30 protein-coding genes and 1 riboswitch (1 of these 31 running past the window's edge) are annotated in these 45,076 nt (G+C 64.6%); of the genes, 17 read left to right on the top strand and 13 right to left on the bottom strand.

All coding sequences use genetic code 11. The features are described from left to right. The 3 genes from ACVOLS_RS07795 to ACVOLS_RS07785 form a co-directional block, all read left to right on the top strand. The coding region (locus ACVOLS_RS07795; protein ID WP_481545146.1) for an isopeptide-forming domain-containing fimbrial protein at positions 1–1,306 on the top strand (1,306 nt) is incomplete at its 5' end. Next, positions 1,290–3,812 (top strand): hypothetical protein, encoded by a 2,523-nt coding sequence (locus tag ACVOLS_RS07790; RefSeq protein ID WP_481545145.1) that lies wholly within the window; start codon positions 1,290–1,292, stop codon positions 3,810–3,812. The genes ACVOLS_RS07795 and ACVOLS_RS07790, both read left to right, overlap by 17 nt. A 148-nt stretch (positions 3,813–3,960) precedes the next feature. Then, positions 3,961–7,401, top strand: a complete 3,441-nt coding sequence (locus ACVOLS_RS07785) for a hybrid sensor histidine kinase/response regulator (protein ID WP_481545144.1) — start codon at positions 3,961–3,963, stop codon at positions 7,399–7,401. A 312-nt stretch (positions 7,402–7,713) separates the two neighbouring features. On the opposite strand, the gene ACVOLS_RS07780 is transcribed toward ACVOLS_RS07785, so the two are convergent. From ACVOLS_RS07780 to acs, 3 genes are all read right to left on the bottom strand, one after another. Further along, positions 7,714–8,322, bottom strand: a complete 609-nt coding sequence (locus tag ACVOLS_RS07780) for a manganese efflux pump MntP (protein ID WP_481545143.1) — start codon at positions 8,320–8,322, stop codon at positions 7,714–7,716. A gap of 9 nt (positions 8,323–8,331) precedes the next feature. Continuing rightward, positions 8,332–8,494, bottom strand: a riboswitch (yybP-ykoY riboswitch). A gap of 222 nt (positions 8,495–8,716) precedes the next feature. Continuing rightward, positions 8,717–9,382, bottom strand: coding sequence for a response regulator transcription factor (locus tag ACVOLS_RS07775; RefSeq protein WP_057629262.1), 666 nt, complete (start codon positions 9,380–9,382; stop codon positions 8,717–8,719). Positions 9,383–9,511: 129 nt separating this feature from the next. Next, on the bottom strand, positions 9,512–11,455 hold the full coding sequence (gene acs, locus ACVOLS_RS07770; RefSeq protein ID WP_481545142.1) for an acetate--CoA ligase: 1,944 nt from the start codon (positions 11,453–11,455) through the stop codon (positions 9,512–9,514). A 239-nt stretch (positions 11,456–11,694) separates the two neighbouring features. Between acs and ACVOLS_RS07765 the strand changes: the two genes are divergently transcribed. The 5 genes from ACVOLS_RS07765 to bla all read left to right on the top strand — a co-directional run bounded on the left by ACVOLS_RS07765 (position 11,695) and on the right by bla (position 18,919). Then, positions 11,695–13,128, top strand: a complete 1,434-nt coding sequence (locus tag ACVOLS_RS07765; RefSeq protein ID WP_481545141.1) for a DcaP family trimeric outer membrane transporter — start codon at positions 11,695–11,697, stop codon at positions 13,126–13,128. Between the two features lie 151 nt (positions 13,129–13,279). Continuing rightward, positions 13,280–13,597: a DUF485 domain-containing protein gene (locus tag ACVOLS_RS07760; protein WP_481535755.1), complete on the top strand. Its 318-nt coding sequence runs from the start codon at positions 13,280–13,282 to the stop codon at positions 13,595–13,597. Further along, positions 13,594–15,315: a cation acetate symporter gene (locus ACVOLS_RS07755; protein ID WP_481545140.1), complete on the top strand. Its 1,722-nt coding sequence runs from the start codon at positions 13,594–13,596 to the stop codon at positions 15,313–15,315. The genes ACVOLS_RS07760 and ACVOLS_RS07755 overlap by 4 nt, the downstream gene beginning before the upstream one ends. Positions 15,316–15,553: 238 nt before the next feature. Then, the gene (locus ACVOLS_RS07750) at positions 15,554–17,830 is read left to right on the top strand and encodes a TonB-dependent receptor domain-containing protein (RefSeq protein ID WP_481545139.1); all 2,277 of its coding nucleotides are present in this window, start codon (positions 15,554–15,556) and stop codon (positions 17,828–17,830) included. A gap of 57 nt (positions 17,831–17,887) precedes the next feature. After that, positions 17,888–18,919, top strand: a complete 1,032-nt coding sequence (bla, locus tag ACVOLS_RS07745; RefSeq protein WP_481545138.1) for a class A beta-lactamase — start codon at positions 17,888–17,890, stop codon at positions 18,917–18,919. 15 nt (positions 18,920–18,934) lie between these two features. On the opposite strand, the gene ACVOLS_RS07740 is transcribed toward bla, so the two are convergent. Both ACVOLS_RS07740 and ACVOLS_RS07735 read right to left on the bottom strand, forming a co-directional pair. Next, complete coding sequence (locus ACVOLS_RS07740; RefSeq protein ID WP_481545137.1) at positions 18,935–20,029, bottom strand: helix-turn-helix transcriptional regulator; 1,095 nt, start codon at positions 20,027–20,029, stop codon at positions 18,935–18,937. A 274-nt stretch (positions 20,030–20,303) separates the two neighbouring features. Beyond that, positions 20,304–21,065: a PAS domain-containing protein gene (locus ACVOLS_RS07735; RefSeq protein WP_481545147.1), complete on the bottom strand. Its 762-nt coding sequence runs from the start codon at positions 21,063–21,065 to the stop codon at positions 20,304–20,306. Between the two features lie 149 nt (positions 21,066–21,214). On the opposite strand from ACVOLS_RS07735, the gene ACVOLS_RS07730 reads away from it, so the two are divergent. Genes ACVOLS_RS07730 through ACVOLS_RS07695 form a run of 8 tightly spaced genes read left to right on the top strand, consistent with a single transcriptional unit; the run spans position 21,215 to position 30,875 of the window. Beyond that, complete coding sequence (locus ACVOLS_RS07730) at positions 21,215–22,159, top strand: proline racemase family protein (RefSeq protein ID WP_481545136.1); 945 nt, start codon at positions 21,215–21,217, stop codon at positions 22,157–22,159. Beyond that, positions 22,156–23,274 carry an NAD(P)/FAD-dependent oxidoreductase gene (locus ACVOLS_RS07725; protein WP_481545135.1) on the top strand — a complete coding sequence of 373 codons (1,119 nt, stop codon included), beginning with the start codon at positions 22,156–22,158 and terminating at the stop codon, positions 23,272–23,274. The genes ACVOLS_RS07730 and ACVOLS_RS07725 overlap by 4 nt, the downstream gene beginning before the upstream one ends. After that, positions 23,271–23,513 (top strand): (2Fe-2S)-binding protein, encoded by a 243-nt coding sequence (locus ACVOLS_RS07720; protein WP_481545134.1) that lies wholly within the window; start codon positions 23,271–23,273, stop codon positions 23,511–23,513. Before ACVOLS_RS07725 ends, ACVOLS_RS07720 begins: the two co-directional genes overlap by 4 nt. After that, entirely contained in the window at positions 23,510–24,814 is a 1,305-nt protein-coding gene (locus ACVOLS_RS07715) for an FAD-dependent oxidoreductase (RefSeq protein ID WP_481545133.1), read from the top strand. Before ACVOLS_RS07720 ends, ACVOLS_RS07715 begins: the two co-directional genes overlap by 4 nt. Further along, positions 24,814–25,716, top strand: coding sequence for a dihydrodipicolinate synthase family protein (locus ACVOLS_RS07710; RefSeq protein ID WP_481545132.1), 903 nt, complete (start codon positions 24,814–24,816; stop codon positions 25,714–25,716). Before ACVOLS_RS07715 ends, ACVOLS_RS07710 begins: the two co-directional genes overlap by 1 nt. A gap of 7 nt (positions 25,717–25,723) precedes the next feature. Further along, the gene (locus tag ACVOLS_RS07705; RefSeq protein ID WP_481545131.1) at positions 25,724–27,310 is read left to right on the top strand and encodes an aldehyde dehydrogenase (NADP(+)); all 1,587 of its coding nucleotides are present in this window, start codon (positions 25,724–25,726) and stop codon (positions 27,308–27,310) included. Next, positions 27,307–28,509 carry a M24 family metallopeptidase gene (locus ACVOLS_RS07700; protein ID WP_481545130.1) on the top strand — a complete coding sequence of 401 codons (1,203 nt, stop codon included), beginning with the start codon at positions 27,307–27,309 and terminating at the stop codon, positions 28,507–28,509. The genes ACVOLS_RS07705 and ACVOLS_RS07700 overlap by 4 nt, the downstream gene beginning before the upstream one ends. A gap of 26 nt (positions 28,510–28,535) precedes the next feature. After that, entirely contained in the window at positions 28,536–30,875 is a 2,340-nt protein-coding gene (locus ACVOLS_RS07695) for a S9 family peptidase (RefSeq protein ID WP_481545129.1), read from the top strand. Between the two features lie 504 nt (positions 30,876–31,379). Here the strand turns inward: ACVOLS_RS07695 and ACVOLS_RS07690 are convergent. Next, complete coding sequence (locus tag ACVOLS_RS07690) at positions 31,380–34,172, bottom strand: TonB-dependent receptor plug domain-containing protein (RefSeq protein WP_481545128.1); 2,793 nt, start codon at positions 34,170–34,172, stop codon at positions 31,380–31,382. 196 nt (positions 34,173–34,368) lie between these two features. Between ACVOLS_RS07690 and ACVOLS_RS07685 the strand changes: the two genes are divergently transcribed. Next, a complete protein-coding gene (locus ACVOLS_RS07685) occupies positions 34,369–35,784 on the top strand; it encodes a coniferyl aldehyde dehydrogenase (RefSeq protein WP_481545127.1) in 1,416 nt (471 codons plus the stop codon). A gap of 291 nt (positions 35,785–36,075) precedes the next feature. On the opposite strand, the gene ACVOLS_RS07680 is transcribed toward ACVOLS_RS07685, so the two are convergent. The 7 genes from ACVOLS_RS07680 to ACVOLS_RS07650 all read right to left on the bottom strand — a co-directional run. Continuing rightward, positions 36,076–37,038, bottom strand: a complete 963-nt coding sequence (locus ACVOLS_RS07680) for a transaldolase (RefSeq protein ID WP_481545126.1) — start codon at positions 37,036–37,038, stop codon at positions 36,076–36,078. A gap of 13 nt (positions 37,039–37,051) precedes the next feature. Continuing rightward, entirely contained in the window at positions 37,052–38,245 is a 1,194-nt protein-coding gene (locus tag ACVOLS_RS07675; protein ID WP_481545125.1) for a CoA transferase, read from the bottom strand. Positions 38,246–38,407: 162 nt separating this feature from the next. Continuing rightward, positions 38,408–40,264 (bottom strand): glycoside hydrolase family 127 protein, encoded by a 1,857-nt coding sequence (locus tag ACVOLS_RS07670; protein ID WP_481545124.1) that lies wholly within the window; start codon positions 40,262–40,264, stop codon positions 38,408–38,410. Further along, positions 40,261–42,450 (bottom strand): formylglycine-generating enzyme family protein, encoded by a 2,190-nt coding sequence (locus ACVOLS_RS07665; protein ID WP_481545123.1) that lies wholly within the window; start codon positions 42,448–42,450, stop codon positions 40,261–40,263. The genes ACVOLS_RS07670 and ACVOLS_RS07665 overlap by 4 nt, the downstream gene beginning before the upstream one ends. Positions 42,451–42,487: 37 nt before the next feature. After that, entirely contained in the window at positions 42,488–43,429 is a 942-nt protein-coding gene (locus tag ACVOLS_RS07660) for a ribokinase (protein ID WP_481545122.1), read from the bottom strand. Continuing rightward, positions 43,426–44,682: a serine hydrolase domain-containing protein gene (locus tag ACVOLS_RS07655; protein WP_481545121.1), complete on the bottom strand. Its 1,257-nt coding sequence runs from the start codon at positions 44,680–44,682 to the stop codon at positions 43,426–43,428. Before ACVOLS_RS07655 ends, ACVOLS_RS07660 begins: the two co-directional genes overlap by 4 nt. 20 nt (positions 44,683–44,702) lie before the next feature. After that, positions 44,703–45,076, bottom strand: the 3' end of a protein-coding gene (locus tag ACVOLS_RS07650) for a TonB-dependent receptor (protein WP_481545120.1). Its footprint extends 1,885 nt past the window's final position; 374 of the gene's 2,259 nt are visible here — the last part of the coding sequence; its start codon lies beyond the right edge, outside the window — the gene reads right to left on this strand; it ends in the stop codon at positions 44,703–44,705.

Genomic DNA, 45,076 nt, shown 5'->3' with positions numbered 1-45,076 from the left:
GCTGACCTACACGCTGACCACGGTGGTGAGTGATGCACAGACCACCGCACCGGTGGTGCTGAGCGACACCCTGGGTACCGGTCTGGCATTTGCTGCCGTGACCGCGCCGGGGGTGTACAGCGCCGTGACCACGAGCAACCCGCTGAGCTTCACCCTGCCGGCCAACACCGTGCCGGGCACCTATGCAGTGAGCTACACCGCCACGGTGACCGCGGCCGCAACCGGCAGCGTGACCAACGCGGTGCTGGGCAGCGGTACCGACAACCCGAGCTGCGGCACGAGCTGCACGACCACCACCCCGGTGGCGGCACCTGCCGTGACCTACAGCAAGTCGGTGGTGTTGCCTGCGGGCAAGACCGAAGTGTCGGTGGGCGATGTGCTGACCTACACGCTGACCACGGTGGTGAGTGATGCACAGACCACCGCACCGGTGGTGCTGAGCGACACCCTGGGTACCGGTCTGGCATTTGCTGCCGTGACCGCGCCGGGCGTGTACAGCGCTGTGACCACGAGCAACCCGCTGAGCTTCACCCTGCCGGCCAATACCGTGCCGGGCACCTATGCAGTGAGCTACACCGCCACGGTGACCGCGGCCGCAACCGGCAGCGTGACCAACGCGGTGCTGGGCAGCGGTACCGACAATCCGAGCTGTGGCGCGAGCTGCACGACCACCACCCCGGTGGCCAAGCCGCTGTTGACCGTAAGTAAGAGCTCGAACCCGGGGAATGGCAGTACCGTCAGTATTGGCGACACCATCACCTACACGCTCAACGTGGTGGTGGAGAATGCGGCACTGTTCTCCGAGGTGCTGCTGACCGATACACCGGACCAGGCTTTGGCGGTCAGCAATCTGCCGGCCGGCTGCGCACTCAATGCGGGTGTACTGATCTGCCGTCTGCCGGCGGGTACGCCGGTGGGGACGCATGCGTTCAGCTATGACGCCGTGGTGCTGCCGTCGGCCAATGGCAAGGTGAACAACGTGGTCGTGGCCTCGAGCCAGGACCCATTCATGCCGACGCCGGAGTGCGATGTCTGCACGACCGAGCACAACGTCAATGCGCCGTTGATCCGCCTGACCAAGACCGCCGGTAGTTCTGACGTCAGCATCGGTGACCTGGTGCGCTATTCACTCACTGTCGAGAATGTTGGCTCCAGCGATCTGGTTGACGGCATCGTCATCGATACGCCGCCGGCCGGCTTCACCTATGTGGAAGGCTCCGTCGTCGTCGCTGATGGTGACAAGGCCGGGATGGTAACCGGCAGCTCGCCGCTGCGTATTTCCGGGCTGGATGGCGTTCTACGGTAAGGCCAAGCTGCGCGGTCGCTACCTGATCACCGCCCAGGCCGACACCACCGAGCGCGATCTGGACAGGCTGTTCAGCGGTTTCACCCAGGCCGACCCACAGGATGTGTTCCGGCGCTTGGATCCGGACCTGTATTACCCGGTCTATGGTGATGACTCCAGCACCTACCGTGACGTGGACACGATGGGCCGGTTCTACCTGCGCGCGGACTGGGACAAGAGCCAGGCGCTGTGGGGCAACTATTCCACCGGTTTCACCGGCACCGAGTACGCGCAGTACCAGCGCTCGTTGTACGGCGCGGCGCTGAACTGGCGTTCGGAAGGTGCAAATGCCTGGGGTGATGCGCAAACCGAGCTGCGTGCATTTGGTTCGCAGGCCGAGACCGCGCCAGGCCACAACGAGTTCATCGGCACCGGCGGCAGCCTGTATTACCTGCGCCATACCGACCTGATGCCGGGATCGGACGTGGTCACGCTGGAAGTGCGCGACCGCACCACCGGTCGCACCGAGACCCGTGTGGTCCTGCAGCGCGGTACCGACTACGAAATAGATGAACTGCAGGGTCGCATCCTGTTGACCCGTCCGCTGGCGCAGATCAGCCGCGAGAACATCAGCACGCTGACCCGCGATGCGCCCTTGGACGGTTTCGAGCAGCGTCTGCTGGTCGACTACGAATGGGTGCCGACCGGGTTTGACGCCGACGATGTGTCCGCAGGCCTGCGAGCCAAGCATTGGTTCGGCGACCACGTAGGCGTGGGCGCCACCCATGTGCAGGAGCAGCGTGCAGGCGAGGACTACACCTTGACTGGCGGAGACCTGACCTTGCAGGCCGGGCGCGGCACCTTCATCAAGGCCGAGTACACCCGCACCGAGTCCTTCGGTGCGCCGGTATTCTTCTCCGACAACGGCGGCCTGAGTTTCATCCAGAACAACGACACCAGTGCCAACCGCAAAGGCGAGGCGAAGGCGGTCGAGGCGCGGGTCAACTTCAAGGAGTTGGGCTGGAGCGAGCAGGACTGGAGCGCCGCCAGTTGGTGGCGGCAGACCACTGCCGGTTATTCGACCGGGCGATACGACAACGGCCTGCCGGTCACCGAATATGGTGCCGAAGTATTGGGCCAGTTCACTCCGACACTGGGCATGTACGCCCGCTATTCGCGTGCCGAGCGCGGTGCCGAGTCGCTTACCCAGGCCCAGACTACCTTCGATTGGCGGCTCAATGACGACAGTACGCTGAGCGCCGAACTGCGCCGGGTAAACGAGGAACGCATCGGCTACACCGCCGCGGGCATGCTGGGCGCAGTCAAGTACCAGCAGCGTATCAACACCTCCGTCGAGCTGTATGGCCTGGCGCAGGTGACGCTGGACGATGACGGCGGCAAGTACGCTGACAATGACGCGCTTACCGCTGGCGGCAAGTACGTTGCCGGCAACAACTCCTCGGTTGGCGCCGAAGCGACCACCGGCGACCGCGGCAATGCGGTCACCATGAATGCCGAATACCGTCTGCACCCTGAGCATGCCATCTACGGTGCATATACCTATTCCACCGACACCACCGCCTACGACTCGCTGTTCTCCAACAACGCGCAGAATGGCTGGACGCTGGGTCAGCGCTGGCGCCTGTCCAACCAGGTCAACGTCTACAACGAAAGCCAGTTCCTGAAAGAACGCGCGCAATCAGGCATCGCCCACACCTTTGGCATGGATTTCTATCCTGCCCAAGGCTGGAACCTGGGGTTCACCCTTTCCAATGGTGAGCTGACCACCGATGCCGGTGGTGACGTGCAACGTCGTGCGGTCAGCGTATCCGGTGGCCGCACCTCGCAGGACACCGACTGGCAGAGCAAGATCGAATGGCGTCGTGACCGCGGTGCCGAGCAGCGTGACCAATGGGTCAGCAGCAATCGTTTGACCCACAAGATCAACGAGAGCTGGCGTATCGCTGCACGCTTCAACTATGCCGACACCGATGACAGGCTCAATCCGCTGGCTGGTGCCAAGTTCATCGAAGGTAACTTTGGTTTTGCTTACCGGCCTTGGAACAGCGAGCGTTGGGCGTTGTTTGGTCGCTATACCTATCTGTACGACCTGGCTTCGCTGGGCCAGCTTGGCGGCGCAAGCTATGACCAGAAATCGCAGGTGCTTTCCTTCGAAGGCGTGTACAAGCACGACCAGCGTTGGGAATATGCAGCCAAACTGGCACGTCGCGAAGGCAGCGTCCGCTATGGCCGAGGCAGCGGTCAATGGCTGGATGCGGCTACCACCTTTGCCGCAGTGCAGGCGCGTTACGAGCTGGTCTACCAGTGGCACGGCCTGGCTGAATATCGCACGCTGGGAGTTACCGACGGTGGTCGCAAGCAGGGTTGGTTGGTTGGTGTGGATCGCGACATCACCCGCAACTTCCGGGTTGGCGTGGGCTACAACTTCACCGATTTCAGCGACGATCTGACCGACTACGACTACAAGCATCGCGGCTGGTTCCTCAACCTGGTTGGCAAGTACTAAGCGGATTCGGGCAACGGGACGGCAGTGCCGCCCCGTTGCTTTAGCCCCAGTGGTGCGGCGGGCGTGAGTCGTGTACGTCAGGGTGGCCGCCGCCTTGATGGCAACGGAATGGCTACACTGGCCCGGCTAAGTCGCACGGGAACTACCCTTGGTCTCCAGCTGGATCCTGCTCCTGGTCTCACTCTGCTATGCCGCGCTGCTGTTCGGTGTGGCCTGGTGGGGTGATCGTCGCCCGCTGTATCCGGACCGCCCGTGGCTGCGGCCGGTGGTCTACAGCCTGGCGCTGGCGGTCTATTGCTCGTCCTGGACCTTCTACGGTGCGGTCGGCTCGGCGGTGCGCTACGGCATCGGCTATCTGCCTATTTATCTTGGCCCGCTGCTGATGCTGATGTTTGGCTGGCGGATCATCGAGCGGCTGGCGCTGATCGCCCGCAGCGAGAATGTCGTGTCCATCGCCGACTTCATCTCCTCGCGCTTCGGCCGCTCGCGGCGGTTGGCGGCGTTGGTCGCGCTGATCGCGCTGATCGGCGTGGTGCCGTATCTGGCCCTGCAGTACAAAGCCGTGGCGATGAGCCTGCAGGTGCTTACCGGCGATGCTGCCGGCAAGGGCTTGCTGACCGATCCGGCGCTGTACGTGGCGCTGCTGATGGCCTTGTTCGCCATCCTGTTCGGCACCCGCCAGGTCGATGCCACCGAACACCACTACGGCATGATGCTGGCCATCGCCGTGGAATCGATGATCAAGCTGTTGGCGATCGTCGCAGTGGGCATATTTGCCTATGTCTGGCTGAGTGATCGCGGCGAGTCGGTGATGCAGTCGGCACGCACCTTGTTTGAAGGCATGCCGCCGGTGGGTTTCGTCTCGCAGACGCTACTCAGTTTTCTTGCCCTGATCTGCCTGCCGCGGCAGTTCCACGTAGCGGTGGTTGAATGCGGCAATGCCGCCGATGTGCGCAGCGCACGCTGGATGTTCGGCGGCTATCTGGTGCTGATCTCGCTGATGATCGTGCCAATTGCTACTGCCGGTGCGGCGATGTTTGGCACCGGCCTGGCCTCGGACGACACCCTGGTGCTGGCCTTGCCGATGTCTGCCGGCAGTACGACCCTTGCCCTGATTGCCTACATCGGTGGCTTCTCCGCGGCTACCGGCATGGTCATCGTTTCATCTATCGCACTGGCGACGATGATCAGCAACGACCTGGTCATGCCACTGTTGCTGCGTCGCAGTGGCGACCACCGCGAGGCCGCCAATGTGGCTTCGCGCGTGCTATGGATACGGCGCATGGCGATCGTGCTGCTGGCACTGGTCGCCTACGGCTATTACCGCGGCAGCAACGACGACACCATGCTGGCCGCCTACGGCCTGATGGCTTTCGCAGCGGTGGCGCAGTTCGCACCGGGCCTGCTCGGTGGCCTGTACTGGCGGGGGGCCAGCCGTCGTGGTGTCGAAACCGGCATGCTGGCCGGTTTTGTGGTCTGGGCCTACACCTTGCTGGTACCGGCGCTGAGCCATGGCGGCTGGCTGGATGCGAGCCTGCTCACGCAGGGACCGTTCGGCATCGGCTGGCTGCGCCCGCAGCAGCTGTTTGGCCTGACCGGCTGGGATCCGCTGACCCACGGCACCTTCTGGTCGCTGCTGATCAATACCGTGACCATGCTGCTGGTGTCGATGCGCTGGCGTCCTGACGTCGCCGAGCGTCTGCGCGCGGCACCGTTCCTCGATCCTTACGCCAAGCGCCCGGTGGTGGCCGGTGACTGGCCGGCGCACGTAAAGGTACGTGATCTGCTGGCCTTGGCCACCCGCGTCATCGGCGACAACCGTGCGCGACGCTCGTTTGGCGAACAGGCGCAGTTGCTGGAGCGCGAGTTCCAGCCCGCCGCTGCCGCCGACCGCGTCTGGGTGCAGTTCACCGAACGTCTGCTCGCCGCATCCATCGGTGCGGCCTCCGCGCGTCTGCTGCTGACCAGCCTGCTGCGCGGCTCGGGCATGGACCTTGGCGAAGTGGTGGCGGTGCTGGACGAAGCAGGGCAGGAGCTGCGCTTCAATCGTGAGATTCTGTCCACCACGCTGGAGAACATCAGCGCCGGCGTCAGCGTGGTCGATCCGGAAATGCGGCTGACTGCATGGAATCGTCGCTACCAGCAGATGTTCGGTTACCCCGACGGCATGCTTTACGTGGGCCGCCCGGTTGCCGATCTGATCCGCTACAACGCCGAGCGCGGCGAGCTGGGTTCGGGCGATACCGAAGTACAGATCAATCGTCGCATCGGTTATATGCGCGCTGGTTCGCCGCATGTGTTCGAACGTACCGGTGCCGATGGCAAGGTGATCGAGTTGCGTGGTCAGGCCTTGCCCGGTGGCGGCTATGTCACCAGCTACAACGACATCACCGACTTCAAGAACGCCGAGCAGGCGCTGCTGGAAGCCAACGAGACACTGGAGCAGCGTGTAACCGAGCGTTCGCAGGCGGCCGAGGCAGCACAACAATCAAAGACGCGCTTTCTGGCCGCGATCAGTCATGACGTGCTGCAGCCTTTGAATGCAGCGCGCCTGTTTGCATCCGCACTGCGCGACAGCCTGCATGAGACCGACGAGCAGCGGCATCTGGCCGAGCGTGTCGATGCTTCCCTGCGCGCGGCCGAAGAATTGCTGGACGGCCTGTTGGACGTGTCCCGACTGGATGCGGGTGGCCTGCGTCCGACCATCAGCGAGTTCGATGCCAGCGTGCTGGTGCGCGAGCTCGCTGCCCAGTACACGCCGGTCGCCGCCGGTCGTGGCTTGCGCCTGCATGTGTTCGCACGTACCGCGTGGGTGCGCAGCGATCGGCGCCTGCTGCGCCGCGTGCTGCAGAACTTCATGGCCAATGCGCTGCGTTACACGCGCAGCGGCCGCATCGTGTTGGCGCTGCGTGTGCGCGGCGACCAGGTCGAATTGCAGGTGTGGGATACCGGCCCAGGCATTCCCGAGCACCACATGCAGCAGATCTTCAACGAGTTCCATCGCTACCAGCAGCCGTTCGACTGGGGTGAGCAGGGCTTGGGTCTGGGCCTGTCGATCTGCCAACGCATCTCGCGCCTGCTCGATCATGGTTTGAATGCGCGCAGCCAGCCGGGCCACGGCAGCATGTTCTCGATCAGCTTGCCGCGGGTTGAAACACCGGCAGCACCGTTGCCGTCGCCGCGTCAGCAGACCGCTTTCGGTGGTGATGATTCACTGGCCGGCATGCGCGTGTTGTGCGTGGACAACGACCAGGAAATCCTCGACGGCATGCGCGCCCTGCTGGGCCGCTGGAAGGTGGAGGTCATTGCCGCCAGCACGGTGGACATGGCGCTGGAGAAGTTGAGCGAGCAGCCCGATGTGATGCTGGTGGATTACCACCTGCACGACAGGCTCGACGGTCTGGATACTTTGCTCGCGCTGCGCGAAGCTGCGCGCCGTCCTTTGCCAGGTGCCTTGCTGACCGCCGATGGTCGCGATGAGCTGAAGCGCATGGCCCGCGAACGCGGCTACCGCGTGCTGACCAAGCCGGTGAAGCCAGCCTCACTGCGGGCCTTCCTGACCGCGTTGAACGACCCGCGCCGACGCTAGCTGCCAGCACTGTAGTGCCGAGCCATGCTCGGCAGGGGCTTTACCAGCATAAAGTCGCCCTCACCCCAACCCCTCTCCCGCAAACGGGAGAGGGGCTTTGAGCAAGAGCGGGATATGTAGTGCCGAGCCATGCTCGGCAAGGGGCTTTACCAGCAAAAGCTGCCTTCACCCCAACCCCTCTCCCGTAAACGGGAGAGGGGCTTTGAGCAAGGGCGACTGCGGTAGTGCCGAGCCATGCTCGGCAGGGGCTTTACCGGGAATGCTCCAGCGCAGCATGGCTGCGCTCTACAGATGGCGCGCCGGCTTCGCGGCTTACGCCGCTCCCACAACAACGTTTGCGGCGGTCAGGTGCTCGTACAGGATCGCGCAGCCGATGATGATCAGGATCGCACCGCCGACGATCTCTGCACGCTTGCCAACCACCGCACCCAAGGCGCGGCCGAGCATGATGCCGATGGTCACCATGATCATCGTGCACAGGCCGATCACCAACGCCACCACGCCGATATGCACGTCAAGGAAGGCCAGGCCGACACCAATTGCCATCGCATCAATGCTGGTGGCGAAACCGGTGGCGGCAAGTGTCCAGAAACTCTTGTGCTGTTCGCCAGGTTCTTCGCCGTCGTTGTCAGCTTCGGTTTCATCGTCGGGCTTCAGGCCGGCGATGATCATGTGCGCACCGAGCACGCCAAGCAGACCGAACGCAATCCAATGATCGAAGGCCTGCACGTACTGTGATGCGGCGCGACCCAGCAGCCAGCCGATGATCGGCGTGATTGCCTCGATGACACCGAAGATCACACCTGCGCGTAGTGCATCAAGCAGACGTGGCTTGCGCATCGCTGCACCTTTGCCAACCGCCGCGGCGAAGGCGTCGGTGGACATGGCGAAGCCAATCAGAAGAATGGAGATGGGGGACATCAGGATTACCGGGTCGGGCGGACACAAACGGCATGCGTCGCGCCCAACCGTAGTTGCGCACGCATGCCGCTGGTCTCGCCAACCGGGTCTGGCTGCCCACACCACGGCGCAACGGCCGAGTATGTTGATGTGGGCGCTTCCAATACTGGAAGCAGGCTACTCCCCAAGGGAGCGCGGATTGTAGCAGCAAGCCAGCGCCGCCGTTTTGTGGGTCGTTTGTAGGAGCGGCGTAAGCCGCGAAGCCGGTGGATTCCGGGCTAGCGGACACAACGCCATTCAGGAATCTGGCTTTTCTGCGAATGCTTGCAGAGCCACACACTCGCTGTCTGCAGGTTCAGTGGTTTCGCGGCTTACGCCGCTCCTACAAAAGGACCGAGCTGCAGCTGCTCGGGGCTCAGTCTTCTTCCGGCGGCAGCACGATGGCGTCGTCGTCGATGGCCAGCTTGCCGGCCATCAGCACCGCCTGGGTGCGGTTGGTGACGCCGAGCTTGCGCAGAATGGCGGTGACGTGGGCCTTGATGGTGGCCTCGGAAACGCCAAGGTCATAGGCGATCTGCTTGTTCAGGCGGCCCACGCCCAGCATCTGCAGGACGCGGAACTGCTGCGGGGTCAGTTCGCGCAGGCGTTGGCCGACTTCGCGTTCTTCATTCGGGGTCGGCGGCACGTTGTGCGCCTCGGCCGGGGCCCAGCGCTCGCCATCGAGGATGGTGCCCAGCGCATGGCCGATGGTGTCCGAATCGGCGGATTTGGGAATGAAGCCAAATGCGCCATGGTCCAATGCGCGCCGCATCACCGTGGCTTCCTCGCGTGCGGATACCACCACGATGGGCAGCTGCGGATGCAGTGAACGCAGGTGCACCAGCGCGTTGAAACCCTGTGCGCCGGGCATGTTGAGGTCCATCAGTACCAGATCGGCATCGGGGTGTTGTTCGGCCAGTGCGTACAGCGCTTCGACGCTGTCGGCCTCCATCAGCTGCACGCCGGGTATGACGCGTTGCACCGCGCCCTTGAGGGCTTCGCGGAACAGCGGATGGTCATCGGCAATGAGGAGGGTAGGCATATGCGATCCAATGCTGAAGTAAGGGGCGTGACGCCCTTCCGGTGAAACAGGATACCGGTACAGATGCCGATCCACGCCCTCCACATGGATCAACAGCCGGGGCACCGTGGTGCCCCGGGCTTGTAACGCTTAGCGAACCTTGCGCTCTTCCACCAGCGATGCGACCACCGATGGATCAGCCAGCGTGGAGGTGTCGCCGAGCTGGTCCGGGGCGTTTTCGGCGATCTTGCGCAGGATGCGGCGCATGATCTTGCCCGAGCGGGTCTTGGGCAGGCCCGGCGCCCACTGCAGGTGGTCCGGCGCGGCGATCGGGCCGATTTCCTTGCGCACCCATGCCACCAGTTCCTTGAGCAGCTCGTCGGTCTGCGCTTCGCCGGCAATCAGGGTGACGTAGGCATAGATGCCCTGGCCCTTGATCTCATGCGGGAAGCCGACCACGGCCGCTTCGGCCACCTTCGGGTGCGAGACCAGTGCGCTTTCCACCTCGGCCGTGCCGATGCGGTGACCGGACACGTTCATCACGTCATCGACGCGACCGGTGATCCAGTAATAGCCGTCTTCATCGCGACGGCAGCCGTCACCGGTGAAGTAGCTGCCCGGGTAGGTGCGGAAATACGTATCGATGAAACGCTGGTGGTCACCGTAGACGGTACGCATCTGGCCCGGCCAGGAATCGCGGATGATCAGGTTGCCTTCGGTGGCGCCTTCCAGCGGCTCGCCGTCAGCACTGACCAGTGCCGGCTGTACGCCGAAGAACGGCAGCGTTGCCGAGCCCGGCTTGAGGTCGGTTGCGCCCGGCAGCGGCGAAATCAGGATGCCGCCGGTCTCGGTCTGCCACCAGGTGTCCACGATCGGGCAGCGTGCATCGCCAACCACGTCGTAATACCAGCGCCAGGCTTCCGGATTGATCGGCTCACCGACGCTGCCGAGCAGGCGCAGGCTCTTGCGCGAGGTGCGCTTCACCGGCTCCTCGCCGTCGCGCATCAGTGCACGGATGGCGGTGGGCGCGGTGTAGAAGATGGTGACCTGGTGCTTGTCGATCACTTCCCAGAAACGCGAGGTGTTCGGGTAATTCGGCACACCTTCGAACATCACCGAGGTGGCGCCGTTGGCCAGCGGGCCGTAGACGATGTAGCTGTGGCCGGTGACCCAGCCAACGTCGGCGGTGCACCAGTAGATGTCGTCCTCGCGCAGGTCGAACACCGCTTCATGGGTGTAGGCCGCGTACAGCAGGTAACCGCCGGTGGTGTGCAGCACGCCCTTGGGCTTGCCGGTGGAGCCGGAGGTGTAGAGGATGAACAGCGGATCTTCGGCGTTCATGCGCTCGGGTTCGCACTCGGCCGGCTGGGTGTCCACCACATCGTGGAACCAGCGGTCGCGCGGGGCCTGCATGTCGACGGCACCACCGGTGTGGCGAACGACCAGCACGGTCTCCACGGTATTGGTGCCGGGCAGCTTCAGGGCGGCATCGACATTGGCCTTCAGCGGCACCTTCTTGCCACCACGCAGGCCCTCGTCGGCGGTGATGATCAGCTTGCTGGCGCAGTCGCCGACGCGGTCGGCGATGGAGTTTGCGGCAAAGCCACCGAATACCACCGAGTGGATGGCACCGACGCGGGCGCAGGCCAGCATCGCCACTGCGGCGTCGACGATCATGGGCAGGTAGATGGTGACGCGGTCACCCTTCTTGATGCCGAGGCTGCGCAGCGCATTACCCAGGCGGCATACGCGCTGGTGCAGTTCGCGGTAGGTAACCTTTTGCGCGGGGCTGTCCGGGCCATCGGCCTCGAACAGGATGGCGGTCTTGTCACCGCGCGTGGCCAGCTGCCGGTCCAGGCAGTTGACGCTGACGTTGAGTTCGCCGTCCTCGAACCACTTGATGCGGAAATCGTCGAGCTGGTAGCTGACGTTCTTGATCTTGGTCGGCTTCTTGTACCAGTCCAGGCGTTCTGCAGCCTTGGCCCAGAACGCATCGGGGTTTTCGACCGATTCGCGGTACAGCTGCTGGTACGTGTTCTTGTCGATCCGTGCCTTCTCGGCGAACGCGGAATCAACGGGATATACATCAGTCATGGCAACCCTCACCTTTGCACTTGTAACCAATGAATGAGCCCTGTCGTGGGACAGGGCCGGGACACCCCAAGTGTGCCGCATCCACCCCACCTCGCGCTGCATCTTCTGTTAGACGATGGTCGAACAGACGCTTGCTTACGACTAATGGCGAATAGCCGGCCGCTGCCATCGCCGCGCACGCTGGCTGCGACCGTGCAACCGGCGCGGACCGTTCGCCAGCCTGGAGAGAGGCAGTCCCAATGAATCGAAACATCCTGAAAACGGCCCGCCGGCCACTTGCCGCTGCCCTGTTCGTCGCGCTGGTCGCGCCGGGCATGGCCTTCGCCGAGACCGCAAAAGAGAAGGCGCTGGAAGCACGCGTCGCCGACCTTGAGCGCCAGGTGCAGCTGCTGCTGTCCACCCAGCAGCAACAGCAGGGTGCCATCGCCCAGACCCAGAGCGAAGTGGTGCAGGTGCGCACTGCACAGGCCGAGCGTGCTGCTGCACCGGCGGTGCCGGCAGGCAAGCAACCAATTCAGCTGACCACCATCACCCCGGGCGCCGCGCCGGGCACCACCTTCAAGGTCGGTGGCTTCATCAAGGCCGATTTCCTCGCCACGCGTACCGGTGACGGCCAGCTGGCTGACGATGCCACCGGCCGCGCGCTGTATCTGCCGGGCCAGACGCCGGTGCACGGCGCCGGTGGTTCGGGCAAGGCCTCGGACGTGGACTACAACGCGCACGCCAAGTTCTCGCGCTTCAACCTCGGCGTGGATCATGTGGCCGAGAACGGCGACAAGGCCGGCGCGATGGTCGAGATGGATTTCTTCGGCAACTCGCTGGGCAACCAGACCGCGACCAACACCTATGGCGTCACCCTGCGCCACGCCTATATGTACTGGAACAAGTGGTTGGCCGGCCAGACCTGGTCCAACTTCATGGACGCGGCCTCGATCCCGGAAGCGGCTGACTTCGTCGGCCCCACCGATGGCGTGATCTTCGTGCGCCAGGCGCAGATCCGTTACACCAATGGCGGCCTGAGTGTTGCCTTGGAAAACCCGGAAACCACCACGCTTACCGGGGCCTACAACCCGGTCACCGGCAAGTGGAACGTGCCGGCGGTTGCCAACTCCGACCGTGGCTCGATGCCCGACCTGACCGTGCGTTACGGTTGGAAGGGTGACTGGGGTACCTTCGGCGTGGCCGGTCTGGTGCGTCAGCTCAAGCTCGACAACCAGACCACCGGTGCCGATGCCAGCAAGGTCGGCGGTGGCGTCACCCTCGGCGGCAAGTGGCTGATGGGCGATGCCGATACCCTGCATTACCAGCTGACCGGCGGCGAAGGCATTTCACGCTACATCGGCCTGGGTATCACCGCCGACGGTGGCTATGACGCCATCCGCGACGAGATCGACGCGACCGGTGTGGTTGCCGGCTATGTCGGCTGGCGCCATGCCTTCACCCCGAAGCTGCGCACCAACCTGATCTACGCACGCAGCGATTACGACAACAACGCCTCCATCACCGGTGACCTGGTGACCAAGAGCGTGCAGTCGATCCGCGGCAACATCTTCTACACGCCGATGCCCAAGGTCGATGTCGGTGCCGAGTTGATGTACGGCGTGCGCGAGATCGAGAACGGCAAGAAGGGCGATATCAGCCGCGTGCAGTTCACCACCAAGTACAGCTTCTGACCCATCCGGTAGCGGCGCTGCAGTAGCGCCGCTACCGCGTCTGAAAAAGTAGTACGCCCCATCTCCCTACCCCCACGGGGAGCACTCATGTGACCGTCAAGGCATCTCCGCATGCCGTGGCGTTCGTATTCCCAACGCCTGGAGAATTCCGATGAATGCTTCCGTCGATCCCCGTGTAGAGCGGATCGCCTCCAACCCGAAATACCAACGGCTGCGCAGTACGCGCAACAAGCTGGGTTGGTTCCTGACCATCCTGATGCTGCTGGGGTATTACGGCTATATCGGCCTGATCGCCTTCGACAAGGCCTTCCTGGCCACGCCGATCGGCCCCGGCAAGATCACCACCGTCGGCATTCCGATCGCCTTGGGATTGATGGTGTTCACCATCGTCATCACCGGCTTCTACGTGCGCCGTGCCAACAAGGAATTCGACAAGTTGACCGATGAGATCGTGGAGGAAGCACAATGATCCACTCCTTCCTGCGAACCGGCACCCTGCTCGGTCTGCTGATCGCCAGCGGCGCGGCCATGGCTGCAGGTGGCGACATCGGCCAGACCGTACGCCAGCCGACCAACTGGACCGCGATCATCATGTTCGCGACCTTCGTGGTGTTCACCCTTGGCATCACCAAGTGGGCCGCTGGTCGCACCAAGTCCGCTTCCGATTTCTACACCGCCGGTGGCGGCATCACCGGTTTCCAGAACGGTCTGGCAATTGCCGGTGACTACATGTCGGCGGCCTCGTTCCTCGGCATCACCGCCGCGGTGATGACCAATGGTTACGACGGCCTGATCTATGCACTGGGCTTCCTCGTCGGTTGGCCGATCCTGACCTTCCTGATGGCGGAGCGCCTGCGCAACCTCGGCCGCTTCACCTTTGCCGACGTCGCCGGCTACCGCTTCCAGGCCAAACCCATCCGCATGTTCGCGGCATCGGGCACGCTGGTGGTGGTGCTGTTCTACCTGATCGCACAGATGGTCGGCGCCGGTGCGTTGATCAAGCTGCTGTTCGGCCTGGACTACTGGATCGCAGTGGCGCTGGTCGGCGTGTTGATGATGGTCTACGTGCTGTTCGGCGGCATGACTGCAACCACCTGGGTGCAGATCATCAAGGCCTGCCTGTTGCTGTCCGGCGTGACCTTCATGGCCGTGATGGTGATGTGGCACTTCAACTTCAGCTTCGAGGCGTTGTTCACCGAGGCGGTGCGGGTCAAGACCCAGATCGCAGCCAACGGCGGCAAGAGTGCGGAGGAAGCGGCCAGTACCGGCTTGGCGATAATGGGGCCAGGTGGCTTCGTCAAGGATCCGATCTCGGCGATCTCGTTCGGCATGGCACTGATGTTCGGTACCGCCGGCCTGCCGCACATCCTGATGCGCTTCTTCACCGTTCCCGATGCAAAGCAGGCACGCAAGTCGGTGCTGTGGGCAACCACCTGGATCGGCTACTTCTACATCCTGATCTTCATCATCGGCTTCGGTGCGATCGCGCTGGTGCTGACCAACCCGGAGTATGCGGACCCGGTCACCGGCACCATCCAGGGCGGCCCGAACATGGCAGCCGTACTGGTCGGCAAGGCCGTCGGCGGCAATATGTTCATGGGCTTCATCTCGGCCGTGGCCTTCGCCACCATCCTGGCCGTGGTTGCTGGCCTGACGCTGTCCGGTGCATCGGCGGTGTCGCATGACCTGTACGCCACCGTGTTCAAGAAGGGCAACCCGGCACCGGGCTCGGAGCTGCGTGTATCGCGTATCACTACCCTGGCATTGGGTGTGATCGCGGTGCTGTTGGGCATCGTGTTCGAGAAGCAGAACGTGGCCTTCATGGTGTCGCTGGCCTTCGCCATCGCCGCATCGGCCAACTTCCCGGTACTGATCCTGTCGCTGCTGTGGAAGGACTGCACCACCCGCGGTGCGGTGATTGGTGGTTCGCTGGGCCTGGCTTCGTCGCTGATCCTGACCCTGCTGTCGCCGTCGGTATGGGTGGACACGCTGGGCAATGCGGCCGGCAGTGCGCCGTTCCCGTACACCAGCCCGGCGCTGTTCTCGATGACGATTGCCTTCGTCAGCATCTGGTTCTTCTCGATCACCGACAAGAGCAAGAACGCACAGGCCGAACGTGCTGCTTACCCGGCGCAGGAAGTGCGTGCCGAGACCGGCATTGGTGCGAGCAAGGCTTCGTCACACTAAGCATTGGTAACGTTTGAAACAACGGCCAGCCTTGTGCTGGCCGTTGTCGTTTGAGTGGTTGGTATCGGGGTTTTCCCTGATGCGGGGCGGGAAGGTGGCTTCCTAAGATGCGGATGAGGGTCCGCATTGTCAGGTCAGCAGTTCCACTTCCAGTCTTCTGCGAGGAACCGTATGCCGTGGGCGACGCTTCTCCAGCGACAACGATCTGGCCAGCATTCCTTCGATCCTGATCAGTGGCGTGGATGTGGTTACCGGCGGTGCCTCCGCCGCCTGGGGTTCGGGCGCGGTTGCAGGCGTGGTCAACGTGCAGCTGGACAGCCAGCTGGTCGGTACCAGGATCGATGTGCAGGGCGGCGTGTCTTCGCGCTCGGACAACCAGAAGCAATACGTCTCTGCCGCCACCGGTTTTGAGATCGCACAGGGCCGCGGCCACATCGTCATTGGCGGTGAGGCGTTGAACAACGACGGCATCATTCCCAAGTCATCGCGGTCATGGCTGGGCCGCACCGCGCAGCTGTCCAATGGCGATGGCACTTTCACGATGAAAGACAACGTGGGTTATGGCAATGCCGCCATTGGCGGTTTGATCACCACCGGCGTGCTGGCCGGGCAGGCCTTCAATCCGGATGGCAGCCTGCGGCCGTTCCCGGGCTATACCGGCGCGTCGCTGATCCAGGGTGGCGAGAGCCCGAGCAATGACGACATCAGTTCACTGATGACGCCACAGCGCCGCTACAACGTGCTGGGCAGGTTGTCGTGGAATCTCACCGACAACACCAGCCTGACCATGGACGTGCGCCACTCGCGCAGCTGGAACCGCTTCCCGTGGTTTGGCGACCACAACCGTGGCACCGGCCTGAAGATCGGCGTCGACAACGCTTTCCTGCCGACTGCCGTGCGCGATGCGTTGGTCGCCGCAGGCGAAACCAGCTTTGGCTTGGGCCGCTTCAACAGCGATTTTGCCTTTCCCGATATCGACTACGACCGCCGCACCACCCAGTTCACCGCGGCGCTGGATGGCGTGGTCGGCGACAACTGGCGCTGGAGTGGCTATTACAGCCACGGCGACAACCAGTCCGATCTGGCCGCGCCGGGTTTCCTGCTGACCAGCAACTACCGCGACGCGGTGGATGCGGTGATCGACCCGGTCAGCGGCAAGCCGGTATGCCGGGTGACGCTGACCAACCCCAACTCCGGCTGCGTGCCGATCAACCTGATCGGCCATGGCGCGCCATCGGCAGAAGCGGCGGCCTATGTAACCGGCACGCCCAAGCGCATGACCAATACCAAGCTCGATGCAGCCGGGCTGGACCTGCGTGGCGAGCCGTTCTCGTTGCCGGCCGGCGAAGTCTCGGTGGCGATGGGGCTGGAAGCGCGCAAGGAACAGATCGACCAGAAGGTGGGTGCGCAGGACCTGACCAAATCGTTCAGTACCTGGAGCTCCTCGCCGATGGCCGGCAGTTTCCAGGTCCGCGAAGCCTTCGCCGAAGTGGCCGCACCGCTGCTGCGCGACATGCCGGTGCTGCGTGACCTGCAGGTCAATGCGGCGGCGCGCTTCAGCGACTACAACAGCTCCGGTGCGATCTGGTCGTGGAAGTACGGCATGACCAACGAGTTCTTCGATGGCTTCCGTGGCCGCTTCACCCGCTCGCGCGATATCCGCTCGGCCAACCTGTCGGAGATGTACACCACCAGCACTACCGGCTGGTCGACCATCAGCGATCCACTGACCGGCACCTCGATCAGCGCGCTGGTGATTGGCGGTGGCAATCCGCTGCTGGATCCGGAGAAGGCCGACACCTTGACCGCCGGCTTCACCTGGGCGCCGGCCAGCGTGCCGGGGCTGATCATGTCGGTGGATTACTTCGACATCGAGATCAAGGACGTGATCACCCAGGTGTCGGCGCAGGAAACCGTACTGCGCTGCATCGCCGGCAACCAGGCCATGTGTGGGCGCATCCAGCGCGATGGCAATGGCGAGATCGAGCGTATCAACTCCAACTACGTCAATCTGGCCGAGTACCGCACCAATGGTGTCGACCTGGACCTGCTCTACAACCTGCCGGCGGCGAAGTTGTTCCCGGCGATGTCGGGCAATTTCCACACCCGCGTGCTGGCGACCTGGACCGACAACCTCACCACCTTCGACGGCAAGAACACCTTCGAGTACGTGACCTCGCAGGGCCTGACCGGCGGCTCCGGTGTGCCACGCTGGCGTGCGAACGCGACCTTCGGCTGGCGCGGTGACCGCTACGGTGCGCAGGCGCGCGCACGCTACATTTCCAGTGGCGTCTACAACAACCAGCTGGTGCTGACCAATGGCAACATCCCGTCCTATGTGTACTGGGACCTGGGTGGCAAGGCGCGCTTCGCGCTGGCGGGCGACAACGAGGTCGAGGTCTACGCCGACATCAGCAACCTGTTCGACAAGAAGTCACCTTTGGGTGCGGTCGGCTCACCCTATTACGATGTGGTGGGTCGTTACTTCACGCTTGGCGCGCGCATGCGTTTCTAGCGATGATGACTGCCGCCCAGTGATGGGCGGCAGTGTTCCGTTTGCAGAGGACTCCATATGTACCAGCATCACCTCCGTCGCTTCCCGTCGCGTCCACGCCTGCGCGCGCTGTTCGTGGCACCGCTGTTGGCCTGCATGCTGCTGCCGGCAATGGCCGCCACCCGACCTGCATCCAGCCAGGGCCTGCAGGTCGAGGCACAACGGCTTGCCGCACAACTGCCTGGCCAGCTGGGTGCTGCCATCGTCCATCTGGAAAGCGGCCGCAGCGTCTATCTCGATGCCGATCGCGCCTTCCCGATGGCCAGCACGATGAAAGTGCCGGTGGCCGTGCACATCCTCAAGCTGGTGGACGAGGGCAAGCTCACGCTGCAGCAGCAGGTGACGCTGGATGCGGAGGATGTCTATCCGGAAATGGGCGGTCCGATGGACCTGCACCTGAGCGCCGGGTCGGCCATCACCGTGCGCGACCTGCTGCATATGATGATCACGGTCAGCGACAACAACGCCACCGACATCCTGATCCGTCTTGGCGGCGGGACCACGGCGGTGAACGCACGCATGCAGGCGTTGGGCATCAGTGGTATGCGCGTGGATCGCTACATCTGGGAACTGCTGGCCAACTACCGCGGCAATGACGCCTCGCAGGCCAAACCAATGGGGCCGGCGGCCTATGCCGAACTGTCGCGCACTGAACGCAGCGAGGAGCTGCGTCGTGGCCACACCAATGCCTGGAATGAAGATCCGCGCGACACCAGCAGCGCCCGTGCGATGGCGACTCTGTTGCAGAAAGTCTGGCGTGGCGACGTTCTGCAGCCAAGCTCAACCAAGCTGCTGCAGGACATCATGCTCGACACCCGCACCGGCAGCGGCCGCCTGCGCGGCATGTTGCCGAAGGAAACCCCGGTGGCGCACAAGACCGGCACGGTGGGGGATGTGATCAACGATGTTGGCGTGATCACCCTGCCGGGCGGACGCGGCCATGCCATCGTCGCCGTATTCGTGCAGTCACGCGCCAGCAGCGAGGATCGCGACGCGGCCATCGCGCAGCTTGCGCGTGCCGCGCATGACTACTTCCTGTTCGTGCCTTGAGTGGTCTTCGTCTGCTTAGCCGGTGACGCTGAGCAGGCGCACCAGCTGCGCACGATGGCCAACGTCGAGCTTGCGGTAGATAGCGCTGATCTGGCTCTCGATGGTCTTGCGAGAGCGCCGCAGGTGATTGGCGATCTCGTCATTGCGCATGCCGTTGAGCACCAGTTCGGCGACGCGGGTCTCGGTGGGCGAGAGCCTGGACCACATCGGTCGGGTGACCACAGCAGGTGCGGCCGTCACTGATTGCAATGGCGTCAGGCGCAGCAGATACATCGGATAGAGCCCGTCTGCCTGCAAGCGACCCTGCAGGCCGATCCGCAACTGTGCAGCGGGCAGGTCCAGCACTTCCCGTGGAAGCCCAGCGTCGCCGAGCTGGCTCTCTTGGCGCAGCCAGCCGCGCAGTGCCGAAGCGACGGTGTCGGGGAAGCGCACGCGCTTGCCGGTTTCGTCCAGCCAGCCCGCGCATAGCAGCTGCGCCGCAGGCGACTGGCTGATCAGGTGCAGCTCATGGTCGAGGATGATGTCGGCCTGGCTCTGTCGGTCGAGCAGTGCCTGATAGATGCTGCGCCGTTCAAGCCGCATCGAACGCACGCGCTGCAGACCAGCTTCCATCAGCTGATGCAGTTCACCGAGGAACTGCTGGTGGGCGTCGGTGATCTGCTCCTGGCCGGCCTGCATGCGGATGCTCAACACCGCGTCCAGTCCTTCACCGCGCCAGAATGCCATGTGGATGAATTCGTTCCAGCCGGGCGCCGGATTCTGTGCGCGTAGCCGCAGCCGGGCCTGTGTGTCGGTGGAGGCGATCTGCGACAGCGTGTACCAGTCGATGCGCGGATTGCGCTGCAGATAGGGAGCGGCTACGTCGAGGCTGCGTAGCGGGCGCGCATCACCGGCTGCGCTGGCACCAAGGAAATGCAGGCTGCGCTGTGGTTGGTAGGTACCGTTGATGTCGTACATCAAGGTGCACGAATGGCAAGGCAGGTGTTGGACGACCAGATCCACGCAGGCACGCCACAGCGAATGCAGGTCCAGTGCCTGCAGCAGGCCACGCTTGGCCTGCACGGGGCAGGCATCGGGGTTTGCTGCAATGTCGTGTTCGCGTCCCAGCATGGTGCGGCGTATCTCCGGGCAATAAAGCGCAGCAACCGTGGTCGCTGTGATCCCCCTCACTTTCTGCCGCAGCGTTTCCGGCGGGGCATGGACCCTTCTAGCACCCGCTCCCGCGCGCAGGCAAGCGCGGCCCGCGGGGGAGCGCAGGACAGAGTGGCAAGTGATGTTGGTCCGGAGCGAAGGTGAGCGCATCGCGCCAGCCCGGCGGTAGTTGCAATGCACGGCCCATCTGGCCGCAGCCAGAGCAGGCCGATGCACAGGCGGCGATACCGGATTAAGCGGTGCTTGCCAGGCTGGCGTCGGTGGGCTCGGTCATGCCAAAGCTGTCATCCAGGGCACGGTACTCGCTGGGGGTCATGCCGACGGTAGCCTTGAACTGGCGGGCAAACGCGCTCTGGTCGTTGAATCCACAGCGCTGACCGATGCGGGCAATGCTGCCATCGCCACGCAGCAGGCGCATCGCCATCTCGATGCGCAGCTTGATGATGTATTGCTGTGGGGTCAGCTGGAACACGTGGCGGAAATGCCGTTCCAACTGGGCCAGCGACATGCCGGCCAGCTCGGCCAACTGCGGCGTGCGCAGGTTGGCCTCGAAGTTCAGCTGCATGTAAGCCACCAGTTTGTCGAGCTGGGCAAAGGCCGAATGGCGGCTGTTGGGTTTGCCGAGATCGCGCGAGACGCCCATCAGGCCGCTGATCGCCCCATTGCTGTACATGGGCCGCTTGAGGGTAAGGCACCAGCCCGGCCGCCGGTTCGGATACAGGTGAACTTCCAGCCGGTCAGCGATCGGGTCGCCGTTCAGGACCTGCTGGTCCTGCAACAGGTAACGATTGCCAAGCGGCGACGGAAATACCTCAAGCGGCGAGCGCCCGATCACTTCGCCACGCTTCTTTTTGCCAAGACGCTGCACCAGGGTGAGGTTGCAATGGGTATAGCGTCCCTGCCGGTCCTTGACGAAGAACACGGTATCGGGGAGAGCGTCGAACAGGTGCTGTACGTCGCTGGAGGAATGTTGTGCGTCCAAGGGCATCGTCATCGCGGTGGCGGCCTTCAAGGTGGCGTGCGGCCGATCCTAGCGCATGCCGGGAGCCGCTGTCGCAGCGTTTCCGGGCTTGTGCCGAATTCCGCATGAGCGCGCTGATTCGCCTGCTATTCGGGCTTTTGCTGCGATGGGAGCATGCTCACATGCACCGTATCGACATCATTGATTCGCATACCGCAGGCGAACCCACCCGGGTTGTGCTGGGCGGATTCCCCGACCTCGGCGGCGGCAGCCTGCGCCAGCGGCGCGAACTGCTGGCCCGTGAATTCGACCATTGGCGGGCGGCACTGGCCTGTGAGCCACGTGGCTCGGACACCATGGTCGGGGCGCTGCTGCTACCGCCCGAAGACGCATCGGCCTGCACCGGGGTGGTCTTCTTCAACAACGTGGGCTACCTGGGCATGTGCGGGCACGGCACCATCGGCGTGGTCCGCACCCTGGCCGAGCTCGGCCGCATTGGCCCGGGCACGCATCGGATTGAAACACCGGTCGGTATGGTGGGAGTGGAGCTGTTCAGCGATGGCCGAGTGGCGGTGGACAACGTCGAGAGTCGCCGTTACCTGCATGACGTGGTGGTCGATGTACCAGGCCATGGCAGCGTACGCGGCGACGTGGCCTGGGGTGGCAACTGGTTCTTCATCACCGCGCAGAGTCCGTGCGAACTGAGCCTGGCAAACCAGCGCGAGCTGACCGCCTATACCGAAGCCATCCGGCTTGCGCTGGAGCAGGCCGGGATCAGCGGCAGCGATGGGGTCATCGACCATATCGAGGTCAACGCCGCCGCACCCGATTGCAGTGGGCAGATGCGCAATTTCGTGTTGTGCCCGGGGCTGGCCTACGACCGCTCGCCGTGCGGCACCGGAACCAGCGCCAAGCTCGCCTGCCTGGCGGCTGACGGCAAGCTGGCCGAGGGCGAGAGCTGGCTGCAGCAAGGCATCCTCGGCAGCGTGTTTGAAGGCTCCTACCGGCGTGGTGTAGACGGCATCCTGCCGCGCATCAGCGGCCAGGCGTGGATCACCGCACGCGCCACCATGCTGATCGATCCGGCTGATCCGTTCGCCTGGGGCATAGGCAGCGCGCAGGCATGAGCAGTAGCAGTCAGCATGACCTGATCATTGTCGGCGCCGGCATTGTCGGAGCCGCCTGCGCGGAGGCGGCAGTGGCTGCTGGCCTGCACGTGGCGGTGGTGGAATCAGGGGTGATCGGTGGCGGTGCCAGTGCGGCGGCGATGGGACATCTGGTGGCGATGGATGGCGATCCGCACGAACTGGCGTTGTGCACCTACTCGCTGGCGCAGTGGCAACGCTGGGCTGCTTGGCCGCAGGCCGAGTACCAGCGCTGCGGCACGCTATGGGTGGCACGCAGCGACGAGGAATTGAAAAGTGTCGCTGCACGCGTCGATGCGCTGGCGGCAGCCGGGGTTGGCGCGCAGGCGGTGGACGCGCGTGCGTTGTACGAACTTGAGCCGAAGCTGGCTACCGGCATGTGTGGCGGGATGCGGGTTGGCGGCGATGCGGTGGTCTATCCACCACGCATCGCCTGGCGGCTGATCGCCGATGCCTGCCGTGATGGTGCGCAGCTGTTCGGTGGTGTGCGCGCCAGCCGTCTGGTCGAGCGTGGCGTGCTGTTGGCCGATGGCCGTGTCCTGCATGGGAAAGTGCTGGTCGCCACCGGCACTGCGTTGCCCGAGCTCCTGCCGGAGTTGCTGATGCGCGCGCGCAAGGGCCAGCTGGTCATTACCGACCGCTACCGGCCGATGCTGCGCCATCAGCTGATCGAGATGGGCTATGCCGCGGCGGCGCATGGTGGAGACGCTGCCAGCGTGTCCTTCAACGTGCAGCCACGCCCGAACGGACAACTGTTGATCGGTTCCTCGCGCGAATACGACGCGACCAGCAGCGATGTGTCGCCGCTGCTGCTGCAGCGGATGCTGCAGCGTGCATTCGAATTCGTTCCCGCATTGCAGGGCCTGCAAGCGCTGCGCAGCTGGTGTGGATTCCGCCCGGCAACGCCGGATGGGCTGCCCTATCTGGGTGCGGTACCCGGCCGTGATGGCGTCTGGGTTGCGGCAGGCCATGAAGGGCTGGGGATTACCGCTGCGCCTGGCAGTGCGCGCTTGGTGATTGACGCTTTGCTTGGGAACTCGCCGGCGCTGGCGTTGACGCCATATCTGCCGGATCGGGCATCGCAGGTGATGCGATGAGCCACGTGGTGTTGAGCGTGGATGGCATGCGCGTGGAAGTCGCCGATGGTGCCACCGTCGCGGCTGCAATTGCCCAGGTCCGCAATCGCTTTCGGCTCTCGCCCAGTGGCCAGCCGCGGGCGCCGCTATGTGGCATGGGCGTGTGCTTCGAGTGCCGGGTAAGCATCGGCGCCGAAGAACAGGTTCGTGCCTGCATGGTGTTGGCACGGCCGGGTATGCGCGTGGAGACGCAACGATGAAGCGTCTGGATTTCGACCTGTTGGTGGTTGGCGCGGGCCCGGCTGGCTTGGCCGCGGCGCATGCGGGTGCGCGGCGCGGCGCCAAGGTTGGGCTGGTGGATGCCCAGCCGCGCGCAGGAGGCCAGGTCTGGCGGCATGATCTGCGTTTTGGTGTGCCGGCAAGGGCGCGCACGCAGATCGATGGCCTGCAGGCTGCGGGTATCGAATGGCTGCCTGGGCATGAGGTGGCGATGGCCGAGGAGCATTGCCTGATCGCAGCACATGCCGACGCGGCGGTCGCCCTGCACTGGCGCAAGCTGGTGATCGCCACTGGTGCACGCGAGCTGCTGTTGCCGTTCCCGGGTTGGACCTTGCCCGGCGTCAGCGGTGCCGGCGGTCTGCAGGCCCTGGCGAAGCAGGGCTGGCCGGTGGCCGGCAGGCGGGTGGTGGTGGCGGGCAGTGGACCGTTGCTGCTGGCTGCCGCGGCAACGCTGAAGCGCCACGGTGCCGAGCTGGTCGGCATCCATGAACAGGTGGACGCCGCGCAGCTGCGTGGGTTTGCCCGCCAGCTGTGGCGCTGGCCACGCAAGCTCGCTCAAGCCGCCCTGCTGCGTGCAGGTCTGGCGGGTGTGCCGTGGCACAAGCGCAGCATCGTGCGTGCCGCGCACGGCGTTGGTGCGTTGTCCGCAGTCGACGTGGAGTTTGCCGATGGCCGTTGCGAACGGGTCGACTGTGATCTGTTGGCGGTGGGCTGGGGACTGGTACCCAATATCGAACTGGCGCGCATGCTTGGCTGCGAGCTGGACGCGTCATATACCCATCCCGTGCTGCGGGTGGATCAACGCCTGCGCAGCAGCCACGCCGACATCCATGCCGCCGGTGAGGTGATAGGTGTCGGTGGCCGCGATTGCGCGCACCTTGAAGGGGCGATGGCGGCCTGCTTTGCACTGGGCGATGAGCGCGCCGGCGAAGCGTTGCGGGTGCGTCGTGAGCACGAACGCGCATACGCGCGCCTGTTGCAACGCCATTTCGTCACCGACGCCAGGGTCCATGCACTGGCAGCGGACGACACCCTGGTATGCCGCTGCGAGGACGTTCCATTGTCGGCGATACGCGAACACCGCGATCCGCGCCAGTTGCGGCTGGTTACCCGCTGCGGCATGGGCGCCTGCCAGGGCCGGGTCTGCGGCGCCGCGCTGCGCGAGCTGCAACTGGCTACACCCAACACTTCCCCCACGGCCGTGCGGCCACCGTTGACCCCGGTCACGTTGGCGGCATTGGCGGATGTTTCCTTCGACGAAAACGGAACAGGTACTTCTTGATGAGCAATGCAGAATTCTGGCGCGGCGTATTGCCGGCCATCACCACCCCTTTCACCACCGCTGGTGATGTCGACCACGTCTTCCTGGCCGAGCATGCGCGGCAACTGGTCGATGCCGGTTGCAGCGGTCTGGTGCCGCTGGGCTCGCTGGGCGAGAGCGCAACGCTGAGCTTCGATGAGAAGGTCGCCATCGTGCGCACCCTGGTCGAGGCGGTGGGCGCACGGGTGCCGGTCGTTGCCGGCATCGCCGCGCTATCCACGCAGGAAGCCATCGCGCTGGCGGCGGCAGTCAAGCAGGTGGGCGCCCGCGGCCTGATGGTGCTGCCGCCTTATGTGTACTCCAGCGATCGCCGCGAGATGGGCGACTACATCCGCGCCGTCATCGCCTCCACCGACCTGCCGGTACTGCTGTACAACAATCCGATCGCCTACAAGACCGACTTCAGCCCGGAGCAGATCGCCGAGTTCGCCGCTGAGTTCCCGCAGGTGCAGGCGATCAAGGAATCCTCGGGCGATGTACGTCGGCTGGCTGCGATCAAGGCCTTGCTTGGCGAACGTCTGGTGCTGCTGGTGGGTGTGGATGACCTGATCGTGGAAGGCATCGCGATGGGCGCCGAGGGCTGGATTGCCGGTACCGTCAATGCCTTCCCGGCCGAAGCCGTGCAGCTGTTCGAGCAGGCACGCGACGGTGGCTATGCGGCTGCGCGCGAGCTGTATGAGTGGTCGTTGCCATTGCTGCGCATGGACACCGTGCCCAAGTTCGTGCAGCTGATCAAACTGATGCAGGAGCGTGTCGGTCTGGGCAGCGAGCGCGTGCGCGCGCCGCGACTGGTGGTGGAAGGTGCCGAACGCGTGCAGGCGCTGGCGCTGATCGACCACGCCATCGCCACCCGCAAGCGCTGAGGTGGATATGGTCGCGCCGCTACTTATCGCAGGCCAATGGCGTGCCGCAGACAATTGCACGGGCAGCTTCCGCGCAATCGATCCCTCCTCCGGGCAGGCCATTGGCGTTGAATTTCCGCGCAGCGGCGCGGCCGATGTGGAACAGGCGCTGGCTGCTGCCAGCGCCGCTGCACCATTGTTGGCGGCGGTTGAGCCGTCACGCATTGCTGCGTTCCTTGAAGGCTATGCGGCCGCGTTGGAGGCCGATGTAGAAGCGCTGGTGGCGCTGGCCCATGCCGAGACTGGCTTGCCGGCAGCCACCCGCCTGCGCGGCAACGAACTGCCGCGTACCTGCAACCAGCTGCGTCTGGCCGCACAGGCGGCACGCAGCGCCAGTTGGACCCGCCCGATAGTCGACACTGCCGCAGGTCTGCGTTCCTGTCATGCCCCGCTGGGCAAGCCGGTACTGGTATTCGGGCCGAACAATTTCCCGTTCGCCTTCAATGCGGTTTCGGGTGGCGACTTCGCTGCCGCCATCGCTGCGCGCAACCCGGTGATCGCCAAGGCACACCCGTCGCACCCGGGCACCAGCCAGCGCCTGGCCGAACACGCGCAGCGCGCCGCCGAAGCCGTCGGTTTGCCGGCTGCAACGGTGCAACTGCTGTACGACATGGCAGCGCCATTGGGGCTGACGATGGCCGCAGACTCGCGTCTAGGGGCGATTGCCTTTACCGGCAGCCGAGCTGGCGGGTTGGCCTTGAAGCAGTCCGCCGATGCCGCGGGAACGCCGTTCTTCGGTGAGTTGTCCAGCCTCAATCCGGTGTTCCTGCTGCCGGGGGCATTGGCCGAACGTGGCGCGGCGCTGGCGGACGAGTTCAGCGGCTCCTGCCTGCTCGGCAGTGGCCAGTTCTGCACCAACCCGGGCTTGGTGATCGTGCCGCGTGGCGTAGCCGGTGATGGGTTCGTCGAACAGGTGTGTCGCCGTTTTGTCGAAACCACGCCGCAGCTGCTGCTTTCTCCGGCGGTGCTGGCATCGCTGCGCCATTCGATCACCGCCCTGCGCGATGCAGGCGCTCGCCTGCTGTGTGGCGGTGCGCCGGGCAGTGTGGGTGTCACCCATGCGCCGACCCTGTTCGAAGTCGACGCCGGGGCATTCCTGGCTGCGCCATCGGGCTTCCAGGTCGAGGCCTTCGGCCCCAGCAGTCTGCTGCTGCGGGTAGATGATGTGGCGCAGATGCAGGCGATCGCCGCAAGCCTGGAAGGCCAGCTCACCGGCACCCTGTACCGCGCCAACGACGGCAGCGATGATGCGGCATGGCAGTCAGTGGCTGAGCTATTGCGACCGCGGGTGGGACGGCTGATCTGCAACCGCATGCCGACCGGCGTGCTGGTCAGCCCAGCGCAGCAGCACGGTGGGCCGTTTCCTGCATCCACCCAGCCCGCTTTCACCGCGGTGGGCCTGCCGGCGGCAATCCTGCGCTTCAGCGCCCTGCAGGCATACGACAATGTGCCCGATGCGTTGCTCCCGACCGAGCTGCGCGACCGCAACCCCGGTGGCTTGCTGCGTTGGATCGACCAGCGTTGGACCACCGACGACATTGGAGCCTCGCGATGAACGCACAGATCGGACATCTCACCCTCGAACAGGCACGCGCCCAGCTGGTGCCGTGGCCGCACCGCGCGCCGGCCATCAGTGCCGAGGAGCGCGCACAGCGCCTGCAGCGTGCACGCACGCTGATGCGCGAGCAGGGCGTGGATGCGCTGCTGGTCAGCGCCGGCAGCTCGCTGCGCTGGTTCTGCGGCGTGCCGTGGGGTGGCACGGAGCGGTTGGTGGCGCTGTTGTTGACGCTGGAGGGCGAGCCGTTGCTGATCTGCCCCGCGTTCGAGGAAGGTTCGTTGGATGCGGTGCTGCGCATCGCGGTTGGCAAGCGGCTGTGGGAAGAGCACGAAGATCCACATGCGGTGGTGGCCGCGGCCATGGCAGAGCGCGGCGCACGGACACTGGCACTGGACCCGGAGGCACCGTTCCGCATCCAGGTCGGCTTGGCTGCACATCTGGGTGCGGCGTCCATCCACTCGGCGGCAACCATCATCGATGGCTGCCGCATGTGCAAGTCGCCGGCCGAGCTCGCCTTGATGCAGCAGGCCTGCGACATGACCCTGTTCGTGCAGCAGTTGGCGGCCGGCATCGCCCATGAAGGCATCGGCACCGACACTCTGGTGCGCTTCATCGATGAGGCGCACCGCGCCTTGGGTGCCGATGGCGGTTCCACCTTCTGCATCGTGCAGTTCGGCCATGCGACGGCCTTCCCGCACGGCATTCCCGGCGTGCAGCACCTGCGTCGCGGTGAGCTGGTGCTGATCGATACCGGCTGTGCGGTGCAGGGCTACAACTCGGATATCACCCGCACCTGGATCTTCGGTGAGCCCGATGCCGAGCAGTTGCGGATCTGGAACCTGGAGCGTGCGGCGCAGCAGGCCGCGTTCGATGCGGTACGTCCGGGCGTGCCCTGCGAGGTGGTTGATCAGGCCGCGCGCACGGTGTTGGAGGCGGCCGGTCTCGGCCCGGACTACAGGCTGCCGGGGCTGCCACACCGCACCGGCCACGGTTGCGGTCTCGCCATCCATGAAGCGCCGTATCTGGTGCGCGGCAATGCGTTGCCGCTGGCGCCGGGCATGTGTTGCAGCAACGAACCGATGATCGTGGTGCCAGGCAGCTTCGGCGTGCGTCTGGAAGATCACTTCTACGTGACCGCCGAGGGCGCGCGCTGGTTCACTCCGCCATCGCCGGCCATCGACCGGCCATTTGCCTGACCTTTGAACGCAAGGAGACACGCTGCATGCTTCGATCCGGGAGAATCCACCATCACGCCCGTTTGCTGGTGCTTGGCGTGATCTGCGCCGCTTCACCGTTGCTGGCACAGGCGACCGCGCCACCGGCCCCGGACGAGGCCGCCTTCAGCCGTTCGCTGCAGCTGCGCGAGCAGTGGATGTACCTGACCCAGGGCCTGGCCGGGCCTGCGACCTGGACGGATGCGCAGCGCTATCGCTACCGGCGTACCGTGCCGGGCGGCTTCGAGTTCGTGAGCCGCAGCATGGGTCAGGCGCAGGCCGAGCCGGCCTTCGATCAAACGCGTTTGGCGACGGCACTGTCGCCGCTGCTGGGGCGCAGCGTGGATGGTCGTCGCCTGCCGTTCTCCGATTACACGCTGGAAGACGATGGCCGCGCCTTGCGTGCCTGGGTGGATGGCGGCTGGATGCGTTGCGAGCTGGCAGAGGCCCATCGCTGTGCGCGCTGGAGCGAGCCCGGACCGAGTCCGCGCCCGCGTGGCTGGGGCGTGGTGCGAGACCTGTCGGTGGCTGCCGACGATACGCCGCAACGTTCGCCGGATGGACGCCATGAGGCGCAGGTGCGCGATGCCAGCGTGATCGTGCGCAATCTCGCTGATGGCAGTGTGCGGGTGTTGGCGCGCGACGGCACGGCCACCGATTTCTATGATCCGGAAAGCATCATCTGGTCACCGGATTCCTCGCGTTTCATGCTGTTGCGGGTCACGCCCGGCTACCCGCGGCAGGTAACGCGGGTGGAAACCGCGCCGCGTGACCAGCTGCAGCCGCGGGTACGCACCCAGTTGTATCCAAAGGCCGGCGATCCGGTCGATATCGATCGCCCGGTGATCTTCGAAGTGGACAGTGGCAGGCGCATCGAGGTGCCGACGACGCTGTTCGCCAATGCCTACGAGATCACCACGCCACAGTTCCGCGCCGATGGCAGGACCCTGGTGTTCCGCTATACGGCGCGTGGCCATCAACAGGTGCGCCTGATCGAAGTGGATGCGCATAGCGGCAAGTCGCGCAGCGTGGTTGAGGAGAACAGCAAGACGTTCGTCAACAGCTGGTGGTACCGCGCCGAGTTCCATGATGTCGGCAAGCGTGGCGAGCAGATCGTGTGGATGTCCGAGCGCGATGGCTGGAACCACCTGTACATGGTGAACGGCCGTAGTGGCCGCCTGCAGCAGTTGACCCGCGGCCCGTGGGTGGTGCGGCAGATCATCAAGGTCGATGACGCGCGCCGGCAGATCTGGTTTGCCGCCAACGGTCGTGAGCCGGGCGACCCGTATATGCAGCACTTCTATCGTATCGACTTTGACGGCCGCAACCTGCAGCACATGACGCCGGGCGATGGCTGGCATGAGATCAGTCTGTCACCGGACAACAACCATTACGTCGATACCTGGTCGCGGCTGGATCAGCCCAACATCAGCGAGCTGCGCGATGCGCGCGACGGTAAGCTGTTGCAGACCATCGAACGTGGCGATGCCAGCGCGCTGTTCGCCGCCGGCTACCGCGCACCGGAAACCTTCTCTGCACCCGGCCGCGACGGCAGTACGCCGATCTGGGGGCTGGTGGTACGCCCAAGCAACTACGACCCCGCACTGCGCTATCCGGTGATCGAGAGCATTTACGCCGGCCCGCATGATGCTTCGGTGCAGAAAAAATTCTGGCCGTTCGACTCGCAGTCCAGCAACGAGCGGTTGATCGGCCTGCAGGCGTTGGCGGACCTGGGCTTCATCGTGGTCGAGATCGATGGCATGGGTACGATGAACCGCTCCAAGGCCTTCCACGATGTAGCCTGGAAGAACCTTGGCGATGCCGGCTTCCCCGATCGCATCGCCTGGCACAAGGCGATGGCGGCGCGTGATGCGTCCTATGACATCAGTGCCGGCGTCGGTATCTACGGCGCCTCGGCGGGCGGCCAGAACGCGCTCAACGCGCTGCAGTTCCATCCGCAGTTCTACAAGGTGGCGGTGGCCTACAACGGCTGCTATGACAACCGCATGGACAAGCTCAGCTGGAACGAGCAGTGGCTGGGCTGGCCGGTGGACGCCAGCTACAGCCGCGCGTCGGGCGTGGACAATGCGTCGCTGTTGCAGGGCAAGCTGCTGTTGATCGTCGGTGAGCAGGACGAGAACGTTGATCCCGCCTCGACCTATCAGGTGGCTGACGCGCTGATCCGTGCCGGCAAGGATTTCGACCTGCTTGCGGTGCCGGGCACCGGTCACGGCGTGGGCCGTTCGCAGGAGCCGGTGGATTACATCCAGCGCCGCAAGTTCGATTTCTTCGTGCGCCACCTGCGCGGTCTGGCGACGCCGGATTGGAATCAGAAAGCTTCGCCATAGGCGATGCGTCGGTTGAGATGGACCGTGTCTGTCTCATCGTGCCTTGCTTGCGCTTCGCGTCCCTCTCCCCAACCCTCGCCCCGCGCCCCGGCCCTTGCGCAAGCGCAAGCGCAAGGTCGTTCAAGGTGCTACGAACCTTCGGTTCGTCAGCCGGCCCCTTTCACCGCGCAAGGGGAGAGGGCCTAGAACCGCAGACGCACGCATTGCTGGAACTCGCAATGCACCAAGCCCCTCTGCCCTTGCGGGGGAGGGGCTGGGGAGAGGGTGGCGCGAAGCGCGCATACGCAGCCAGCAAAGCGAACGACCACCTGCATGGCGATATCGGAACAGGAACCATCAGTCTGCTGGCAATCAGCAGGCTCTCTCATCCCGGCTGCGCTGCGCTTACCCGGGCCACGAAGTCTGCATCGCATGGTTCGATCAACTCGCCGATTCCATGCAAAAAGAAACCACCGCAGCGACAAGGCACTGCGGTGGTTGAGGGAATCAATCAGCCAGCGGGTTCTATAGTTTGTATTCCACCGTCATGAAGTACTCGGTGCCCACCGGGTTGTACTTGCTGATGTCCGCATACGGCCACCATTTCTCCGACGAGTGCCGGTAGGGCGTCTTGTCGAACAGGTTGACCACCGCCAGGTTGAAGGACAGCTGTTCGGTGGCGCGATAACCCAGCGACAGGTTCACCGTCATCCACGGTTTGAAGCGTTCGTACTGGTCGGCCCAACGCACCGGCGAGGAGCCGAGGCGGTTGAAGTGCAGGTAGCTGGAGAAGCGCTTGTACTCCCAGCCAAGGGTCATGTTGGAGCGGGTGCGGAATTCGCTGTTCCACTGCCGGTCGCGGATGTTCTCCACTTCGTCCTCGGGCAGGTAGCGGCTCAAGGTCTTGAGGATGTGGGTATAGCTCAGGCGTGCGGAGAACTTGCCCCAGTTGTCGGTGGGCAGGCTTGAGCTCCAGCTCGCATCAATGCCGTTCTGCTGGTACATGCCGGTATTGAACGGGCTGGTGATCACCGACAGCACGTCGTTGTTGCGACCACCGCGCTCCACCCGCGCCAACATGGTCTGGCACTTGGGCGAGTTGGGGTCCACGTCCAGACCTTGCTGGTCGTAACCCAGCGCGCACTCGGCGGCGTAGCGCAGGGTCGCGTCGGCACCGATCAGGCCCACCTGTTCTTCCAGCTTGATGCGGTACCAGTCCAGCGTGAATGAGTGGTTCTGGCCAATCTGCGCGACCATGCCGATGGTGTCGCTGCTGCCTCTTTCCTCATGCAGGCCAGGGTCGCCTTCGGAGTACTGGCGGATCGAGCCGGTCCCGTAATCATTGCCGCAGGCCTGCCAACTCTGCCCGCGCTGCAGGCCTTCGCCCTGCACGCAGCCGAGGTAATCAACTCCGCTGGTATAGGACGAGCTGCGTTCGGCGAACATCACGTGCATGTCCGGTGCGCGGAAGGAGGTGGCATGCGAGGCACGGAACAACAGCCAATCACTCGGCCGCCAGCTCAGGCCGGCCTGCCAGGTGAACGCGCCACCGACATCGGAGGCATCGTCGTAGTGGTCGTAGCGTGCGGCCAGCTTGGCGTCCCATTGGCCGAAACCGGAACCCGCCGCCAGCAACGGCACCGAGAACTCCGTGCCCAGCGCGTAGTGGTTGCGCTTGCCCTTGCCACGGATGCCGCTCCAGCCGTAGATCTCGCCATCTACAGTGGGCTGGTCGGTGATGAAGCGGTAGCTGTCGCGCGTAGCTTCCAGCACGCCAGCGAACGCCAGCGGACCGGCCGGCAACTCGAACAGGCTGCCGGACAGGTCGGCACTGAACGACTGCGAAGTCGAGCGGCCATCGCCAACCGAGGTATGCATGGCGTCGCGGAACATCTCCGGCGACAGATCACCAAAGAAGTCGATGTTGGCGTTCGGCGCATGGTTGGCATCAAGCTGGCTCTTGCCTACCTGCACCCAGCGACTGCCCGCCCACGGGAAAGACCAGTCGCGGCCTTGCTGGCCGAACATCAGCGACAGCATCGCCTTGTCGTTGAAGCGTTCCACCGTATCCCGGTAACGGTAGCGGCCGTAGTTGTAGTTCACGCTGTAGTCGAACTTGCCCAGCGCACCGCGCAGGCCGGCGATGATGACGTCGTTGTCTTCCTTGAATTCCTGGTTGCTGCCGGGGAATTCATCGTTGCGGAAGGTACGGTAGGCGTGGCGCCACGCAATCGGGTTGGGCTGGGCGGCCTGCATGTCGTCGACCACTTCGTAGTCCACCGCGAAGCCGTAGCGGTACATGCCGGCCTCGGCGCGTGAGCGGGTGCTCAGCGCGGTCGCATACAGCTCGTGCTCGCCGAGCTGGTGGGTCAGGTTGAGGAAGCCGAACAGGCGCTTGCGGCCGTTGCGGATGGTGTAGCTGTCGAAATCGTTGTCGCCGCAATACTTCTCGCTGCCGCTGCCGCTTCCGGCCCAGCCGGGCCGTACCGAGTCATAGCCCTGGGCCTGGCAGCGCGGAGTCAGGTCCAGCAGGTCCCAACCGGTATCGCGGTCCCAGAACGACATCACCTGGGTAGCACCACGATAATCAGGGTCGGGCGAGCGTTCGGGCGAGTCGAACCAGTCGCGCTGATTGCCCTTGATCGCCCAGCGGCGATCCCATTCCAGGCCAGCGGTGACCTGGGTATCACCGAGCTCGAAGCCGCTGGTGACCGAGACGCGCTCGGAGCGGCCGCCGCCGTGCACGGTATCGCCATGCCGATAGGAGAGGGTGGTGCCCTCGAGCTTGTCCTTGAGGATCACGTTGACCACGCCGGCGACCGCATCGGAGCCGTAGATGGCCGAGGCGCCGCTGGTCAGGATCTCGATGCGGTCCACCGCCGAGGTGGGAATCATCGCCAGGTTGGTGACGTTGCCGCTGACCGTGCCGGATGGCTTGGGCAGCATCGGAATACGCCGGCCGTTGAGCAGCACCAGCGTGTAGCCGGGGCCGAAGCCGCGCAGGTTCAAGGCCTGTGCATTGGCGTTGAAGTTGTTGGTGCTTTCCTCGCCGACGAACACGCCGGTATTGGCGGTGATGTTGGACAGCGCATCGTAGACATTGGCAAAGCCCTGATGCTCCAGGTCCTCGGCGGTGATCATCTGCACCGGATCGATGCCTTCGATCTCGGTGCGCTTGATGCGCGAGCCGGTGACCTCGACCTTGTCCAGCGTCCTGGCCCCCTCGCCAGTGGTGTTTTGCTGGGCCATGGCCAGGCCCGGTAACAGCGCCAGACCAATGGCCGTGGCGATGGTGCAGCGTTTCGGTAAACCCCTCATACTCCCTCCCGAGTGTGGCGTTTGTTTGGCGGTTCTAGTGCCGCCGTGTCGGGCGCAATGGCGCCTTTTTCCATGGTGTTGAAGGCGGGGCGGGGCCGATAGCACGAAAGGCCGGGGACGAATGCGGAACTCCGCACAGCCCCTGCACAGGTATGCGAAGCCGGCAGCGCGATCCCGCGTTACCGGAGCAATGCCGATGAATCCAGTGGTTCCACAGAGCGAAGACCTGCAGTCCGTGCTGACCCGGCTGCGTGGCGCCTGGCAGCAGCACAAGCCGGACTACACACAGCGTCGGGAGGATCTGCGTCGTCTGCGCGCCGCGTTCAAGGCGCGTATTCCGGAGATGACCGAGGCGATTGCCGCCGACTTTGGCCATCGCTCCAAACACGAATCGGTGATCGCCGATGGCATGACCGTCACTGGCGAGATCGACCATCTGCTCTCGCACCTGCGCGGCTGGATGAAGCCGGAACGGATTGGTGTTGGCTGGCGCTTCTGGCCGGCACGGGCGCAGGTGCGGCCGGTGCCGGTGGGCGTGGTCGGGGTGATCTCGCCATGGAATTATCCGGTCAATCTGGCGCTGGTGCCGCTGGCAACCGCGATTGCTGCTGGCAACCACGTGATGCTCAAACCATCGGAGCACACGCCGAACAGTTCTGCCTTCCTGCAGTCCTTGTTGGCCGAGATGTTTCCCGCCGATCGGGTCGCGGTTGTGCAGGGTGATGCCAGTGTGGCATCGGCGTTCTCCGGCCTGCCGTTCGACCACTTGGTGTTCACCGGTTCCACTGCGATTGGCCGCAAGGTGATGGCGGCCGCTGCGCAGCATCTGACACCGTTGACGCTTGAGCTTGGCGGTAAATCGCCAGCGCTGGTGGCAGCGGATTATCCAGTGGAAGGTGCAGCAGCACGCTTGGCCACCGGCAAGTGGTTCAACGCCGGCCAGACCTGCATCGCACCGGACTACGTGTTGATCGATGAAGCGCGTATTGATGCGCTGGTTGCCGCGCTGCGTGCACAGGTGCGGCTGCGCTACGGCGATTTCAGCGATGCATCCGATTACAGCCGCATCATCAACGAAGGCCAGTACCAGCGCCTGCAGGGCTATGTGGATGACGCGCGTGCGCGTGGCCTGCGGGTGTTGCCGTTGGCCGATATCGATGCCGAGCGTTCGCGCAGCGAGCGCTTGTTCCCGCCGACCTTGATCCTGCAACCGGGCGATGACGCGACGGTGATGCAGGACGAGATCTTCGGGCCGATCCTGCCGATCCGCAGCTATCGCTCACTGGACGAGGCCATCGCCACCATCAATGGTCGCGAGCGGCCGCTGGCCTTGTATCCCTTCAGCCATGACAAGGCGACGGTGGAGAAGATCGTTGGCCAGACCATTGCCGGTGGCGTCACCGTCAACGACACCTTGCTGCATTTCGCGATCAACGGTTTGCCGTTTGGTGGCGTTGGAGCGAGTGGTATGGGTGCTTATCACGGCAAGGCCGGCTTCGATGCGATGAGCAAGCGTCTGCCGGTGCTATGGCAAACCCGCCGGGCCGGCAGTGATCTGCTGCGGCCGCCTTACACACGGGTCGCGCGTTTCATCGAGATGATTTCGCGCTGAGGGAGAAAAGCCGCAACCAGGCACAGGGGGCCGGCTGCGGTGACCCCGGCACGAGGGAGAGGGAGCCGGGTGTCGAAAAGCGTGGTGAAAACAAAGCCTGCAAGTAGCATGCGATCTGAAAGCCCCTCTCCCGCGCGCGGGAGAGGGGTTGGGGTGAGGGCGCTTTTAGAGCACGTAGAGCAAAAGCTTTTAAAAGCTTTAGAAGCTCCCCTCATCCGCCCCTTCGGGGCACCTTCTCCCGCAGGCGGGAGAAGGGAGGTATCAAGCACTACGTTTGTCGGCCAGCTCCGCTCAGCCGCCCAACTCATCCGCAATCCGCTGACGCAAGGTCTGCAGGTCCTTGGCAAACGCCTCAATACCGGTAGCCAGCTTCTCGGTGGCCATCGGATCAGCCGCCATATCCGCATCAAACTTCGCTTCATCAATCGCAGCAACGTTCACCGCTTCAGCAGCACCAGCGACCAGCTTGCGCGGCAGCTCGCCGAAATCAGCGCCCAGCGTCTCCAACAGATCCGGCGAGATGGTCAGGCGATCACAGCCGGCCAGCGCTTCAATCTGCGCGGTCGAACGGAACGAGGCACCCATGACAACGGTGTTGGAGCCGCGGCGCTTGAACTCTGCGAACACGCTGCGCACGAACACCACGCCCGGGTCTTCGTCGATGTTGGCCGGGGTCTGGCCGTTGGCCACGTACCAGTCCAGGATGCGGCCGACGAACGGCGAGATCAGGAAGGAACCGGCTTCCGAGCAGGCCAGGGCCTGGGTCGGGTTGAAGATCAGGGTCAGGTTGCAGTCGATGCCTTCGGCCTGCAGCACCCGCGCGGCTTCCACGCCGGCCCAGGTGGCGGCGATCTTGATCAGCACCTTGCTGCGCGGCACGCCGGCCGCTTCGTACATGGCGATGAACTCGCGCGCCTTGGCAATCGTCGCTTCGGTGTTGTGCGCCTGGTCGGCATCCACTTCGGTGGACACGCGGCCCGGCACCAGCTCGGCCAGCATGGTGCCGACGCCGACGGTCAGGCGGTCAACCACGGCATTGGCGATGGCCTGCTTGTCACCGGATTGGGCACGGCCCCACTGCAGCTCGCGCTCGATCAGGCCGGCATAAACCGGCAGGTCGAGGGCTTTCTTCACCAGCGTCGGGTTGGTGGTGCAGTCGACCGGGCGCAGGCGCTTGATGGCGTCGTAATCGCCGGTATCGGCGACGACGACGGACAGTTCACGCAGCTGCGCGAGCTTGGATGCAGTGCTCATGATGTGCTCCGGATCAGGCGTTGGTGTCGCCAGCATCGGCGGCGGCGATGACAGCGGCGGTGTCCTGGTCGAAGGTCGGCGCGGCGAACGGCTGCGGGCCGGGGGTGCGACCAAACACGATGGGGCGGGTGATGCCGCGGTAGCTGCCCAGCAAGGGGTGCTGCAGCGTCGTGATCATTTCTTCGGCCAGCACCTGCGGGTGCTCGAACATGTCTTCGACCTTGCGCGCGGCCGCGCAGGGTACTTCTTCGCCGAACAGCGCTTCCCATTCCAGCGCACTGCGTGCAGCCAGTGCAGCATGCAGCTTGGCCAGCAGTTCGTCGGAATGCTCGGCGCGCTTGCGCACGGTGTCGTAGCGCGGATCGCTGCCCATTGCCGGCAGGCCGATCTTGTCGCACAACGCCTGCCAGAAGCGCGGCGTATTGGCCGAGATGTAGAGATGGCCCTGCGCGGTCGGGTGGATGCCGGTGACACCGCCCGAACGCATGTCGCGGCCCACGCCTTCCGGCTCGCCTTCGGCCCAGATCATCCGTGCCGATTGCATGGTCAGCGCGCTGCGCAGCAGCGACACGCCCACGTACTGGCCTTCGCCACTGCGTTCACGTTCGAACAATGCCGATGACACACCGGCAGCCACCAGCGCGGCGGCGTAGTAGTCGACCACCGAGCCGTACAGGATTTCCGGCGCACCGCCGGGCTTGCCCTGCATCGCGCACATGCCGGTCATGGTCTGCAGCACCTGGTCGTAGCCGGCCTTGTCCTTGAGCGGACCGTCCTCGCCGTAACCGGTGACCGCGCAATACACCAGGCGCGGATTGATCTTGTTCAGGCTGTCGAAATCGATGCCCAGACGGGCCGGCACGCTGGGGCGGAAGTTGTGCACCAGCACGTCGGCCTCGCGCACCAGGCGCATCAGCACCGCACGCTGGTCGGCTTCCTTCAGGTCCAGCACCACACCGCGCTTGGAGCGGTTCACGCCGAGGAAGGCACGGCTCTCGGCCTCCAGCGTGGACGGGTATTTGCGCAGGTTGTCGCCAACCGGCGGTTCCACCTTGATCACTTCCGCGCCCTGGTCGGCGAGCAGGGTGCAGCCGTACGGCCCGGCGATATAGGCGCTCAGGTCCAGCACGCGCACGCCGCTGAGCGGGCCACGGGCACCATCGCGCTGGGCGATGTCGAACGGAGATGGGTTGTTGCTTGCTGACATGGGCTGCACTCGAATCCTTGATTGCAGTTTCCTCCCGGTGGATGGGAAGAAACATATCGTGCGGGTATTTTCAGCGAGGACAAAAAGCAGGTATCGCGGTGTCATCGCCTTCAAAACCACCGCTGCCTTCACAGTTTCTGGTGACAGGCAGCGGTGACAGGCTTATTGCGGGGCCAGCGACAGCCAGCTCAGGCGCCAGACGTCGTGTTCGCGGCCACCACAGCGGTAGTAGGGCTCGAACACCAGCGGCGCGCGGCACTCCAGCTGCATCGTCACCGGCGCGCCTTCACCTTCGTCCTGGCCTACCTGCAGCCAGCGCGAAGGATCACCTTCCGGCAGCTTCACGGTTTCGTCTGTCTTGAAGCCATCGATCAGCGTGGTCGCATAGACCAGCGGGCCGTAGCTCAAGCCGACGTATTCCCAGCGCAGCACTTCCTGCGCCACCGGTGAACCGTCCGGTGCACGCGATTCCTGCACGTTGATGTTGGCGGCGCGGTGCAGCTGCGGCTGCATCGGCAGCTGTACCGTGACCAGGTCACCGGCCTGCCACTGGCGCTGCAGCTGCACGTAACCGTCCGCAGCGACCTGCACTGGCACGTTGACGCCGTTGACCTGGATGCGTGCGTCTTCAGCCCAGGCCGGGATGCGCAGGCCGATGCTGAAGCTGGCGCTCTGTTCAGGCATCACCCGCAGGCTGATATCGCCATTGAATGGATAGCGGGTCTGCTGCTGCAGCACCACCTTGCCAGCGTCTGCATGATTGAGCGTGGCTTCGCCGGCACCGTACAGGTTCACCCGCAGGCCGCCGTCGGCAGCGACGCCATAGGCGATCTGCGGCAGCTCTTCCACCGCCATCGCGCCGGACGACTTGCAGCAGCGCCAGTACGTCGTATGCACACGCTTGCCGTTGGGGAAGGTGTAGTAACACCAGTCCTCGCCGTTCGGTGCCATCGCCGCCAGCAGGTCGTTGTAGGCGGTGCGTTCCAGCTCGTCTGCGTAACGCGCGTGGCCGCTGATGGCCAGCAGCTCGCGGTTGAGCTGCATCCACGCCAGCACCGAGCAGGTTTCCACATAGGCCTGCGGGAAGAAGGTGCGCGGTGCGTTGAACACTTCGCGCGAACGATGCGCGACGCCGCCCCACGGGCCGCCGCCCAGGGTCAGGTGCTGCTCGCGGATGTTGTTCCACAGGTTGTCGATGGCCAGCTTGTAATCGGCCTTGCCGGTGGCCTTGTACAGCTTGGCCAGACCAACAAGATTCCACGACAGCTGGTAAGCCTTGCCGGTGGCGATGAAGGCCGCATCTTCGTTGGCGATGCCCTTGTCGAGCAGGGCCAGGCGCGGATTGGCGTTGGCCTGTTGCAGGATCTTCTCGGCGAGCGCCAGGTAACGCGGCTCGCCGGTGACCAGGTACAGGTCGGCGGCCGGGTCCAGCAGAACCGTCGCCGACATGCCGTGGTGGTTGCCCAGCGTGGTGATGTCGATGCCCGATTCGAGCGCCTGCCAGCACAGGTCGGCGATGCGCCGCGCGGCCTGCAGGTAACTGTCATCGCCCAGCGCACGCCAGGTTTCGAGGAAGCCGAGGATCAGGTAGCTGTGGGTCCAGATGTCCCAGGTGCGCAGCGCCGGTTCGCCGTTCCAGCTCTCGGGCTTTGGCGGCTGCGGCACGGTGAAGCGGCGGTCGGCGGCGTAGTTGCCGAGATAGCCGTCCTCATCCTGCTGGCTGATCAGCCAATCGGCGACGCGGCGCAGGTTGGCTTCCAGCTCGGGCTGGCTGCCCTGTGCGACTGCGCGCGCGGTGGCCGACAGCCACTTGCCGGCGTGCTCGCCGTACCAATCGCCTTCCTGGTTCTGCTGTTTGTGCGCCTGGCCGAAGATGCTGATCGACGGGCTGGCTTCATCGACGATGAAGTGGCTGAGGCGGCCGCTGCGGTTGGCCGCCAGCATCTGCCCAAACACCCCATCGAGCTTCACCGCAGCTGGTGTGACCAGCTGCTGGCCGCTGGTGATGGCCGCGGTCATGCCGCGTCCACCACGCAACGGAAGCCGAGCATGCCGCTGCGGTCCTTGGCCGGGGCCATCAGCAGGTACTTGCCGTGCTGGTCCAGGCGGTAGGCCTGCGGGAAATACCAATGCGAGGTCTGCGGCTGGTAGCTGGAGCCACCGCGCAGGATCGCCGCACGGGTGTGCTCGTCGACGAACTCATCGGTCCACTGCCACACGTTGCCGACCAGATCTTCGACGCCGAACGGGCTGGCGCCCTGCGGATGCGCATCGACATCGGCCGGGGCCAGCAGGCGGCGGCCACGGTTGACCTGCGGCACACGGCTCTGGTCCCAATCGTTGCCCCACGGATAGGTTCGGCCATCGTTGCCCTGCGCGGCGTACTGCCATTCCCATTCGTGCGGCAAGCGCTTGCCGGCCCACGCGGCGTAGGCGCGCGCATCTTCCGACGACACCCAGATCACCGGCTTGTTGTCCCAGCCGGCGCGCGGTGCGCCATCCACCCAATGGGCGAGGAAGTTGATGTCATCGGCCGGGTGATACGCGGTGGCATCGATGAAGGCCTTGAACTGCGCATTGGTGACCGGATGCCGATCGATATGGAACGCGGGCATCTGCATCAGCTTGCGGTGATGGCGACGCGGGCAGTCTTCCCACGGGAACTGCACGTCCTGGCCGGCCCAGTTGAAGCCTTCGATCTCGATGCCGCCGACTGCGAACACGAATTCGCCAGCCGGGATGGTGACCATGCCCTGCGGCGCGGCAGCCTGCGCGGTGGTGGCGGGAATCTCGCGCAGCTGCTGCGGGATTGCCTTCCAGGCGCCGGAGAAGCTGTTGAGCGGCTGTTCGGCGCGCTTTGTGGCTTCGGCCAGGAATGCGTCCAGACCGTCGACCGCAGTGCCCGGCTGCACGCTCAGCACCGCAGCAAAGCCACGCGCTTCCATCGGCAGTTCGATGATGGCCACGCCATCACGCACGGCCGGCGACAGCTCCACGCCGTGCCAGACATCGTAGTAACGGGTGCCGTCCACATGCGGCAGGCCGATCTGCTCACCGTTGACTGCGTACTCGTTGCGGTTGATGAACGTGTGCAGGCACTGGCCTTCGACCGGGAACTTGCTGGCGAAGATGCCGCCCTGGTAGCAGACCTGGTAGGGCTCCCAATCCATCGCCACGATCAGCGCCGGGAACTGGCGGTAGATGGCAGCGATGCGGCGCAGGGTTTCACCATCGCGCGCGGTGAACTGGTTCCAGATGCCCCAGATGTTCTCCCAGGCGTTGTAGCCGATGCCGTTGAAGAAGCAGTACTGCAGGTCGTGGTTGCGGTTGCGCCCCCAACGGTTTTCGTAATTGACCATGTGGCGCGGCTCCAGCCACTTCCACTTGGACACCGGCGGCACCGGGCCGTCGGGCGCCTTCTTGCCCCAGCTCTGCACGTTCCAGATCAGCTGCTCTTCCGAGCTGATGGTCGATTCGGGCTGCACCACCACCGGGTTGCCGTTGGCATCGCAGGCGTCGAAGAACGCGCGCGGCACGCCGTTGAAGGTGTCGCCGTTGATACCGTCCGCGCCGGTGGCCTTGATGATCTCAGCCAAGCCATCCCAATGCGTCACGCCCGGATCGCGGGTGCCGTGGTCCCACGGCTTGGCGGGCAGGAACACGCGCACGCCGCGCTTCTGGAACGCCTTTACCGCGGCGGTCAAACCTTCGAGGCCGCCTGGCAGCGTGTGCGCCAGATCGAACTGGTTGCGGTCGTCGATGCCGATGTTCGGGTAGATGTACCAGATCAGTACCGAGTCCAGGCCGCCGAAGCGTTCGATCAGATCGTCCAGGTACTTGTCGACGGTGTACTGCGCGGTTTCCACGTCGAAGAAATAGCGGTCCTCGACCATCATCTGCGCGTGCACGAAGTTGCGCTGCGCCCACTGCAGTTCCGGGCGACGGTAGTTGACGTCGGTGTAGCCGATACGCACCAGGTGTTCCTGGCGCCAGTCCTTCAGCTCGGTCAACCAATCGGCGGCGCTGGCATTGGCATCGATCATCCAGCTGCCGATATCGGCGAACGGCCACGCCGGTGCCTTGCCCGGGGTGGGCAGGTAGCGGCCGGTGGTGACGTGCGAGAACTTGTACTCGGTGTGGATCACCTCACGCCCATGATCGGGGGAATCGTTGTCGTAATCGGGGGCGGGGTAGGGGGAGGTCATGGCAGTCATCCAACAAAAACGGGGGGAGGCGTAACGGTTACAGCGCGCACCATGCCGCAAGCGCGGCATGGGCGTCGGTGCCGGGCAGGCGGCTGGCATCAGCCAGCAGCGCCTGTACTTCGGCATGTTCGGGAATACTGGATTGTGCACCCAGACGAGTGCAGGTCAGTGCTGAAGCAGCGCTGGCGGCGAGCAGGGCCTGCTGCAGCGGCGCATTGCGGGCGAGCAGGGCAATCAAGGTGCCGCAGAAGGTGTCGCCGGCGGCGGTGGTATCTACCGGCGAGATCGAGAACGCTGGTTGCAACAGGATCTCGCCATCGATGCGGGCCAGGCAGCCGCGCGCGCCTAGGGTGACGATCACGCAGGGAACATCCAGATGCGCCAAGCCGGTGGCCAGATCCGGCGGGTTGTCGGCAACCACATCGAGCTCGCCTTCGTTGACGATCAGCATGTCCAGCTGTGCGAGTAGTTCGGCCGGCAATACCTGCGCAGGCGCGGCATTCAAGGCAACTTTCACCCCGGCGGCACGGGCGGCTGTTGCGTAGGCCTGCACCGAGGCCAGTGGCGACTCCAGCTGCAACAGTAGCCATTGCACGCCATCCAGTGACGGCAGGTGTTCGGGCAGCAAGGCCATATTGGCGCCGGGGGCGACGGTGATCGCGTTCTCGGCATCATCGGAAAGGCAGATGAAGGCGGTGCCAGTCGGCAGCTGCGCATCGCGCACGGCATGCAGCAGCACGCCAGCGTCGTTCAACGAGGCTTCAATTGGCTTGGCGAAATCATCGGTACCCAGGGCAAGCAGCATCTGTGTGTCAGCGCCACCGGCACGCGCGCAGGCCACGGCCTGGTTTGCACCCTTGCCACCGGGAAAGGTACGGAATTCGCGGCCGAGCACGGTCTCGCCCGGTGCCGGCACATGCGCTGCACGCACCACGAAATCGAGATTGGCCGAGCCGGCGACAAGAACGGTGGAACTCATGGAATAGCCTGGTAAACGAGGTTGTAGAAACGGGTGGAAGGCGAGGCGAGGGCTTTGTCGCCGCTGGGCAGGTATTGCATCAGCAGGATGGCCACCAGCTTCTCCTTGCGGTCGATGGTGAAGTACGTGGATGCCGCACCGGACCAGCCGAACTGACCGACGCTGCCGAGCTTGCCGCGGTAAGCCGGGTTGGTGATGACATAGCCGCCAAGGCCGAAGCCTTCGCCCGCGCCATAGCTGCTGATGGCTGGTTCGAAGCCACCGAGCTGGTCGCTCATCATCAGATCGACAGTCTTGCGCGAGAGCAGCTGCTGCTTCCCGCTGCGGCCATCATCAAGCAGCATGTGGGCGAACTTCAGGTAGTCGGCAGCGGTGGAATACAGGCCGCCGGCACCGCTGTCGTAGCCCTTCAGACGCACGCCCGGATTGCGCGCGCTGAGCGTGTCGGCCACGCGCAGGCTGCCATCGTCGTTACTGGTCGGCAGCTCGACCACGCGGCCACGCTGCGCCAACGGCACTTCAAAGCCGGTGTCGTGCATCGCCAGCGGGCTGAAGATGCGTTGCTGCAGGAACTGCGCGAACGATTGCCCGCTGACCACCTCGACGACGCGCGCCAGCAGCTCGGTATTGCTGCCTTCGTAATGGAAGTGGGTGCCGGGCGCATCGGCCAACGGCAGCGTGGACAGGCGGCGTGCAACGTCCTGCAGCGAGGTCGCGCTGTCGACATCGGCCGCGGTCAGCAGTTTGGTTGCTACCCGATGTGTATCCGATGCCGCTGCGAAGCCACTGGTATGGGTGAGCAGGTGGCGCAGGGTGATCGCCCGCGACGTGGCTTCGGTCTGGGGATGCTGCACGTCGCCACCGGTTACGACCTGACGATTGGCGAACTCGGGCAGATAACGCGCCAGCGGATCGTCCAGCGACAGCTTGCCTTCCTCCAGCAGCATCAGCACGGCGACCGAGGTCACCGGCTTGGTCATCGAATAGATGCGGAAGATGCTGTCGGCCTGCAGTGGCCGGTGGCCAGCGCTGTCGGCGTGGCCGTAGTGCTGCTGGAACACGATGCGGCCATCGTGCTCGACCAGCGCCACCGCGCCCGGGAACTGGCCCGGTGCGGTGCTGGCCTGCAGGAAACCATCCAGCCGCTGCCAGCGCTCATCAGCGTGCAGCAGCGGTGCGCACAGACACAGCAGGAGTGCGGCGCCACGGCGCAGCCAGCGATGGCTGCGCGGTGTTGCGATTGGTTGATGCATGGCGGGCACTCCTGCGTTCATCAGCGGAACGTATACGAATAGCTCAGCGACACCACGCGGCCGCGACCGGCCCAGTAGTTCTGCCAGCCATCGCCCTGCGAGCCGCTGAGGATGTAGTACTTGTTGAACAGGTTGTCCACGCCCAGCGAGAACGTACCGAAGCGCCCCGAATCATAGTTCACGCCCAGATCCCACAGCGTGTAGCCGTTGATCTTTTCGTCGTAGTCGAATTCTTCACCGTCGTATTCGCGGACTGCCGAGCCGGTGAGGTGGCGGTCGCGCAACATGCTGGCACCGAGCGTGGCGTCGAGGTTGGGCAACGCCTTCCACACCAGCGCGACGTTGATCTTGTCCGGCGTCGCATCGAAGATGCCCAGCGGTTTCTTCATCGGAC

This window comes from Stenotrophomonas sp. STEN038 (assembly GCF_056759895.1).
The sequence above is the reverse complement of the archived record's forward strand: the minus strand, read 5'-3'. Positions and strand labels throughout refer to the sequence as shown.

What these genes read in the sequence shown, in the direction of transcription:
- ACVOLS_RS07790 (WP_481545145.1), top strand. Translation starts at nt 1,290, where the DNA reads ATGGCGTTCTACGGTAAGGCCAAGCTGCGCGGTCGCTACCTGATCACC.
- ACVOLS_RS07780 (WP_481545143.1), bottom strand. Translation starts at nt 8,322, where the DNA reads ATGTCCCCCATCTCCATTCTTCTGATTGGCTTCGCCATGTCCACCGAC.
- ACVOLS_RS07775 (WP_057629262.1), bottom strand. Translation starts at nt 9,382, where the DNA reads ATGCCTACCCTCCTCATTGCCGATGACCATCCGCTGTTCCGCGAAGCC.
- acs (WP_481545142.1), bottom strand. Translation starts at nt 11,455, where the DNA reads ATGACTGATGTATATCCCGTTGATTCCGCGTTCGCCGAGAAGGCACGG.
- ACVOLS_RS07765 (WP_481545141.1), top strand. Translation starts at nt 11,695, where the DNA reads ATGAATCGAAACATCCTGAAAACGGCCCGCCGGCCACTTGCCGCTGCC.
- ACVOLS_RS07760 (WP_481535755.1), top strand. Translation starts at nt 13,280, where the DNA reads ATGAATGCTTCCGTCGATCCCCGTGTAGAGCGGATCGCCTCCAACCCG.
- ACVOLS_RS07755 (WP_481545140.1), top strand. Translation starts at nt 13,594, where the DNA reads ATGATCCACTCCTTCCTGCGAACCGGCACCCTGCTCGGTCTGCTGATC.
- bla (WP_481545138.1), top strand. Translation starts at nt 17,888, where the DNA reads ATGTACCAGCATCACCTCCGTCGCTTCCCGTCGCGTCCACGCCTGCGC.
- ACVOLS_RS07740 (WP_481545137.1), bottom strand. Translation starts at nt 20,029, where the DNA reads ATGCTGGGACGCGAACACGACATTGCAGCAAACCCCGATGCCTGCCCC.
- ACVOLS_RS07735 (WP_481545147.1), bottom strand. Translation starts at nt 21,065, where the DNA reads ATGACGATGCCCTTGGACGCACAACATTCCTCCAGCGACGTACAGCAC.
- ACVOLS_RS07730 (WP_481545136.1), top strand. Translation starts at nt 21,215, where the DNA reads ATGCACCGTATCGACATCATTGATTCGCATACCGCAGGCGAACCCACC.
- ACVOLS_RS07725 (WP_481545135.1), top strand. Translation starts at nt 22,156, where the DNA reads ATGAGCAGTAGCAGTCAGCATGACCTGATCATTGTCGGCGCCGGCATT.
- ACVOLS_RS07720 (WP_481545134.1), top strand. Translation starts at nt 23,271, where the DNA reads ATGAGCCACGTGGTGTTGAGCGTGGATGGCATGCGCGTGGAAGTCGCC.
- ACVOLS_RS07715 (WP_481545133.1), top strand. Translation starts at nt 23,510, where the DNA reads ATGAAGCGTCTGGATTTCGACCTGTTGGTGGTTGGCGCGGGCCCGGCT.
- ACVOLS_RS07710 (WP_481545132.1), top strand. Translation starts at nt 24,814, where the DNA reads ATGAGCAATGCAGAATTCTGGCGCGGCGTATTGCCGGCCATCACCACC.
- ACVOLS_RS07705 (WP_481545131.1), top strand. Translation starts at nt 25,724, where the DNA reads ATGGTCGCGCCGCTACTTATCGCAGGCCAATGGCGTGCCGCAGACAAT.
- ACVOLS_RS07700 (WP_481545130.1), top strand. Translation starts at nt 27,307, where the DNA reads ATGAACGCACAGATCGGACATCTCACCCTCGAACAGGCACGCGCCCAG.
- ACVOLS_RS07695 (WP_481545129.1), top strand. Translation starts at nt 28,536, where the DNA reads ATGCTTCGATCCGGGAGAATCCACCATCACGCCCGTTTGCTGGTGCTT.
- ACVOLS_RS07690 (WP_481545128.1), bottom strand. Translation starts at nt 34,172, where the DNA reads ATGAGGGGTTTACCGAAACGCTGCACCATCGCCACGGCCATTGGTCTG.
- ACVOLS_RS07685 (WP_481545127.1), top strand. Translation starts at nt 34,369, where the DNA reads ATGAATCCAGTGGTTCCACAGAGCGAAGACCTGCAGTCCGTGCTGACC.
- ACVOLS_RS07680 (WP_481545126.1), bottom strand. Translation starts at nt 37,038, where the DNA reads ATGAGCACTGCATCCAAGCTCGCGCAGCTGCGTGAACTGTCCGTCGTC.
- ACVOLS_RS07675 (WP_481545125.1), bottom strand. Translation starts at nt 38,245, where the DNA reads ATGTCAGCAAGCAACAACCCATCTCCGTTCGACATCGCCCAGCGCGAT.
- ACVOLS_RS07670 (WP_481545124.1), bottom strand. Translation starts at nt 40,264, where the DNA reads ATGACCGCGGCCATCACCAGCGGCCAGCAGCTGGTCACACCAGCTGCG.
- ACVOLS_RS07665 (WP_481545123.1), bottom strand. Translation starts at nt 42,450, where the DNA reads ATGACCTCCCCCTACCCCGCCCCCGATTACGACAACGATTCCCCCGAT.
- ACVOLS_RS07660 (WP_481545122.1), bottom strand. Translation starts at nt 43,429, where the DNA reads ATGAGTTCCACCGTTCTTGTCGCCGGCTCGGCCAATCTCGATTTCGTG.
- ACVOLS_RS07655 (WP_481545121.1), bottom strand. Translation starts at nt 44,682, where the DNA reads ATGCATCAACCAATCGCAACACCGCGCAGCCATCGCTGGCTGCGCCGT.